Source organism: Polycladidibacter stylochi, from assembly GCF_001562055.1.
GTDB classification, from domain to species: domain Bacteria; phylum Pseudomonadota; class Alphaproteobacteria; order Rhizobiales; family Stappiaceae; genus Pseudovibrio; species Pseudovibrio stylochi.
In genome coordinates, this window is record NZ_LLWE01000032.1 from 1 (window position 1) to 57,671 (window position 57,671).

The 57,671-nt window shown below is 47.5% G+C and carries 55 protein-coding genes and 1 tRNA gene (1 of these 56 running past the window's edge); 20 read left to right on the top strand and 36 right to left on the bottom strand.

Features of this window, described 5'->3' with window-relative positions; genetic code table 11:
• Window positions 1–217: 217 nt before the first annotated feature.
• The 3 genes from AYK67_RS13895 to AYK67_RS13905 form a co-directional block, all read right to left on the bottom strand.
• The gene (locus AYK67_RS13895; protein ID WP_068088028.1) at window positions 218–1,378 is read right to left on the bottom strand and encodes a M20 aminoacylase family protein; all 1,161 of its coding nucleotides are present in this window, start codon (window positions 1,376–1,378) and stop codon (window positions 218–220) included.
• A gap of 99 nt (window positions 1,379–1,477) precedes the next feature.
• The gene (locus AYK67_RS13900; protein WP_208976307.1) at window positions 1,478–3,010 is read right to left on the bottom strand and encodes a BCCT family transporter; all 1,533 of its coding nucleotides are present in this window, start codon (window positions 3,008–3,010) and stop codon (window positions 1,478–1,480) included.
• Window positions 3,011–3,088: 78 nt separating this feature from the next.
• Window positions 3,089–4,252: a M24 family metallopeptidase gene (locus tag AYK67_RS13905; protein WP_068088033.1), complete on the bottom strand. Its 1,164-nt coding sequence runs from the start codon at window positions 4,250–4,252 to the stop codon at window positions 3,089–3,091.
• A 335-nt stretch (window positions 4,253–4,587) separates the two neighbouring features.
• Here AYK67_RS13905 and AYK67_RS13910 point away from each other — a divergent pair, with 335 nt between their 5' ends.
• The 3 genes from AYK67_RS13910 to dpaL all read left to right on the top strand — a co-directional run bounded on the left by AYK67_RS13910 (window position 4,588) and on the right by dpaL (window position 6,942).
• Window positions 4,588–5,292, top strand: a complete 705-nt coding sequence (locus AYK67_RS13910) for a helix-turn-helix transcriptional regulator (protein ID WP_068088036.1) — start codon at window positions 4,588–4,590, stop codon at window positions 5,290–5,292.
• Window positions 5,289–5,672: a RidA family protein gene (locus AYK67_RS13915; RefSeq protein WP_068088038.1), complete on the top strand. Its 384-nt coding sequence runs from the start codon at window positions 5,289–5,291 to the stop codon at window positions 5,670–5,672. Before AYK67_RS13910 ends, AYK67_RS13915 begins: the two co-directional genes overlap by 4 nt.
• A gap of 88 nt (window positions 5,673–5,760) precedes the next feature.
• Complete coding sequence (gene dpaL, locus AYK67_RS13920) at window positions 5,761–6,942, top strand: diaminopropionate ammonia-lyase (protein ID WP_068088040.1); 1,182 nt, start codon at window positions 5,761–5,763, stop codon at window positions 6,940–6,942.
• Window positions 6,943–7,087: 145 nt separating this feature from the next.
• Here dpaL and AYK67_RS13925 read toward each other — a convergent pair whose 3' ends face one another.
• The 10 genes from AYK67_RS13925 to gcl all read right to left on the bottom strand — a co-directional run bounded on the left by AYK67_RS13925 (window position 7,088) and on the right by gcl (window position 20,179).
• Window positions 7,088–8,473 (bottom strand): MFS transporter, encoded by a 1,386-nt coding sequence (locus AYK67_RS13925; RefSeq protein ID WP_068088043.1) that lies wholly within the window; start codon window positions 8,471–8,473, stop codon window positions 7,088–7,090.
• A 14-nt stretch (window positions 8,474–8,487) separates the two neighbouring features.
• Window positions 8,488–9,867, bottom strand: a complete 1,380-nt coding sequence (locus AYK67_RS13930) for an FAD-dependent oxidoreductase (protein WP_068088046.1) — start codon at window positions 9,865–9,867, stop codon at window positions 8,488–8,490.
• A 99-nt stretch (window positions 9,868–9,966) separates the two neighbouring features.
• Window positions 9,967–12,396, bottom strand: coding sequence for a phosphoenolpyruvate--protein phosphotransferase (ptsP, locus tag AYK67_RS13935; protein ID WP_068088049.1), 2,430 nt, complete (start codon window positions 12,394–12,396; stop codon window positions 9,967–9,969).
• A 4-nt stretch (window positions 12,397–12,400) separates the two neighbouring features.
• Entirely contained in the window at window positions 12,401–13,024 is a 624-nt protein-coding gene (dhaL, locus tag AYK67_RS13940; RefSeq protein WP_068088233.1) for a dihydroxyacetone kinase subunit DhaL, read from the bottom strand.
• 28 nt (window positions 13,025–13,052) lie between these two features.
• Window positions 13,053–14,117 (bottom strand): dihydroxyacetone kinase subunit DhaK, encoded by a 1,065-nt coding sequence (gene dhaK / locus AYK67_RS13945; RefSeq protein WP_068088051.1) that lies wholly within the window; start codon window positions 14,115–14,117, stop codon window positions 13,053–13,055.
• A 94-nt stretch (window positions 14,118–14,211) separates the two neighbouring features.
• Window positions 14,212–15,297: a glycerol dehydrogenase gene (locus tag AYK67_RS13950; RefSeq protein ID WP_068088054.1), complete on the bottom strand. Its 1,086-nt coding sequence runs from the start codon at window positions 15,295–15,297 to the stop codon at window positions 14,212–14,214.
• A gap of 55 nt (window positions 15,298–15,352) precedes the next feature.
• Complete coding sequence (locus AYK67_RS13955) at window positions 15,353–16,624, bottom strand: glycerate kinase type-2 family protein (protein ID WP_068088057.1); 1,272 nt, start codon at window positions 16,622–16,624, stop codon at window positions 15,353–15,355.
• 116 nt (window positions 16,625–16,740) lie between these two features.
• The gene (gene glxR / locus AYK67_RS13960) at window positions 16,741–17,631 is read right to left on the bottom strand and encodes a 2-hydroxy-3-oxopropionate reductase (RefSeq protein ID WP_068088060.1); all 891 of its coding nucleotides are present in this window, start codon (window positions 17,629–17,631) and stop codon (window positions 16,741–16,743) included.
• Window positions 17,632–17,642: 11 nt separating this feature from the next.
• Window positions 17,643–18,419 carry a hydroxypyruvate isomerase gene (gene hyi / locus AYK67_RS13965; RefSeq protein WP_068088063.1) on the bottom strand — a complete coding sequence of 259 codons (777 nt, stop codon included), beginning with the start codon at window positions 18,417–18,419 and terminating at the stop codon, window positions 17,643–17,645.
• Between the two features lie 11 nt (window positions 18,420–18,430).
• Entirely contained in the window at window positions 18,431–20,179 is a 1,749-nt protein-coding gene (gene gcl / locus AYK67_RS13970; protein ID WP_068088066.1) for a glyoxylate carboligase, read from the bottom strand.
• A 378-nt stretch (window positions 20,180–20,557) separates the two neighbouring features.
• On the opposite strand from gcl, the gene AYK67_RS13975 reads away from it, so the two are divergent.
• Window positions 20,558–21,196, top strand: a complete 639-nt coding sequence (locus AYK67_RS13975; protein ID WP_068088069.1) for a GntR family transcriptional regulator — start codon at window positions 20,558–20,560, stop codon at window positions 21,194–21,196.
• Between the two features lie 27 nt (window positions 21,197–21,223).
• Here AYK67_RS13975 and AYK67_RS13980 read toward each other — a convergent pair whose 3' ends face one another.
• The 6 genes from AYK67_RS13980 to AYK67_RS14005 are packed head-to-tail and all read right to left on the bottom strand — an operon-like array spanning window position 21,224 to window position 26,076.
• Window positions 21,224–22,090, bottom strand: a complete 867-nt coding sequence (locus AYK67_RS13980) for a MurR/RpiR family transcriptional regulator (protein WP_068088070.1) — start codon at window positions 22,088–22,090, stop codon at window positions 21,224–21,226.
• A gap of 9 nt (window positions 22,091–22,099) precedes the next feature.
• Window positions 22,100–22,918 carry an MBL fold metallo-hydrolase gene (locus AYK67_RS13985; protein WP_068088073.1) on the bottom strand — a complete coding sequence of 273 codons (819 nt, stop codon included), beginning with the start codon at window positions 22,916–22,918 and terminating at the stop codon, window positions 22,100–22,102.
• Window positions 22,919–22,921: 3 nt separating this feature from the next.
• Window positions 22,922–23,854 carry an NAD(P)-dependent oxidoreductase gene (locus AYK67_RS13990; RefSeq protein ID WP_068088081.1) on the bottom strand — a complete coding sequence of 311 codons (933 nt, stop codon included), beginning with the start codon at window positions 23,852–23,854 and terminating at the stop codon, window positions 22,922–22,924.
• The gene (locus tag AYK67_RS13995; RefSeq protein WP_068088084.1) at window positions 23,851–24,804 is read right to left on the bottom strand and encodes a shikimate dehydrogenase family protein; all 954 of its coding nucleotides are present in this window, start codon (window positions 24,802–24,804) and stop codon (window positions 23,851–23,853) included. Before AYK67_RS13995 ends, AYK67_RS13990 begins: the two co-directional genes overlap by 4 nt.
• Window positions 24,797–25,450 carry a bifunctional 4-hydroxy-2-oxoglutarate aldolase/2-dehydro-3-deoxy-phosphogluconate aldolase gene (eda, locus tag AYK67_RS14000; RefSeq protein ID WP_156453174.1) on the bottom strand — a complete coding sequence of 218 codons (654 nt, stop codon included), beginning with the start codon at window positions 25,448–25,450 and terminating at the stop codon, window positions 24,797–24,799. The genes AYK67_RS13995 and eda overlap by 8 nt, the downstream gene beginning before the upstream one ends.
• Window positions 25,451–25,455: 5 nt before the next feature.
• Window positions 25,456–26,076 carry a glucose-6-phosphate isomerase gene (locus AYK67_RS14005; RefSeq protein ID WP_068088091.1) on the bottom strand — a complete coding sequence of 207 codons (621 nt, stop codon included), beginning with the start codon at window positions 26,074–26,076 and terminating at the stop codon, window positions 25,456–25,458.
• Window positions 26,077–26,250: 174 nt separating this feature from the next.
• Between AYK67_RS14005 and AYK67_RS14010 the strand changes: the two genes are divergently transcribed.
• From AYK67_RS14010 to AYK67_RS14045, 8 genes are all read left to right on the top strand, one after another.
• Window positions 26,251–26,763, top strand: coding sequence for a TRAP transporter small permease (locus tag AYK67_RS14010; protein WP_162265114.1), 513 nt, complete (start codon window positions 26,251–26,253; stop codon window positions 26,761–26,763).
• Window positions 26,764–26,766: 3 nt separating this feature from the next.
• On the top strand, window positions 26,767–28,056 hold the full coding sequence (locus AYK67_RS14015) for a TRAP transporter large permease (protein ID WP_068088098.1): 1,290 nt from the start codon (window positions 26,767–26,769) through the stop codon (window positions 28,054–28,056).
• A 27-nt stretch (window positions 28,057–28,083) separates the two neighbouring features.
• A complete protein-coding gene (locus AYK67_RS14020) occupies window positions 28,084–29,298 on the top strand; it encodes a mandelate racemase/muconate lactonizing enzyme family protein (protein ID WP_068088100.1) in 1,215 nt (404 codons plus the stop codon).
• A 7-nt stretch (window positions 29,299–29,305) separates the two neighbouring features.
• Window positions 29,306–30,124, top strand: a complete 819-nt coding sequence (locus tag AYK67_RS14025) for a VOC family protein (protein ID WP_068088102.1) — start codon at window positions 29,306–29,308, stop codon at window positions 30,122–30,124.
• A complete protein-coding gene (locus AYK67_RS14030; RefSeq protein WP_068088103.1) occupies window positions 30,124–30,849 on the top strand; it encodes a hypothetical protein in 726 nt (241 codons plus the stop codon). The genes AYK67_RS14025 and AYK67_RS14030 overlap by 1 nt, the downstream gene beginning before the upstream one ends.
• A complete protein-coding gene (locus AYK67_RS14035) occupies window positions 30,846–31,502 on the top strand; it encodes a hypothetical protein (RefSeq protein ID WP_068088104.1) in 657 nt (218 codons plus the stop codon). Before AYK67_RS14030 ends, AYK67_RS14035 begins: the two co-directional genes overlap by 4 nt.
• Before the next feature lie 4 nt (window positions 31,503–31,506).
• Complete coding sequence (locus tag AYK67_RS14040) at window positions 31,507–33,024, top strand: xylulokinase (protein ID WP_068088109.1); 1,518 nt, start codon at window positions 31,507–31,509, stop codon at window positions 33,022–33,024.
• A 233-nt stretch (window positions 33,025–33,257) separates the two neighbouring features.
• Window positions 33,258–33,671 (top strand): type II toxin-antitoxin system HicB family antitoxin, encoded by a 414-nt coding sequence (locus AYK67_RS14045; RefSeq protein WP_068088112.1) that lies wholly within the window; start codon window positions 33,258–33,260, stop codon window positions 33,669–33,671.
• 312 nt (window positions 33,672–33,983) lie between these two features.
• Here AYK67_RS14045 and AYK67_RS14050 read toward each other — a convergent pair whose 3' ends face one another.
• From AYK67_RS14050 to AYK67_RS14080, 7 genes are read right to left on the bottom strand one after another with little or no spacing between them, the layout of a single operon-like run.
• Window positions 33,984–34,637 (bottom strand): NapC/NirT family cytochrome c, encoded by a 654-nt coding sequence (locus tag AYK67_RS14050; RefSeq protein WP_068088114.1) that lies wholly within the window; start codon window positions 34,635–34,637, stop codon window positions 33,984–33,986.
• A 27-nt stretch (window positions 34,638–34,664) separates the two neighbouring features.
• The gene (locus AYK67_RS14055) at window positions 34,665–35,108 is read right to left on the bottom strand and encodes a nitrate reductase cytochrome c-type subunit (RefSeq protein WP_208976308.1); all 444 of its coding nucleotides are present in this window, start codon (window positions 35,106–35,108) and stop codon (window positions 34,665–34,667) included.
• Window positions 35,105–36,028, bottom strand: a complete 924-nt coding sequence (napH, locus tag AYK67_RS14060; RefSeq protein ID WP_068088122.1) for a quinol dehydrogenase ferredoxin subunit NapH — start codon at window positions 36,026–36,028, stop codon at window positions 35,105–35,107. The genes AYK67_RS14055 and napH overlap by 4 nt, the downstream gene beginning before the upstream one ends.
• Window positions 36,025–36,837 (bottom strand): ferredoxin-type protein NapG, encoded by an 813-nt coding sequence (gene napG, locus AYK67_RS14065; RefSeq protein WP_068088128.1) that lies wholly within the window; start codon window positions 36,835–36,837, stop codon window positions 36,025–36,027. The genes napH and napG overlap by 4 nt, the downstream gene beginning before the upstream one ends.
• 29 nt (window positions 36,838–36,866) lie before the next feature.
• Complete coding sequence (gene napA / locus AYK67_RS14070; protein WP_068088131.1) at window positions 36,867–39,359, bottom strand: nitrate reductase catalytic subunit NapA; 2,493 nt, start codon at window positions 39,357–39,359, stop codon at window positions 36,867–36,869.
• Between the two features lie 13 nt (window positions 39,360–39,372).
• The gene (locus AYK67_RS14075) at window positions 39,373–39,633 is read right to left on the bottom strand and encodes a chaperone NapD (protein ID WP_068088132.1); all 261 of its coding nucleotides are present in this window, start codon (window positions 39,631–39,633) and stop codon (window positions 39,373–39,375) included.
• 42 nt (window positions 39,634–39,675) lie between these two features.
• On the bottom strand, window positions 39,676–40,155 hold the full coding sequence (locus AYK67_RS14080; RefSeq protein WP_068088134.1) for a ferredoxin-type protein NapF: 480 nt from the start codon (window positions 40,153–40,155) through the stop codon (window positions 39,676–39,678).
• A 1,359-nt stretch (window positions 40,156–41,514) separates the two neighbouring features.
• On the opposite strand from AYK67_RS14080, the gene AYK67_RS14085 reads away from it, so the two are divergent.
• Window positions 41,515–41,604, top strand: a tRNA-Ser gene (locus AYK67_RS14085).
• A 93-nt stretch (window positions 41,605–41,697) separates the two neighbouring features.
• Here AYK67_RS14085 and aptA read toward each other — a convergent pair.
• On the bottom strand, window positions 41,698–43,020 hold the full coding sequence (aptA, locus tag AYK67_RS14090; protein ID WP_068088136.1) for an omega-aminotransferase AptA: 1,323 nt from the start codon (window positions 43,018–43,020) through the stop codon (window positions 41,698–41,700).
• A gap of 490 nt (window positions 43,021–43,510) precedes the next feature.
• Window positions 43,511–44,044, bottom strand: a complete 534-nt coding sequence (locus AYK67_RS14095) for a hypothetical protein (RefSeq protein ID WP_068088138.1) — start codon at window positions 44,042–44,044, stop codon at window positions 43,511–43,513.
• A 378-nt stretch (window positions 44,045–44,422) separates the two neighbouring features.
• On the opposite strand from AYK67_RS14095, the gene AYK67_RS14100 reads away from it, so the two are divergent.
• The 4 genes from AYK67_RS14100 (at window position 44,423) to AYK67_RS14115 (ending at window position 47,450) form a co-directional block, all read left to right on the top strand.
• Window positions 44,423–44,695 (top strand): metal/formaldehyde-sensitive transcriptional repressor, encoded by a 273-nt coding sequence (locus AYK67_RS14100; protein ID WP_068088139.1) that lies wholly within the window; start codon window positions 44,423–44,425, stop codon window positions 44,693–44,695.
• Window positions 44,696–44,725: 30 nt separating this feature from the next.
• Window positions 44,726–45,658: a CDF family Co(II)/Ni(II) efflux transporter DmeF gene (gene dmeF, locus AYK67_RS14105; protein WP_068088145.1), complete on the top strand. Its 933-nt coding sequence runs from the start codon at window positions 44,726–44,728 to the stop codon at window positions 45,656–45,658.
• 445 nt (window positions 45,659–46,103) lie between these two features.
• Complete coding sequence (locus AYK67_RS14110; protein ID WP_068088147.1) at window positions 46,104–46,820, top strand: HupE/UreJ family protein; 717 nt, start codon at window positions 46,104–46,106, stop codon at window positions 46,818–46,820.
• A gap of 15 nt (window positions 46,821–46,835) precedes the next feature.
• Window positions 46,836–47,450: a transmembrane anchor protein gene (locus AYK67_RS14115; protein WP_068088150.1), complete on the top strand. Its 615-nt coding sequence runs from the start codon at window positions 46,836–46,838 to the stop codon at window positions 47,448–47,450.
• 521 nt (window positions 47,451–47,971) lie between these two features.
• On the opposite strand, the gene AYK67_RS14120 is transcribed toward AYK67_RS14115, so the two are convergent.
• From AYK67_RS14120 to AYK67_RS14155, 8 genes are all read right to left on the bottom strand, one after another.
• Window positions 47,972–49,729 (bottom strand): SulP family inorganic anion transporter, encoded by a 1,758-nt coding sequence (locus tag AYK67_RS14120; RefSeq protein ID WP_082735834.1) that lies wholly within the window; start codon window positions 49,727–49,729, stop codon window positions 47,972–47,974.
• A gap of 267 nt (window positions 49,730–49,996) precedes the next feature.
• On the bottom strand, window positions 49,997–50,377 hold the full coding sequence (locus tag AYK67_RS14125) for a protein tyrosine phosphatase family protein (RefSeq protein ID WP_068088157.1): 381 nt from the start codon (window positions 50,375–50,377) through the stop codon (window positions 49,997–49,999).
• The gene (locus tag AYK67_RS14130; protein ID WP_156453176.1) at window positions 50,367–51,251 is read right to left on the bottom strand and encodes an MBL fold metallo-hydrolase; all 885 of its coding nucleotides are present in this window, start codon (window positions 51,249–51,251) and stop codon (window positions 50,367–50,369) included. Before AYK67_RS14130 ends, AYK67_RS14125 begins: the two co-directional genes overlap by 11 nt.
• A 117-nt stretch (window positions 51,252–51,368) precedes the next feature.
• Window positions 51,369–51,788 (bottom strand): DUF6691 family protein, encoded by a 420-nt coding sequence (locus AYK67_RS14135; RefSeq protein WP_068088160.1) that lies wholly within the window; start codon window positions 51,786–51,788, stop codon window positions 51,369–51,371.
• A 1-nt stretch (window position 51,789) separates the two neighbouring features.
• The gene (locus AYK67_RS14140) at window positions 51,790–52,224 is read right to left on the bottom strand and encodes a YeeE/YedE thiosulfate transporter family protein (RefSeq protein ID WP_173645124.1); all 435 of its coding nucleotides are present in this window, start codon (window positions 52,222–52,224) and stop codon (window positions 51,790–51,792) included.
• A gap of 329 nt (window positions 52,225–52,553) precedes the next feature.
• On the bottom strand, window positions 52,554–53,225 hold the full coding sequence (locus AYK67_RS14145; RefSeq protein WP_068088162.1) for a PspA/IM30 family protein: 672 nt from the start codon (window positions 53,223–53,225) through the stop codon (window positions 52,554–52,556).
• A 15-nt stretch (window positions 53,226–53,240) separates the two neighbouring features.
• Window positions 53,241–53,681, bottom strand: coding sequence for a DUF2170 family protein (locus AYK67_RS14150; RefSeq protein WP_068088164.1), 441 nt, complete (start codon window positions 53,679–53,681; stop codon window positions 53,241–53,243).
• 293 nt (window positions 53,682–53,974) lie between these two features.
• Window positions 53,975–54,850: an SDR family oxidoreductase gene (locus tag AYK67_RS14155; RefSeq protein ID WP_068088166.1), complete on the bottom strand. Its 876-nt coding sequence runs from the start codon at window positions 54,848–54,850 to the stop codon at window positions 53,975–53,977.
• 177 nt (window positions 54,851–55,027) lie between these two features.
• On the opposite strand from AYK67_RS14155, the gene AYK67_RS14160 reads away from it, so the two are divergent.
• The 3 genes in view from AYK67_RS14160 to AYK67_RS14170 are tightly spaced (each overlapping or abutting the next) and all read left to right on the top strand, a layout consistent with a single transcriptional unit that may run on beyond the window.
• Entirely contained in the window at window positions 55,028–55,969 is a 942-nt protein-coding gene (locus AYK67_RS14160; protein WP_068088168.1) for an ABC transporter substrate-binding protein, read from the top strand.
• Window positions 55,970–56,965, top strand: coding sequence for a FecCD family ABC transporter permease (locus AYK67_RS14165; RefSeq protein ID WP_068088171.1), 996 nt, complete (start codon window positions 55,970–55,972; stop codon window positions 56,963–56,965).
• On the top strand, window positions 56,962–57,671 hold the 5' portion of the coding sequence (locus AYK67_RS14170; RefSeq protein ID WP_068088174.1) for a FecCD family ABC transporter permease. 307 nt of this gene lie beyond the right edge of the window; the window shows 710 of its 1,017 coding nt (coding positions 1–710); it begins with the start codon at window positions 56,962–56,964; its stop codon lies off the right edge, out of view. The genes AYK67_RS14165 and AYK67_RS14170 overlap by 4 nt, the downstream gene beginning before the upstream one ends.

The window sequence follows — 57,671 nt, forward strand, 5'->3', positions numbered from 1 at the left end:
GTCTAAGCGCCTTCGCCCAATGGAAAAACGCTGCCATGATTGATGCCTGAGGCATAAGGTGAAAAGCTTCTTCCGGCTCTTTCAAGTTAACCTGTCAAAACCAATAATTTGAACCCATCAAATGTCGCATTGTGATTCCCTTAGGTAGCTCAATTGCGTCTGCAATTGAGCTAATGCTAAGACCTATTACCCGCAAAGCAACATAAACGCCACGCTTCTAGCTTGCTTGTGGAAGCTGGTCTTTCACAAGTTCTTGCCAAAAGTTTACGCCTGTCATTAGAATATCATCATTAAAATCGTAGTAAGGTTTATGCAGGGCTGTACCGCCCTTTTCACCTTCCGCACCATTACCAACCAGAATGTAACAGCTGGGGGCCTGGCGCTGCATGAAGGAGAAATCCTCGGAAATTGTGAAAGGTTTTGCGGCACCATCCACTTTATCCGCACCGACCAGTTTGGTGGCGACACGAACTGCCACAGCGGTCTCACTCGGTGTGTTGATGGTGGACAGGAAACCATTGTGGAACTTGTAACGGTATTCCACTCCAGCCGATGCACAAATTCCCGCTGCCACACGTTCCATGGCGGCTTCGATCTTGTGCAAAGCATCGTCTGTAAAGCAGCGGGTGTCGCCTTTGAGCGTTACAGATGAGGGAATAACATTGGTTGTGCCATTGGTATTGAATTCTGTTACCGAAATGACAGCAGGTTCGTGAATGGAGCTGAGGTTCCGGCTGGTGATGTTTTGCAAGCCAAGGACGATTTGTGCCCCAACAACAATTGGGTCTGTGCCCATATGCGGCAATGCGGCATGCCCACCAGTGGCAAGAATTTCGATTTCGAATGCGCTTTCGGCAGCCATGATTGGGCCGGGATTGGTGACAAAGTGCCCCTCTGGGACGCCGGGCAGGTTGTGCATGGCGTAAACGGCATCAATGTTCCAGCGGACAAACAGCCCATCTTCGATCATGGCCTTGGCGCCGACACCGTGTTCTTCGCCAGGTTGGAAAATGAAGTAGACGGTGCCGTCAAAATCTTTTGTGCGTGCCAGCTCGTGGGCGGCACCGAGCAACATGGCGGTATGTCCATCATGGCCGCAAGCATGCATAAGGCCCTTGTGAGTGGAAGCGTGAGCAAAATCGTTCAGCTCTAATACTTTTAGAGCATCCATATCGGCGCGTAGGCCAATAGAACGATCACTATCACCGCATTTCAAAATGCCAACAACGCCGGTTTTGCCAACATTGCGATGCACCTCAAGCCCAAATTCCTCGAGTTTATCAGCAACAAACTTGGAGGTTTGTTCTTCTTCAAAGCCGAATTCAGGGTGTTTGTGAATGTGATGGCGCCAGGCTTTGACTTGTTCTTCGATGGACATAACTTCCTACCCATTTATTATTAAGGAAGGGCGGCTATATATGCCGCCCTTTGCATATGAGGTGATGCGAAGTCTTATTTCAGCATTGCAACTGACTTTTTACTTCGAGTCAAACTCCTGACGGAACATCTTGAATGTGCTGATTATTGCAACGAACAAGACGAACATCAATGGCAGAGCAAAGATCAGGCTGATGGATTGCAACAGATCGATACCGGACTTTGTTGCCAGCATCAGGGTCAGAGCCATGGCACCTTGTGCGATGGTCCACATGATCTTCTGTTTGTTGCTTGGGTTCAGCGAACCATCTTCACTCATGGAGCTCAGGGTGAAGGTCGAGCTGTTCATGGAAGTGATGAAGCAGGTGAACAGCGCGATTACAACACCGATGGAGATTACAGTACCCATTGGGAAGCCTTCAAGCACGATGAAGGTTGCAGCTTTTGAAGAGGCTGCAGCGGCTTTCAGGGCTTCAGGTTCTGCTTCCAGACCAATGGTGCCGAAGAAAGCAACCCAGAGGAAGATGCCAAGGCATGGCAAGATCATCGAGCCAAGGATGAACTCGCGAACAGTGCGGCCTTTGGAAACACGCGCGATGAACGGACCAACAAATGGTGCCCATGCAATGGCCCATGCGTAGTAGTAAATAGGCCAGCCGCCAATCCAAGAGGTTTCTTTGTCTGCAGCAAAGGTCGGCAACATCAACGCATCGGTGAAGAAGTCGTTCATGTAGTTGCCCATGGTGTCAAAGTAGACGTTGATCATCTGGGTGGTAGGACCCAGTGCGCCAACCAGAACAATCAGGCCAACAAGGAGGTAGGCGTTGTAATCGGACAGAAGTTTGATGCCCTTTTCCAGACCTGTAGTAGTACAAAGGATGGTGATTAGCGTAATTGAGCCCACCAGAATAATTTTGGTTATCGCGCCATCAGGTGTACCGATGAGGTAGGATGACGAGATGGACAAAGACAGGCCAGTTTGACCAAGCGAGGTGGAGATACCGGCGATTGCGCCAAATACACAGATGAGGTTAACAAGTTTGCCCCAACCACCATTGGCTTTATCACGGCCCCAAGGCAGCAAGATATTACTGATAAGACCGCTTTCACCTTTGCGGTACATCAGGTATCCAAGAATGAGACCCACGACAGAGAACGCAGCCCAAGCCTGAATGCCTTGGTGGATGAAGCTCTGTTTCATGGCAAATTCGGCAGCTTCTGGAGTTTGCGCAGCGATGCCGGTGGTTTCTAGCGGATTGATGTAGTGGTAAACCGGTTCTGCAACACCCCAGTAGAGCATAACTGTACCCATACCAGCAGAGAACAACATCGCAATCCAAGAAAACGTGCTGAATTCTGGCTTGGCATCGTCCGGGCCAAAGCGGATATTGCCGTATTTACTGAAGGCGAAATAGAACATCACCATGACATAGGCAAAAGAGCCTGCCATGTAGATCCAACCGAATTTATCAGTCAGGTAATTCATGGTGCCGACGCCGACATCATAAAGCGTATCGGGGAACATAATCCCGGAAAGCACAACGATGACGATAAAGGCCATAGTGCTGGTAAACAGCATTTTGCCCTGTTTTAGCTCGGGGACTGCCCCTGCTGTATTTTCTTGGTTACTCATAAATTCTCCCCTGAGTTAACCAGAACGGGAAAACCACAGACAGGTAGCTCCCGCACCTGCCTGTAATCTTCTGCCCAATTAAATGATAATAAGTTCCGGTGCTGCGCGCTCTGACAGCCATTCAGCACCATCTTCGGTGATGACGATGTTTTCTTCATGCACCATTTGTTTGCCCGGTGCGTAGTTCATGCCTGGCTCAAGTGTGAGCACCATACCTGGACGCAGCAGCGTGTTGTCGGTTGCGGTGTTAGATGGGCGCTCTGTCAGCTCCATGCCGAGGCCGTGGCCAATGCGGCCTACATCGTTGCCGAGGGCTCCGGCTTCTTCCAGCACCGACCACATGGCGTTGTAGATGTCGGTTGTGGTGTTGCCCGGTTTCGCGGCTTCAAAGCCTTTGGTGGTGGCTTCATAGGTGGCGCGGTAAGCGGCTTTGGTTTGCTCGCTGGCATCACCAAAGGCCCAGTTGCGGTCAAAATCCGAGAAGTACCCGTCACGCACAGCACCCGTATCGATGATGAGCAAATCGCCGTGTTCGATAACCCGATCCGTTGGCCCCATGATAATACTGTCATAACCATCTGGACCTGAGCCTGCGATAATATAAGGGCACTCATCTGCACCCTCACGCAGCATGTCGATACGGAATTGTTTACAGATATCCCGCTCACTCATGCCCGTTTTTGCATAGCTTGGAATAAGGTCGAATGCTTTATTGGTAATACGGCAGATTTCACGGGTTTTGGCGATTTCCGCTGGAGACTTGATAGTGCGTAGATCGTGAATTTCGAGCGCAACATCAACAATTTCACTCGATACGTTCTCACGCAGTTGCAAGAAGTTGTTTACCGGCATTCGCAAATGAGACTCGATACCCAGTGTCGCACCAATTCGGCCAAACTTTTTAGGCAACTCTTCCAAGGCGGCTGTTAATAGGGAGATACCGTCATCTTCAGGACAAGGAGAGGCCCAGGTGCGAATATCTTCAACCCAAGTGGAGGCCATGCCGGTAGCACCAATTTCTGGAATAACCGCAATAGGTTTACCGCTCGCTGGAACTACAAGGAACCAAGGGCGGGTGGGGCTATGCCAGAATTGTGTAAAGAAACCGCTGAAATAGCGAACATTGGGCTCGGTTGTAAAAAATACAGCGTCTAGCTCTTTTTCACGCATCAGCGTTTGCAGGCGAGCTGTACGGTTTTCAAATTCTTCGGTGTTGAAACCACGTGCTGAAGGACTTGTCATTATTATTCTCCCAAGTGATGGAGGTTAGCCTCCTTGGCGCTACGCGAATCTTAAAAGTTAAAAATATTCACCTATGCGCCTTGCGGTTAAATAAAGTGCACCAAACACATAAAGTCAAATAAATTTTACCATATAGGTTGCATTACGCACATAATCGGGCTCTCATCCTACGTATTTCGCAGAAAAGTTCCCGGATTTTATCATTTTGGAACACTTTTCGACAATATAGTGAAATATATGTAACTTTCCTATTGAAATAGAGCTATATCACCGGTAAGTATGGCGCATATTAAGTTCACTAAAGTAGCCTATGAGGTTGTCGAAAGGTGATTCCAATGAATGCGAATGCCATCAATTCTCTTATTAAGAGTCTTAGCGAGAGCGATCATGTAACGCTTCGCAACTATTTTCATGTGGCGGATACAATTGCCGATTTAATAGGACCTCATTGCGAGGTCGTCGTGCATTCATTTGCGAGCCTAGATAATTCAGTAGTAAAAATATCCAATGGTCACCTTACGGGACGCACTGTTGGCTCACCAATCACCGATTTGGGGTTGAAGGTGATGCAGGAGTACCTTCAAACCGGGGACACCACACCTAGTGCTTACTACACGCAAACATCTGACGGACGTCAATTAAAGTCCAGTACAACAATTTTGCTTGGAGAGAACGGGCGCGCTATTGGCATGCTATGTGTCAACATTAACCTGTCAGCCCCCTTTTCAGATATTGTTAAAACTTTTGTCGCGCCGCAGCAGGTGCGGCCATCTGAAATTGCTAGCGAGAATTTCAGTACAAATGTAAACGACGTTATTCAGCAAGCACTTAACCTCGCAATTGTCGATGCTGAGGCTAACCCCGCAGTATCACAAAAAACCCGAAACAAAGAAGTGACCCGCCTGTTATTCGAGCGGGGAATTTTTGAGTTCAAAGAAGCAACTGTTCTGGTTTCAGAACACCTCGGTATCACTCGCCATGCAATTTACAAGTACATTCGCGAGTTTAAAGCACAAAACAAAAATGGAGAAAACCAATGAAAAAAGTAATCGACACTGCAAAAGCTCCAGCTGCAATTGGCCCTTACTCCCAAGGTATGATTTTTGACCAACTTGTTTTTACATCAGGTCAACTTCCTTTAGTGCCAGAAACAATGGCGTTTCCTGAAGGCGGTATTAAAGAACAATCCAAGCAATCACTGGCGAACTTGAAAGCTGTTTTGGAAGAAGCAGGCGCTGGCATTGACAGCGTAATTAAAACTACTTGTTTCCTTGGGAAAATGGAAGACTTTGCTGCATTTAACGAAGTATACACTGAAGTATTTGGCACAGAAGCAGCCCCTGCCCGCTCCTGCATTCAAGCAGGGCGTTTACCAAAAGATGCTTTGGTAGAAGTCGAAGCAATCGCTTACATCAAATAGTCCCCCACCCTATAACAATGCGCACCTGAATGATTAATAGCTTAGGTGCGCACAACACTTCCCTCATCGAATTGCTAAAGAGATCCAGATGCTAAAACTGCACAGCAATCGTTTCCGCACAGGCGAAACCAGCCCGTTGTTTTCAGTGGAAGTTGCCAAGAAAACTCGTGGCTTTCATAATCAGATTGACGGGTATCAACCGACACCACTCGTGAGCTTGCCAGCATTGGCCAATAAGTTGGGTGTTAAAGCTATACTGGTTAAGGATGAATCTTTCCGTTTTGGATTGAACGCCTTTAAAGTGCTGGGTGGCTCATACGCATTGGGCCGGTTGCTTGCGAAAAAGCTTGGTCTGGATATCAGCGAAATTAACTTACAGACCGTTTCTGAAAAATTTCCCGAACCAATGGTTTTTGCAACAGCCACCGCTGGTAACCATGGCACCGGTGTTGCTTGGGCGGCCCGCACAATGGGGCAAAAGGCCGTTGTTTATATGCCAAAAGGATCGCCGCAATCTGCTGTTGAGCGTATTCGCGGGCTTGGTGCAGAGTGCATAGTCACCGATGTCAACTATGACGATACCGTACGTTTGGCAAACAAAACCGCCAATGAAAATGGCTGGGAGCTGGTGCAAGACACGGCTTGGGAAGGTTATGAAGAAATTCCAACCTGGATTTCTCAGGGCTACATGACAATGGCAAGTGAAGTCACCGATCAGATTGAAGAAATGGCTTTGCCACAGCCAACTCACGTAATGCTTCAAGCTGGTGTTGGCGCCATGGCCGGCGGTGTTCTTGGTTACCTAGCAGACCACTACGGCTCTGATAGTTTTACAACTATTATTAGTGAACCACGGGCAGCCGATTGCCTTTACCGCTCTGTTTTGAGCGAAAACGGTGAGATGACCGCAGTTGAAGGCGATTTAACATCTATCATGGCCGGTCTTGCTTGCGGCGAACCCAACCCCGTAACATGGCCAACCCTAAGAAATTGCGGCGACTTTTTCGTCTCCGCTGAAGATCGTATTGCAGCAACTGGCATGCGCATTCTTGGCAACCCGTTACATGGTGATGAGGCCGTGACAGGTGGCGAGTCGGGTGCTTTGAATATTGGCGTACTATATGCCATGCGCACAAAGGAAGAATTTACCGAACTGGCGCAAAGCACTGGCTTAAATGAAGATAGCGTGGTGATGATCTACAGTACTGAGGGTGACACCAACCCAGAGCGTTATAGAAAAATCGTATGGGAAGGCGCATTACCGCTTTAGTATACGACTCTTTGAGGGTTTAGAGCTTGTTGTAACACAGTATAAGAAAGAGCTCATAAAATTCTTACAAGCGAGACTAGAAAATGCTCCTTCAGCTTTTTTGCTGAAGGAGCACAATTTAATGAACTCTAATGATCAAGTTACATTAGGTAGTTGATTTAGACTCATTATCGATGAGTTCTGTTAAGGTTTTCTCTTCGCCTTTTAACCCTAACCTTCTATCAACTTCAGCCATTTTCTCAGCGATTCTCTTCGCAGCGCCATTCGCAATACGCCTCTTAAGAATAGTTGCAATAATTGCACCGACGATGGAAATGACGAGCAGAATACCGAATACAACATTATATCCAGATACACCCTCATACTTGTCTATTATTACCCCCCAAAGGCCGTAGGCAAAAGTTGCTGGTAAGTAAATTATAAAAGCTGCGATGGCTATTGCTGAACCTGAAAAGCGGGGTGGTAAGCCCATCTCTCCGTAAGGAGCAAAATACAACGAGCGCATGAAGAAGTAAGTGAAAGCCATCATCACAAGTATAATCATAGCTGGTATAGCAAAGGCTTCATTTTTTGGTAGTAGTATCATTGCAATACTAAGTATAGCGATAGCTACAAGGCCAGCACGCATACCGCCACTAGGACCACCAAAGAAACGCTCGGCGATAAAACCTGCTGGCAATGCTACTGTTATACGTCCTCCAGAGGTAGAAAGTATGCCAAATATTGAAACAGCAAGTACAGGTAATATATATACATCCTTCAGGAAAGTTAGGAAAAATGGTGTTGTAGTGTAACACATAAACACAACGAACCCAACAAACCCTGCTAACCATAGCTCTGGTAAACGCATGGTTACTTTAATACCTTCTTTAACCTCTGCATTCGCCTTTTTAGAATCTTCACCAGATTTAAGGAGCGTTTCGCGTGGCAAGATAAACCAAGCGATTACGCCTAGTAAAATCATGATACCGGCATTGACCATAAACGCAACTTCTAAACCAAGAACACTATAGCCAAGATAAGCATATAAACCAACGACAAATGAGTTTTGCAAAAACTCAACAACACCACGGCCACCTTCCAGTAGACCAAATATTTTGCCTTGGTTACTGTCTGATGTCGTTTTTCTAACAGACGCCAAAACAGCTGGCCAGAAAGCACCTTCACACCACAAAGACAGCATCACAAACAAGAAGCATAGTGTTGTGAAGTCTGAGGTTTTACCAAGAAAATAAGTTGTTAGCCCACCAAGAATCATATTCACAGGAATAAGTACCCGTGGGGAAAATCTGTCTTGTGCCCATGAGCAAGCTAAGTAAAAAATATTGTGCACTATGCCATAAATGGACATCAAAATGCCAAACTCTGTCATAGAGATATCCCACATCTCTAACATTTGAGGAAGTAGAACTCCTTTCATAGCAAGTAATGAAAATGCGAATTGTGCGCATGCAACCAGTACGATGAAGTTCAAAAACACTCTAGGAGAACTAAATAGAGGTTTTCCATCTTTTCCCTTAAGCCATTCCATTTGGTGATCTCCCACTAATTTATTCTAACACCTTGTTCGGTGAGTTTTTCTTGTAATTGATTTATTGGAACGTTATTGGATGCTACATTTAACCTGCTTCCAATACTTGCTGCAACACCTGCAGCTTGCCCCGTAGCAGCACAACACATCATGTTACGTGTAGATGAGTGAGCAGCTTTGTCACCTGCAACAGCACGACCGGCTACCCATAAGTTATCGACATCCTTAGGCACTAGAATCCCGTAGGGTATCTGAAAGTACCTACCAGTTGTTGGAAGCACAACGAGCCCATAACCGTCTAAAAATTCTGGGAATATTCCAACAGAATTTTCTGTCCTTCCTTCACCCGTTACATAGCTGCCATCAATTGTTTCGACTCCTATTATTTTTCTAGAGTCCCTTGTACCTACAGTCATTCCGAAGTTGCGAAGCTTAGCGTTTTCAAACCCTGGTACATAGGCCCTTAGAGCCGTAATTGCATGCATGCAGTTCTTACGACCTTCGACTTCACCTTTTGTGAGGTCTTCAACGCTAGTACAATCCAAGCCACGTATAGTTACTAAGTTCAATTGAGTAGCTTCGCCGTGTTCAGAAAATGTTGAGTAAGTCCCACATACTTTGGCATCTTGAGGAATTAAACCGTCCTCCTTAGCACGTTTAAATGGCTCTTCTAAATATGGGCTAAACATATTGTCCTCTTTACGAGAGGTCGCTATGCCACCGCTTTTATTAGACCAATCACTAAAGCCCGTTCCCCAATCGCCATATGTTGGCTTTACTTCGTCAATGTATTCTTGGAATTTGGCAACATCTACACCAACACAATTAAGCATTACTGTAAGGCCTAGCATTTCATTTTTCGGGCGAGTTTCCATCTCACAACCTGAAAAATACGCAATATCACCATCCGCAGAGCAATCAACGACAGAATTTGCAAGAATAACTTTGCGACCACTTTTACTTTCAGTAATTACGCCTTTGATTCTATTAGAATCTTTAATAACACCAACTGCCCAGCAATGGAAAATACTACGGACACCAGACTCTTCCATTAACTGATCTGCTACATACTTAAATGCTTCAGCATCAATTGCATGACTATTCGATTGAGGCTCAGCTCTCGCAGCATTACCTCGAATTGCTTTTTCTTCCAATTCGCGACCAATGCCACCCGCTTCAATCGTTCCTTCATGCCGGTACCAAGCATACCCCTCACAACCAACTGTTGTTAGAACACCGCCAAGGCAACCAAACCTTTCTAATATTATTGTGTTAGCACCATCTCTTGCTGCTCCAAGTGCAGCTGCCATTCCTGCAGGTCCTCCGCCAACAACAAGCACATCACAACTTGCGAGAACCTCTAATTCACGGCTTGGTTCGAGTATTTTTTTCAAACCCGCCTCCCTTTTTTTTATTATATCAGCCTATAACGCACACTATTTATTAGATTTGTACTTTGTGTTACTTACCCCTTGTCCTTTGTTGTTATGTTATTATGCGCTTTCGCACTCCCTTATTTTTGCCTTTAGTTTGGGCAGTAGCTTGCCCGAGGCGGAAAGTTTGCTAAGGCCTGCATGCAGCAAGAGCTGGGTTACTTCGGTGTCTCCTGCCATTTCTCCGCACATGCTCACCGGTATCCCGGCCCGCATGCCTGCTGCACATGTCAACTCAATAGCTTTTATGACAGCAGGCTCATGATAGTTCACCAGTTCGGCCACCTGCGGGTTGCCCCGATCTGCTGCCATGACATACTGGGTTAAATCGTTAGTCCCGATCGAAAAGAAGTCGGCTTCTTGTGCCAGAGCATCGGCATTCAGCACCGCTGCCGGTACTTCAATCATTATGCCGAGTGCCATAGGCACACTTTTTGCAGGCATATTCAGCTCTTCACGGCACACTTCGACCAATGCCTTAACCGCGAGTAACTCGCTAAGGCTGGCAATCATCGGCACCATCATCTGGATATTGGGCTGTTCAGCAGCAGCGCGAATTAAGGCGCGGATTTGGGTTTTGAACAACTGCGGGTCCGACAAGCACATGCGCACACCGCGGTGGCCAAGAAACGGGTTTTCCTCCTGTGCCATTGGGTAACTATCCAGCGGCTTATCCCCGCCCACATCAAGGGTTCTTATCGTTACCGGCTGATCCCCAAATGCGGCTGCAATACGCTTATACTCTTCATATTGCATTTGCTCATCTGGAAGATCGCTACGCGATTGGAACAAAAACTCCGTACGCAGCAGCCCCACACCTTCCGCACCGCCTTTTAATGCTGCATCAACATCTTGCATGCCACCAATATTCGCCTGAACAGGGAAATGCACCCCATCTGTGGTTATGGCAGGTTCTTTCGCCATCTCCTCAGTTGCCTTAGTGCTCTCTACCCATGCCTTACATCGCTCTGTAAGTTCTGCATGAATATTAGCCGGTGCATCTGTCCATAGATTCCCCGCAAAACCATCAAGAATTACTTCTTGCCCTGGCTGTACTTGTGTCATGACATTAGATGCCCGCACAATTGCCGGAATACCCATAGCCCGTGCAATGATAGCGCTGTGTGAAGTTTTGCCACCGCCCGACAGGCAGATACCCTTTACAATTTCAGGATCAATCTTTGCTGTATCAGAAGGTGAAAGATCCTCGGCAATCAGAATAGAGTCTGGTTCTAATGCAATTCTTTGCTCACTCTCGCCTGTTAAGCTCAGCATCACTTGGCGTGTAATGTCCAGCACGTCACTCACACGCTCGCGCATATATTCACTGGCACTTTGTGCATATTGCTCTTTCAATGCATCCATCACCTGCATCCAGGCAGCTTCAGCAATTGCACCTTCTTGCACATGCGCAATAATTTGCGGCTCCAGCTCAGGATCACTCAGCATGGCAATATGTGCGGCATAAATATCTGCTTTTAGCTTATCTTTCGCTGCCTGAGCCTGAGCAGCGTTGTCTTTTAGACCATCAAGTACGCTTTGAACGGCCGTTTGATAGTGATTAACCTCAAAATCAATACCTTGGCTTTCCCGCTGTGGTATCTTTGGCATTTCAGCGCTTAAGAATACTGCCTTGCCAAATGCAATGCCACTAGACGCTGGTAGGCCTGCAATTGCACCGTCAATTTGTGTTTCTACCTCTTTGGCTTCTTCCAGATCGTTCGCAACAGCAGGCTCGCCTGTCACATCTTCGCCAAAACCGTCCTCTGCCAGCACTCTAAATGCATCAATGGCTTGTTCTGCATCTACACCAATCGCCTCAACGGTAATTTCATCTTGTCGCTTTACTCCAAGTACAGCAATCGCATTCAGGCTTTTGGCATTAGCACACTCGCCATTCATACGAATTGTAACACTGGCCGAAAACGGCGCTAGTGCGCCAACAATACTGGCTGCGGGTCGTGCATGCAGGCCATTATGGTTTAAAACCATACAGTTGAAAGAGGCTGTTTGTTGCCCGCATGCACTATGCTCGGCTGACGCCAAGTCTTCTTGTACTTCTGTCGCGCTTTCTTGTTTTTCTGTACCTAAATGCTTTTGCTTGGCTGCCAATGCTGCCATGGCTTCGGCTTTAACATCGGCTAATGGCAAACCGGATGCCGCGGCAACGGCTGCTGCCAGTGTGCCTTCAACCAATGGCGCCGCGCACATTTCAATGTTGGCTGCCCATTCAGGATCAAGCAGCTCAATCGCCATTTCGGTACTCATCAAAGCGCTGCCCAAATCCATCAGGACCAAAACACCGCTATCACGATATACCGTTTCAATAGCTCCCATCACAGCTACGGGGTCTGTGCCAATTGGGTTTTCGGGGTCATCAATACCGCCACAAACAGCAAGAGCCCCTTTTCCCTGCGTCATTTGTTCTGCCAATTCGGCAACACCTTGCGCCAATTGGGCACTGTGCGAAACAACAACAATACCAACCACAGAACTATACTCCGACCACGGTATCTTTAAGCGCTTTCACCATCAACATAGATGAGGTCGCCCCGGCATCTTGATGCCCCACAGAACGATCGCCAAGGTAAGATGCCCGCCCCTTTTTGGCTCGCATATCCACCGTTGCTTGAACGCCCTTTTCGGCGGCTTCCACCATGTCAGAAAGAGCCTTTTCCAAAGTATCGGCTGTCTTTGCAGCTGCTAAAACCGGCCACCAGACATCACACATGGTTTTATCGTCAGGTTCTGCCTTGCCACGTGCAACAACCCCGGCAATCGCCATTTCCAGTAGAGCAATTAAATCAGCAAGTGTGAGCTCTTCTTTCCCTTTGGCAGCTGCGGCCGCGCGGATAAAAAACGTGCCGTAAAGGGGACCGGAAGCACCGCCAATAGAAGACATCAAGGCCATGCCGGTGTTTTTCAAAATGGCATCAATGGGTTGCCCTTCAAAACTTGGTAGTTTCTCAGCAACCTTTTCAAAACCCCGGTTCATGTTGATGCCATGGTCGGCATCACCAATTTCCTTGTCAAGCTCCGTTAGCATATCGCGTTGCTCTGCAAATACAGCACGACACGTTTTCAACCAGCCTAGGATTTGCTCTTGTTTTATTGTCATTTTTTTTCCTTGGAATCTCAGGTTGGTTTTATTTTCCCCAGCGAAGTGAAGGCGCATTTACTGGCGCATCCCAGAGCTTGAGTATTTGTTCATCAGCTTTAACAAGTGTTATTGAAAAGCCTTGCATATCGAGTGCGGTACAATAGTTACCAATTAGGTTTCGAGCTATTTTGAAGCCTTTTGCTTCTAGTGACTTGTGTAACTTTGCGTAAGCACCAAACAATTCGCCTTCGGTGGTAGCGCCAAGTCCATTCACCATTACAATCAGTTGGTCAGAGGGACTAAACTCTTCAATGGCAACTTCTGCCTCGTCAAAGCTCCCGGTATCGCGGTTAAAGCTGCGGACGACACGGCTATAGGGGCTGTTGTCTAAAAGCTCGTCCAGCATTTGTTCAACAAGTGAATCCAGGTCTTTGTATTCGCGGCGTTCAATGCCGGGCTCACCATGAATACCAACACCAAATTCTAGTTCATTCTCTGCCAGTTCAAACGAAGGCTTACCTGCAGCCGGTACTGTGCAAGCATTCAGGGCCACACCAAAAGAGCGTGAACGGTTGCTTAATTGTTGTGCCAAAGCAGTGGTTGCATCCAGATCAACGCCATTTTCAATAGCTGCACCGACAAGCTTTTCGATGATAACTGTAGCACCAACACCGCGCCTGCCCGCGGTATACAGGCTGTCTTTAACAGCCACATCATCGTCAATAGTCACTGTGGCAACGGGAATATCATCAAAGTGCAACAGTTCTGCTGCCGCTTCGAAGTTTAAAACATCACCCGTGTAGTTTTTGATAAGCAGCAAAACACCCTTGCCGGTATTTACAGTCTTACCGCATTCGTACATTTGATCAGGGGTTGGTGAAGTGAACATTTGTCCAGGACATGCAGCGCGCAGCATACCCTCGCCAATAAAGCCTGCATGCAATGGTTCATGACCAGATCCTCCACCGGAAATCATGGCGACTTTATCCTCCGCAATTTCTCGGTAAATAAAGCTTGGTTCATCAGAAAACTTTAATTCTGGATGCGCCAGTGCCAGTCCCTCTAGCTGTTCCCTCACAACATCATCAACTTTATTAATTAGTTTTTTCATTGTACTGGTCCCTATTGTTCTTATTGTTGCTGCAGGCTTTATTGAGCGATTGTTTGCCACCCCCCACCTCATCAGCGGGAGGTGACAGCCTTCATCAGCGGCTGCCCAACTCATGGGCTGAAAGCATTGCCGTAAACACCATGGAAGGTGTTACAGGGAATGGCATATTATGAATTGTCTCACCTTCCGCACAGGAGGCCTTGGCTACTTCCATCAAGGCATCGCGGTTGATTTCTTTCACACCCATATCGAAAAGATTGGTTGGCAAACCCACAGAGCGGCAGAAACCAATAACAGTTTCAATTTCTTCCATCGGAGCATTCTCAAGCAGCAAATGGGTAAGCGTGCCAAAAGCAACTTTTTCGCCATGGTAAAGATGGTGGCATTCTTCCAGCTTTGTCAGGCCATTGTGAATGGCATGCGCTGCCGCAAGCCCTGATGATTCAAAACCAATACCTGATAGGTAGGTGTTGGCTTCGATAATGTTCTCAACCGCCTTGTCCGAGAGGTTATTATCAACCGCAACCTTAGCTTTAACGCCGTCTTCCAGCAGGGTTTCAAAGCACAGCTCAGCAAGAGCCAATGCCGCTTTTGTCGAAGCACCGCCTGCCATTGTTGCATTGCCTGAAGCCGCATTGGAACGTGCTTCAAAGTAGGTTGAAAGTGCATCCCCCATACCGGCAACCAAGAGCCGGGAAGGCGCACCGGCAATGATTGCCGTATCCATAAGAACCATATTAGGGTTCGAAGGGAACATTAGGTACTCGGAAAACTCGCCTTCCGGCGTATAGATAACCGCAAGGGCAGAAGTTGGTGCATCGGTTGAAGCAATTGTTGGCACAACAACAACCGGAATTTTACAATAATAACCGATTGATTTTGCAGTATCGAGTGTTTTCCCGCCACCAATACCAACAATAACGTTAGCTTTCGCAGCCCGGACAATTTCCAACAAGCGCTCTATCTCTGGTCGAGAGCATTCGCCATTGAACTTTTCAAGCTGAACCGGCGTCTCAACCGCTGCAAAGCTGCTCTGCACCGTTTCGCCAACAAGAGAGGTAACAAACTCATCGGCAATAGCTACCGCTTTATCACCAAATGGCTTAACATACTCACCAATCTTGGTTATCGTACCTTCGCCTTGAACATATTTACTTGGAGAGATGATAATTTTATCCATTTTCTCTTTCCTTTATACCAAGTGATGCAGAAACGAACCACAGTTTTACTTGCAGCTACGAAGCGTCGCCATTAATCAAAATAGCGCGAAAATCATTGACATTCGTGCGGGTTGGCCCCGTTATCACGCTATCGCCTAAGGCTTCGAAGAAGCCGTGGCCATCGTTATTTTCGAGGGATTTTCGGGGGTTTATTCCTTTTTGCCATGCGCGGGATATCGTACTGGGATCACAAATCGCACCTGCAATTTCTTCAATGCCATCAACCCCGTCCGTATCACCAGCTAGCGCATATACGCCTTCTTGCCCGTTCATTGCTAATGCAAATGAAAGTAAAAATTCGACATTTCGCCCGCCACGCCCATCACCTTTTAAGGTAACAGTTGTCTCACCCCCTGAAAGCAAAACACACGGATAACTAAAGGGTTGTGATTTATTTGCTATTTGCTTAGAAATACCCGCTATTACTGTAGCAACATCCGCAGCCTCACCTTCAATACTATCACCAAGTATATATGTTGGATAACCTTCTTTCCGACAAATACTTGCGGCGGCTTCAAGTGCTAGTTGCGGTGTAGCAATGAGATGAGTTGAAATATCTACACCGCTAATATCTACAGCTTCTTCTCTTAGTGCTTTACTATCCAAGTATTTCTTTGCGGAATCGGGAAGACTAATTTTATAGCGCTCAATAATTGCCAGTGCATCACTCAAGTTTGTTTTGTCTTGAACAGTTGGCCCACTTGCAATGTTACAAGGTTCGTCCTCAGGCACATCAGAAATGAGGAGATTGATGATTTTGGCGGGGTGGATAGCTTTTGCCAGCCGGCCACCGCTTATTTGGCTCAAGTTGCGGCGTACACAATTCATTTCATTAATCGTTGCGCCGCAAGAAAGTAATTCTTTATTGATTGCCTGTAGATCTTCCAAGCTCATATTCTCGGGAGGCAGTGACATTAAGGCTGAGCCGCCGCCGGAAATCAGGCATAATACCGTATCATCTTTCCCAAGATCCTTAACATACTCAAGAATTCTGCGCCCTGCTGTAACACTTGCTGTGTCTGGCACAGGATGCGCAGCCTCAATTATCTCTATTTTCTCGCAGGGTACATTGTAGCCATAACGGGTAACTACCAAGCCTTTCAATTCACCTTCATAATTGTCTTCTACAGCTTTCGCCATGGCAGCAGATGCCTTACCGGCACCAATAACAATCAGCTTTCCCTCCACTTTTTTGGGCAAAAATGGCGGCAGGCAAAGAGCCGGCTGGGCAGAAGCTACAGCCGCTTCAAACAAACTTCTAAGTAGTTCTTTAGGATTTTTCGACATAGGTCCAACTCCAAGGAGATATGCCCAGAATGCCCGGCACAAGGGTATGAAACTGAAAGCCGTTATTCGCCGGTACTTCAAATCAGATAGAAGCACCGGCACTTGATAGTGTTTACTTATGCGTCTTCGGCAACCTTGTGATTGGCCAAAAGCTCTAGAGCTTTAACCATGCCGGAATGATCCCATTGCGAACCACCATTGGCCGTACAAGCGTTAAATAGCTCTTGCGCTGTGGCTGTATTTGGCAATGAAAGGCCCATAGACTTGGCGTTGGAAAGAGCCAAATTCAAATCCTTCTGGTGTAACTCGATACGGAAACCCGGGTTAAATGTGCGCTTCACCATGCGCTCGCCATGGATTTCCAAAATTTTAGATGATGCAAACCCGCCCATCAGTGCTTGGCGTACTTTTTCCGGATCCGCCCCAGCTTTTGAGGCAAACAACAGCGCTTCGCCAACGGCTTCGATATTCAGCGCCACAATAATCTGGTTCGCAACTTTGGCCACCTGCCCGTCACCTGCTTCACCAACCAGAGTAATGTTTTTACCCATCAGCTCAAAGAAGGGTTTTACCTTGGCAAACTCTGCTTCGTTGCCACCCGCCATAATAGAAAGAGTTGCATTAATGGCACCAACTTCACCACCAGAAACCGGGCCATCAACATAACCACAGCCCAAATCGGCAATCTTTTTGGCAAAATCTTTCGTAGCCAGTGGTGAAATCGAAGACATATCGACAACGGTTTTGCCAGCACTCAAGCCTGCGGCAACGCCGTCTTCACTAAACAAAACAGCTTCCACATGCGGTGTATCGGGTACCATAATAAAAATGATATCCGCTTTTTGCGCAACATCACGCCCGCACTCACACGCTATTCCACCCTTTTTTACCAAATCATCAGGTATTGATGGAATTGAGTGCAAGTAAACCTCATTGCCAGCAGCTATTAAATGCTCTGCCATTGGCTTTCCCATAATGCCAAGGCCAATAAATCCAAGCTTTGTCATGTTTTTATTCCTTACTTTATGCGTGTAAACCAGCTCAAACCATCTGTTGTACTGTTTGCCGGATTGTATTCAGCCCCAACCCAGCCCTTGTAGCCAATGTCGTCTAGGAATCTGAACAAGAAGTCGTAGTTTAACTCACCGGTTCCGGGCTCATGTCGGCCCGGATTATCGGCTATCTGGATATGCGCAATGCTATCCAAATTATCGCTAATCGTGCGGGCAACGTTACCTTCCATAATTTGCATATGGTAGATATCAAACTGGAAGCGGATGTTTTTGCTACCGGTTGCTTCAATAATTTTTAGCACTTGTGCTGAATTGTTCACGCAAAATCCTGGCATGTCTTGCGTATTGCAAGCTTCGAGCAAGAGTAAAATCCCCTCACCTTCAAGCTTATCCGCCGCAAAGCGCAGATTTTCTACAAGTACTTTTTCAGCAGTTTCTTGACTAACCGTTTCCGGTACCAAGCCAGAAAGACAATTTACTTGCTTACAGCCCAAAGTCTTGGCGTATTCGATAGCTTTGTCAACACCAACACGGAATTCTTCAACCCGATCAGGCAAACAAGCAATGCCCCGCTCGCCACTAGCAAAATCACCAGCAGGTAAATTAAACAGAACCTGCTGCAAACCATTGCTATCAAGCTCTTTTTTAATGTCTTCCATTGGGAAGTCATAGGGGAATAGATATTCGACAGCTTTAAAACCTGCATTTGCCGCAGCTTCAAAGCGCTGCATAAAGTCTACCTCTTTAAAAAGCATAGACAAATTGGCCGTAAATCTAGGCATTTGCACCTCTATTATTCTTGTATTTCCAGATCCAGTTCGCCGCCCCATTCATTGATGGCGTTAATATCTGGGCCCATAGCAACTTCTGTTTTCCGTTCGACAACAAACTCAACAACAACCGGAACGCGGAACTCATCGCGTAATTTCCGTGCTTTCTCGAGAGCACCTTTGATTTCATTGGGATCAAAAACTCGAATTGCTTTACAGCCCAAGCCCTCGATGACTGATTTAAAATCAACGCCGTAACCACCCGTCGGACTGTTGATGTTTTCAAAGCCTAAATCGAGGCAATAGTCGATATTGAAAGCCTTTTGCGACATTCGAATGAGCCCGAGATAGGCATTGTTAATCAGCACGTGGATATAGGGGATGTTGAACTGTGCCGCCACTGCCAGCTCTTCGAGTAAGAATTGGAAATCATAGTCCCCTGAAACGGCAACGACTTCTTTTTCCGGTTCAGCTTTGGCAGCACCTATGGCAGCCGGCATTGTCCAGCCCAGTGGTCCAGCTTGAGCGGCATTAATCCAATGACGCGGCTTTTGAACATGTAGCATTTGCGCCGCTTGAATTTGTGTATTGCCGATTGTGGCAACATAACGAGTTTCGCCGTCAAAGACTCCATTCATCTCCTTGAAAACACGTTGTTGCTTAATAGGCGTTTGATCATAATCATTACGACGTTTCATGGTGCGCTTGCGCATATTGCATTCACCAACCCAGGCACTTCGATCCTTAAGCTGTCCGCTCTCTTTCATTTCCTTGGCGATTTGTACAAATAGCTCAAGAGCTGCTTTCGCATCTGATGCAATGCCAAGGTCAGGTGAGAAAATGCGGCCAATTTGGGTCGGCTCTACATCTACATGAATGAACTTGCGACCTTTCTGGTATGTTTCCAGCTTGCCCGTATGGCGGTTGGCAAAGCGGTTGCCGATACCAAATATGAAATCACTTTCAAGGAAATTCGCATTACCGTAACGGGTGTTGGTCTGCATACCCATTTGGCCAATCATAAGCTCATGCGCATCTGGAATCGCGCCCCAACCGCGAAGTGTTGGTATAACTGGCACACCTGTAATCTCGGCAAACTCTACCAGTAAATCCGCAGCACCGGCTGAAATAACCCCGCCACCAGTAACAATTATAGGCTTGTCTGCCTCATTTAGCATTTCCAGCGCTTTAGCAGCTTGTGCCCGTGTTGCCTTGGGTTTGGAAGGTTCTAGCGGTTCATAGAGATCGATATCGAATTCAATTTCTTGCATTTGCACATCAAGCGGCAAATCGAGCAAAACAGGTCCGGGGCGATTGGAACGCATTTCATAAAATGCCCGCTGGAAGTAACCCGGCATTTGAGCGCCATCACGAATAGTTTTTGCAAGTTTGGCTACCGGTTTAGCAATCGATTCAATATCTACAGCCTGGAAGTCTTCCTTATCCAACTTAGCAACAGGGGCCTGACCAGTTAGGCAAAGAATTGGAATAGAATCAGCAGCTGCGGCATATAAACCTGTAAGCATATCAGTGCCAGCAGGACCAGATGTACCTACGCAAAGGCCAATATTGCCTTGTTTGGCACGTGTATACCCCTCGGCCATGTGGCTGGCACCTTCCACATGACGGCAAATAATATGCTCAATACCACCAAGTTTTTCCATAGCTGCGTAAAATGGATTGATGGCTGCGCCAGGTACACCAAAAGCAACACTAACGCCTTCTTTTTTAAGAATTTGCACAGCTGCTTCAATAGCTCTTAGTTTTGGCATGAATTTCTCCATTATTATTTATATATTGAAAAGACATTCTCTCAATTACTTTTCTTGTTCGTTTTTATTAGCAATGAGTGCTTCTGTATTCTCACCAATAGATTGGTCTTACCTAGAGAAAGAATCGACCAACCTCACTTGGTATGTATGAATGTATCATCTAACATTTCAGATGTAAGATAGCGTAAGTACCTATAGGTAAATTAAAGACTCTCATTTATGATGATTAATGAATATGCAGTTGAAAAGTGTTTTGAAAAATGTTCAGTACACTGAAATCACTCTAAAATTATCAAATGGCACCGCAAAACGGCAACCAATCATCTCCCAAGCAATGTGTTTGTTATTAAGAGTTGAGAAGACAAAAAAGAGAAAACAATGGAAATAATAAAGCGGCCGCCGTCACTTGCAGAAATCGCTACAAGTAAACTTAGAAAAGCAATTATTACCGGCGAGCTGAAACTAGGTGACATTCTTTCAGAAAACGACTTAGCTGATCGCCTGTGCGTTAGCAAAACGCCCATTCGCAATGCCATTGGGCAAATGAAAGTAGAGGGGTTGGTAGAGGTTATACCGCAAAAGGGAACCTACGTGTTTTCGCTCGATAATGTGCGTCTGCAGCGCTTTTCTGAGCACAGGATTGTTTTGGAACAAGCTGCACTAAAGTTATCGGCAGAGCGAAATTTACAAGCCCTGCAACAAAAGCTAGCGCAAATAATTGAAAAAATGCCAGCCGCCCACGAAAGTGGTTCCATGAACGAGTTTCTCTCGCTTGACATGGAGTTTCATCAAGCCTTTTTCGATTACTCTGGAAACATTTACCTCTCCGAAAGCTACGCTATGATTGCCGCAAAAAACTGTGCCATTTGTGCTCATCTAGGAGAAAATATAGTTCAAATTGACATGGCCCGCCAAGAACATGCCTTACTACTTGATTTATTGTGCCAAAACAAAATAACAAAAGCCGTTCAGCTTCTTGAGCTGCACATTAAGCACTGCACGAATACGGTATATTAAAGTACTCACCGCACTAAGGTTTACAACTTAAGGAAAGCCTGTTGCCCTGACATCCGACAGGGTACGCTTCATTTCAATAATCTTGTCCTGATGCTCGTCTGTTAGTCGCATACTCACAAGTGTTGAAATGATATCTATTACAATCATTGCCGCTATTCGGCTAATGGTTGGTGTGTACAGATCAGTATTTTCAAGTGTTTCAATTACAATAGGGCAATCGCAGCGCTGCGCTAAAGGCTTGTCTAAACTACCTGAAAGCCCGATGACTTTCGCGCCTTGCATTTGCGCAACACGGCAGGCCTGCAAAATTTCACGGGTTGCACCCGTATTCGATATTGCAATTACCACATCGCCAGGGCGCAACATCGCCGCCGTAACTATCATTTGGTGGCTATCTGTTACAGCCCCACATGGTTTGCCAAATAGCGGAAACTTTTGTTGGGCATCAATCGCCGAAATACCCGAAGCACCTAGGCCAAAAAACTGTATTTGTTGCGCTGTCGTTATAATGTCGACGGCGCTTAGAATTTGCTCTTCTGACAGCTTTGATCGAACCCGGTTTAAGCTGTGCATGTTAAAGTCAAAAATTTTAGCGATAACTTCATCAGGACCGTCATCTGCAGAAATAGCACTATGCGAGGCAGTGCTTGCGTAAGCAAGTGATTTTGCAATCTCGATTTTTAACTCTTGAAAACCACTATAACCTACAGATACACAAAACCTGATAACCGAAGGTTCGCTTACTTCTGCTTTCGCGGCGATGTCAGAGAGTCGTAGATTCGTAACTTCCTCTGGATTTGAAAGCACAAAATGCGCAACTTTTTCTTGCGAACGCTTTAAGCTTGGCAGCTTTTGTTCGATAATATCAAGTATGTTTTCGCTATTTTCGTTCATTGGTCACACTTAAACTATTTCGATGCAATCTAATGCAATCGGCACGAGAGGGGAAGGCAAATCTATTGTCAAAGACGCGTATTCCTGCTTGAGTAATGCAAAATCTTCCTCCGTTGCACTATTAAATTCAAACATTCCGAAATGATGCGCAATTAAATGCGATATCTCACAATGAAGGCACAATTTTACAGCTTCTGATGCACTCATGTTTCCCGGCACACCGTTATCAGCTCTTTCTTTGTCCCTGCCATTCACTGGCAAAAACGCAATATCAGGCTTTACCCGTGAGAGCTCATTGTATAGCTCTGGGTCAGCAACACTATCACCAGAATGATACAGACAAGTATTACCATCGGAAATTGCATATCCGAGATAATAATCCTGCCCCTTGTCGTTTTGCTTACGTACTTCATGATAGGAAGGCAAAACCGAAACCTCAAGCTTGCCAAACGTCAAAACATCTCCTGCACTAGCAAAATAAATTTTGGCGTCGCGTCCTATACGTTCGCGTGCTTTTTGTGCTTCAGCTGCCGGTACCACAAACGCAACATCATGATGTTGCTCTGCGATATGAGATAAGGTCTCGCCATCCATATGGTCTGTATGTGCATGTGTTATGAGCACAACATCAGGACATGGTAAGTCTTGTGGCTTAACTGGTATGGGCATCATACGCTGGTGCGGAAACTTGGTACCTGCATATTTCACAGCCAAGCTATCACTCAAGTAAGGATCAATGAGCAATCGTGTCCCAGAAAAGTCGATCCAGAACCCTGCTTGTCCGCACCAATATGCTTGGTTTTTGTTTATTTTCTGAGGAATTTTCACGATTTACACCTTACAGTCCTTGAGTAGGTTATCGACGCTCACCTGCGTCACTCGTTCCACGCTTTGCGCTGTAAATCCGCCGATATGCGATGTGAGGATACACCTTTCATGGGCCAGCAATTCACTGGGCTGCGGCGGCTCGGTGTCGAACACATCGGTGGCATATGCAGCCACCCGTGCCTGGTTCATTGCCTTCAGCAGTTCATTTTGGTCGACAAGGCCGGCACGCGCGGTGTTCACGATTACCGCACCCGGTTTGAGTTGCTGCAAAACCTTGGCATCGAGAACCGGTTGGGCATTTTCAGGCAGTGGCATATGTAAGCTCAGCGCATCACATTCACGCAAAATCGGCTCGATCTGATCGTACTGCTCAAATGTACCGAACTGCTTGAGTTCTTCACCATCGCTATAAGGATCATAACCAATCACCCTTGCGTTGAGTTTCAAGAGCTTTTGCGCCACCAGCTTGCCAATAGCCCCCAGCCCCAACACCGCAACTGTAGATCCGGCGATTTCGCAGCCACGAATGCGCGGCCAGGCCCCATCGCGTATTCCCCGATCGCTTGCCGGAATATGGCGCAATGCAGCCAGCATTAATGCCAGTGTCAACTCGGCCACACCATTTGCATTGGAACCAACAGCGCGTTCGACCCGAATGTTGTTTTCTTCCAAAAGCTTGATGGGCAGGTTATCAACACCAACCCCGTTACGCGAGATCACTTGCAAGGATTTCGCGGCATGGATAACTTTTGGCGATACCGGCTCCACACCGGCAATCCACCCCCAGCAGTCAGGCACCGCCGCAATCAACTCCGCCTCCGAAGGGATTTTGCCAGGTGTTGGTATCACCAGTTCAAAGCCCTCGTCTTCGAGCTTGCGAAGGGCGGGCGGTACGCTCTGTGTCATTGAGCGCGGTGTCACAAGAATACGTTTCATGATGCACGCCCACTTGCTTTTTTCGCAATATTGGAGAGTTCGTCAAACTGCGGCCCGGATGTGGGAATTGCCACATCAAACACCTCGGCAATCACTTGTGTCCAACCGTGCAAGAAGTAACTCCAGCCGTTTTCAACCTGCAACCCTTTCGCCTCTTTTTGCCCGTTGGCCTGATCAAGGAACACAAGATCGCCGCGGTAATTCAACTCCCATACAACCGCCGCTTCAGGCAATTGCACAGCATCGGTGAAGGGCGATCCGGGTGCATCCTTACCCAGGCCGGTGGCATTGATAATGAGCGAACCTGAAGGTAGGGCGGCGGCAATCCGGTCGTTATCGCCAGGGGTCGGTGCCAGACAATAGGACACGGGAATATCGATCCCCATTTCCTCATGGATTGCCTTGATATGATCCAACCGCTTTTGCGAGCGGTTCGAGACAATGATTTGCGCCGGGCGGTTGTTTGCAGCCATGGCTTTAATCGCATGCCAGGTAATGGCAATTGTTGAGCCACCAGCCCCCATGGAAAGTAAATGGCCCGCAGTATTGGCAAAGTGGTTTGGCGCTAAAAAGCCATCTATTGCCAACCCCGAGGAAATGGGGTCTTTGGCATGGGCAATCAGCTTGCCATCGCGCTTGGAGATACACGATACCTCACTCATCAAGGTCGCATGGGGATCGATTTCATCGAACATATCCTTACATGCTTCGAACAAGTCCAGCTTGTGGGTGGTTACCAGTGCCCCCATGGAATGGGGATCATCACGAATAAAAGCAACCGCTTCGCGATAGCGCTGCGGGTCATCATGAAGGGCAAAGTCCATCCCGCGAATAAGCGCATTGTCAAGCCCGAGATATTCGGCCCAAGCCGGGAATACCTTCATGATCGAGCTTTGCGCCGTGGTCACGCCGATAAAGTAAAGTGTTGGCTGTTGTGCCGGACTATACATTTTTTTCCTCCCGTAACGCACGCAGGCACGCAACAGCATCACGTGCATTTTGCGTAATTCTCGCCCAATTGCCTTCAGCAATATCCTGGCGCGTTGCAATCCAGGTGCCGCCAATACCGCGTACGTTGGGCATGCTCAGCCACTGAGCCATGTTATCCGGGTTCACCCCACCGGTAGGGTTAAAGCCCACATCCAAATGCGCAAATGGTGCCGAAATGCTCTTCAGCATCGCAGGCCCACCCAGCTGCTCTGAAGGAAAGAATTTCAAAAACCTGCAACCATGGCGCAAAGCGATCTGCAAATCTGAAGGCGTGGCAACCCCGGGCGCATAAGGCAAGTTGGCGCGCTTGGCGGCCTCAATCAACGTTGCATCCGTGCCAGGCGCCAACGCAAACTCGGCCCCCGCCTTGGCGGCACTTTGAACCTGTTCTTCACTGATAACGGTGCCAGCCCCCACCAGGAAATCCGCACGTTTGCTGGCGATTTGCGCAATAGCCTCTTGCGCTGCCTGTGTGCGATAGGTGATCTCGGCAACCGGTAAGCCGCCCTCAGCCAAAGCATCGGCAAGATCGAGGGCCTTGTCCGCTGTATCGATGGCAACAACAGGTATCACGCCAATACTGGCAAGTCGGTCAAATACATTCATCACATTTAGCCCTTGGTTGCGTAAATTGCTTTTATCTGCTCAGCCCCACGTGGCTGATAAGAAGCGTTGGGGACCTCTTTCCAGCCTGTGCCATCGGCAACAATTCTGGAGCGCATGCCAAAGGTCTGGGCAATAACCCCATAGTCCTGCCCGGAATCGGAAGGGTAGGTAAAGCTCATCACAAAGGGTGTTGCGCCGGTATTTACGGAGCGGTGAATCCAAAACGGTGGCACATAGCAAAGTACCCGTGGCTTGATTTCGATAACGCGGGTCTCGCCCTCCGGCGATTCCATCAGCATGACGCCCTCGCCGCTTTCGCCATAGTAGATTTCAGGGCGGTTGGCGATTGCATGAATATGGCCGCGGGTTAAAAAGTACTCATCGCCAATACGCCCGGGCTGCATGTAGGTCACACCAAAGATGAGATCACCGCGCTGTTGCTCCGGGTGCTGGTCTTGCACTTGATATACAATACGATCGCCTTGCTCTTGCACAGCCTGCTCGAAGGCTTCGCTATCGGCGTAGAGCTGTGTCAGGTCACGCAGTTTTTTTTGATAGGTTCGCCCGCAATTCCCCAATTTCCCGTTTATTGGGTCAACCAAATGTGCGGAGGGTTCTTTGATCACAACTAACTCCCAAAATTAAGTTTTACTAACATTTATTCGTTCATAAACATGATTTTTCGCAGAGTCAATCAAAAAAATGATTGCAAACTCTCAATAAATTGATACTTTGATAATAACAAAAACAAAAAATGGGAGACCAATATGAACACTATCCTGCGGGGAGTTTGCGGGGCCGTGTCTCTAATCCTATTCACTTTAATGATCGCAATGGTAATCATCGTGAATAGTGTCGTTGTTACTCGCTATGCCTTCTCGTTTTCACCTAGTTGGACTGAAGAAATCACTCGCTACGCTATGGTATGGATGGTCATGCTTGGCGCCGCGGTCATTGGTTTGTTTGAAGACCATATTGGCTTGTACTTGCTTCGATCAAAGATCAGCCCGCGTCTATACATTCTATTACAGAATATCATTAGGTTGTTGTCTGCAGCTGTTGCCGCACTCATTGCCTGGACCGGCTTCAAGTTTGCCTTTTCATTGGCAAACATTTTTGCGCCAGGTAGCCAAATTTCAATGATGATTCCGACACTAGCAGTACCTGTAGGGGCTACCTTGCTTTCTGTTTTTAGTCTCGTTCTCGTTTGTAATGATCTGCGCCTGATAATGGGTATGAAACGTATGCACTTACCAGAACAGGCCCACTTCATGGACGGTTCATTCAACGCTGAGCCTGATGAAGGAAATTAAAATATGTCTCTTGAAATTGTTCTAGTACTGTTCTGTGGCATGGTCCTTGTGGGGGTACCAATCGGCTTTGCTATGGTTTCTATTTCGGCTGGCTACTTCCTTATGGGACCGATACCGACTTTTATTAACTTGATACCACAAAAGTTGTTCGAGGGTATCGATGTTATCGTGCTCACGGCAATTCCATTCTTTTTATTAGCTGGAGAGCTGATGAACAGATCAGGTATGGCTAAGCGATTAATGCACTTCGCCAATCTAATTGTCGGGCGTGTGCGTGGCGGCTTTGCCTATGTCAACGTTTTAGCTAGTTTGCTGTTTTCGGGCTTAACTGGTGTGGCAGTTGGTGACATTGCTGCATTGGGTAAAGTTGAAATCAAAGCAATGGAGCAAGCCGGTTATCCGCGTGCTTTTGCTGCTGCAGTAACAGCCTCTTCATCACTTGTAGGCACCATCATCCCTCCAAGCGGGTTGATTATCCTTTATTGTGCCATCATGAACGTCTCGGTCGGGGCAATGTTCCTTGCAGCATTAATACCCGGTGTCCTAATGGCAGTTGCTGATATGATTGTTATTGGCATTCAGGCAAAAAAACGTGGCTTTCCCAAATCTGAAGTAAAAAGAACCCTGCCTGAAATCGTTACGGGTACAAAAGACGCTTCACTCGCTCTGTTCATGCCGTTTTTGCTAATTGGCGGTATTGTTGGCGGCATCATGACACCAACAGAAGCTGCTGCGGTATCTGTGCTTTACGCACTGGGAATCAGTTTATTCGTTTACCGTGCACTTTCTTTGAAAGAGATATACCGAATACTGGTCTCTTCCTCCTATGATGCCGCGCGCTTGTTGTTCATGATCGGTGCCGCGTTGACCATGACATGGATTTTCGCACTTGAAGACCTTGCAGGCCAAGTAAGCATGCTGTTTTCCCATGTGGAAAGCTCGCCCTTACTGACAATTCTCATGATCAATGCTGTTTTCCTTATTCTCGGCATGTTCATGGACTCATCAATTGCACTGATCCTGTTTGCACCAGTGGTAGCGCCCGTTGCTTACGGTGTTGGTGTAAGCCCGACACAACTTGGTATCATGCTGATCATTAATGTTGTTGTTGGTCTGGCTACGCCACCAATCGGCAATGTCTTGTTTGCAATATGTGGTGTTGTGCAACTGCGCTTTAGCGATTTGGTTCGCGAGCTTTTCCCATTCATCGCAATCAAGTTTGTTTTGTTGTTGCTGATCGGAATGATCCCTTTCCTAACAACCGCAATACCAAGCTACTTCGGTTTCAGTTAATCGCATCCAATTAAAAAAGGTAAGAAAATGAAGATCGTATCCGCTGAAATATCCATCCTCGACTTACAATTTTCACAGGAGTTTGCCGAAACTCAGGGCTCTTGGCATCCCGTTCTCTTAAAATTGGTCACCGACGAAGGATTGGTAGGTCTTGGGGAAGCTGGCTTGGCATATGGCGTTGGCCATAATGGCGCTGTCGGAATGCTAAAAGACTTTGTCGAAACATTTATCATCGGGGCAAATCCATTTGATCGCGAAGTCATCTGGAATAAAATGCAACGATTTTCTTTCTGGGGGGGCTCTTGTGGACCTGTTGTAAACGCTTGTATGAGCGCTATTGATATAGCCCTTTGGGATATCGCTGGTAAGGCACTTAACCAGCCAATCTGGCAAATGCTTGGTGGCCGCGTACAAGATGAGCTTCGTTGCTATGCCAGCCAATTACAGTTTGGTTGGGATAAAGAAGGCGTAACATGGTACAACCTTAAAGATCCTGAGGAATACGCCAATGCTGCTATTGCAGCCATCAATGATGGTTACACAGCGGTGAAAGTCGATCCAATCATGATCGATGAACAAGGCACGATTGAAAACCCAAACAAGCTCAAAGGCGCTCTCGATAAGAAAATCGTCAACCGTGCAGTTACACGTGTTGCAGCTATTCGTGAAGCTGTTGGTCCTGATACGGACATTATTCTTGAGCTACACTCGCTAACATCTTTGACCGGTGGCCAAAAGCTGGCCGAAGCATGTGCGCAGTTCGATCTGTTCATGGTTGAAGAGGCTGTCAACTATAACTCCTCCGGCCCTGCAGAAACTTTGAAAAAACGTATGCCAACGACACCAATGGCCGGTGGCGAAAGGGTGTTCACACGCTGGCAGTACAAAACATACCTGGAAACCGCTTGTTTTGACATGATCCAGCCAGACTTCTGTCTTGCCGGCGGTATTACTGAGGGCAAAAAAATCTGCGACATGGCGCATACTTATGAAGTTGGTGTGCAAGGGCATGTTTGCGGTTCACCAATATCTGCAGCTGCAGCAATTCACGTTTCAACGGCCATCCCGAATTTTGAAATCTACGAACACCACACCAACGCCAATACCCGCGCTAACAGGAATATTTGCATACAAGACCAGCAGCCAGAAAACGGCCTGCTCGTTGCAACAGATGCACCTGGTCTTGGCATTGACCTCAACGACGAATTCGTAGCGAAAAACGGACAAACAATCAGGGTTTAAGCGAACAATGAGCCTTTCTAATACCATAAACGAAAGCTTTCGACTTGTCGCGCAGCTTCAGGTGACAGACCTTTCGAAAGCTGCCTGGACATTAACAGACCGATTTGGCTTCAAATCTGAATCTGGTTACGAAGATGTACGCAACATACCTGAGGATACTCGTACCCTCCGAATGCGCCGCCTTAACCAGGTCATTGAACTGTCGAAAACCGATCAAGCAATATCTCAGGGAAATAGTACATTTGACCACCTTTCTCTGAAAACCAACAATGTTGATGCTGCTGTGATGGCATTTCGGGCAAAATGGGCAAAGCTTGACCCAATGAACACGCCAGATGGTGCTGTAGACTTGCCAACATTCTGGAGCCAAGGTGTACGCATTGCATTCATTCTCGGGCCAGAAGATGCCCGCTTTGAATTATGTGAAAACCTTGCACCCAAAGAAGACCCCTGTTCTTTGCAATTTGTAAACCTTGGTGGACACGACCACTTTGGTGTGCGCTGCCGTGACGTTGAAGAAGCCGCGCAATTCTATGCACAATTCGGCTTTGAAACCGCTCATGAAACGGAAATCCAAACACCTGACGGCGCAATTGAAATTCGTTTTGTCCGTTGCGGGAATTATTTGCTGGAGATTGCATCAACACCGGAAACACGTGCCAAATCACACGCGTTTTCTACCCACCCGGCGTGGTCAAAAATCATTATCGAAACGAACGATCCCGGAGCCAAATCGCAAGAGTACAAAGGCCCTAATGGCGAACGCGTTGAGGTGCGTGCCTCTATCCCAAGTGCAGCCTTTAAATTTGATAGGGAGTTAGCATAATGATTGGAAGCTATGTAACTGACCCGCGCGTTCAAGCCTTTGCCAGCATTTTCCATTTTGGTGTTCTTGGTGAAGAAAAAAGACTGGAAGATGTCCTTGTTGAAGCACGTAGACTGCGCAAATCAGGGCTGAATATTGAAGCCTTCGATTGTGAAGCATGCATGGTAGAAGCCGTTCGAGACACATTGGGTGGCTATGCAAAAATACATGTTCCGATTGGCTACCCTGCTGGTAATGCGCTGGTTAAACAAAAGCTTGTTCAACTTGAACAGCTTTTAAAACTAGAAATCGATGATAGCTGTTACTGTCTTGACTATTCAAATCTGATTGATGGCAATTGGGATGCGGTCACAGCTGAAACCCGCAAAGTCATGGATATCTGCGAAGGGCGACTGCCAATAGCTATGGTTATTCAAGCGACACTACTTGATGACCGCCAAATTGTTGCTGCATGCGAGGCAATTTTGGCAGGCGGAGCAAACCGCGTGAAAATGAATACCGGCTATGGCTGGGGCACATCAGCAGAAGACGTTGACTTGGTGCACCGCCATTTTAACAGCCGTATAGATATTCACCCCTCAGGGAATGTACGCAATCTGGCACAAGTCGAACATTTTCTGTCGCGCGGTATTGGCATAGTCCATTCTGCTTCGGTCTTCGAGATCATTGAAGCCTACGCACAACGCCTGGGCCTTATCACTGACGAAAAGGGAGCGGTCTCATGATTTCACCTAATAAAATCATCGCTGCCAGCTTACACTTAGAACCCAATACAGCTGCCATTGTACGCGATGTTCATCGAGCCGAAAAACTGGGCTTAAAACAGCTATTGCTGAACGAGAACATGGTTCAGCTTGCAATGGATGAGGTTAAGAGAGCCGACTTTTCTTTGTCTGTCAGCGGCATTGTTGGCTACCCCATAGGACAGTGGGGCTGGTCTGCCAAAAAGGTAGCCGTTGAGGAGCTTGCAAAGATACAAAACGGTCCTGCCTGTATCATGCACGCAGTTGGTCCCTGGTTAGATGAAACACCAGCTTCAGCCGAAGAGTTTGACGCACTCGCTTCCTTGACCGAAGAAGTATGGCTACTGACTTCATTAGCTGCAATTCCCGCAGAACGGGTTGAAAAGCTTGCCAACGATATTGCCCGTGCAGGCACAAAACTGCTCATTCTATCAAATGGTGTGGCTGCCTCTGGCTTACCATTACCTGACGAGAAACAGATCGCGTTAGTTAAAAAATACGCTAATGGCCGCTTTGAAATAGCAGCTATGGCCCCACCAGGCACACCAGCCACCGAAATTAACAACTGGCTACATGCGGGCGCAGATAAAGTTGTTTGCTCGGACTTTTGGTCATTGACATGTGAAGAGGAGTAAAGCCGTGGGCGAAGTTTTAATTGGTATTGATATTGGTACCACAGGTGTAAAAGTCGCTATGTTTGATACGGCAGGTGAGCTGGTTGCCTCTTCTTATCAGCCTCACGACACAAGCTATCCAGCGCCGGATCATGTAGAACAGCGTCCTCAAGACTGGATTGACGGCACTTTAGAGGGCCTGCGCAAAGTCTTGGCTCAAAGTGCTATCGACCCCAAATGTGTGGCAGGTATTTCTTTTTCGGGCCAGATGATGGGGCAAATCCCCATTGATTGTAACGGCAACCTTTTGGAAGAAAGTGTGCCTATTTGGGCAGACCAACGGGCAAAGGCTGAAGCCGCCCGTTTTCTGGAAGACTTTGGCGGCCATGAGGCCTATTACGATATTACCTACCAGGGGCACCCAGTGCATATGACATCCATTTTTCGGATGATGTGGTATGCCAAAAACAAACCAGAGGTTTTTGCCAGGGCCGTTAAGTGGCTACACGCTAAAGAGTATGTACTTTATTTCCTCACAGGTGCAATGGCCACCGAACCAACGGACCAATGTCTTGGCGGGGCCTTTGACCTTAAAGCAGGTAAGCACAGCGCACAAATTCTAAGTTGTGCCAACCTATCGGCCGATTTATTTCCCGATATGGTAGAAAGCACAGATGTTGCAGGAAAAATATCGCCAAAAATTGCCGAATTAACCGGCTTGCAAGCAGGTACTCCTGTTTCAGTTGGTGCTGGTGATGGCCCTTGCGCTGCAGCCGGTTCTGCCGCCATAGCTGAGGGCGATGCTTATTTCTATCTCGGTTCAGCCCTTTGGGGCGGTACAATTGAATCACAACCCTTTGGGGACTTCTCCTCAAGAATGATTTGTTATCGCCACCTCATCCCGGGCCTATACCACAGCCAGTATGTTAGTTTTACAGGTGCCATAGGTCAGCAATGGTTCGTTGAAAATTCCTACAGTGAGCTCGAAGGTGCCGACGCCTACGAGCGGGCACTTGCTGAAGTCGCGGCTATTGGTGATGAAGCCACTCCTATGTTTCTACCATTCTTGAGACCCGGGGGAGCGCCCCACCAACACGGCAATGCTTCCGGTGTGTTTTATGGCTTGAGAAACGAACACAAACGTGCACATTTATACAAATCTGTTGTCATGGGCATCGCTCATTCATTGCAGGTATTGTACGATGACGTAACTCGAGTTACCGGCAGAAAAATAGATGAATTGACCATTATTGGCGGTGGCGCACGCAATCCGCTATTGATGCAGTCAGTTTCAAGTGGCCTGGGTATTCCGGTTCAATTGTTGGCGGACCAAGAAGCAAACTGCCTGGCCGCAGCTCTTTGTGCCGGTGTTGGTGTAGGCATTTGGCCAAACGCAAGCGCTGCAAAGGAAAGTGGCATATTCCAGCGTACCGCTCGTTACCAACCAGACCCCGCGAAAAAAGAAGAATTGGCACTTGCACAAGCCAAGTTCCGCACTTCTATCGAAATCGCCAAGCAACTTTGGAGCCTTGAGCCAAATTGAGCGATATTGGCTCAACTAGGCACCTCACTTAACTCATGACCCCTGCCAGATTTGGAGGATTGAGAGGCTTCGATTGAGCCACAAGTAGTGGTTTAGCTAGCCTTTGAAGCGTGGAGCAATTACCCTTAAAGATTCTGGGTAATTGCTCGCTATTTTAATAATTTTCAGCAAAACTCAAGACTGAAGATGTTAAGTTTTTGTTGCCTGTTTCAAGCATTTTTTTAAGGAAGAGAATGTACATCGCGACAATTCATAAAGATGAAGATACAGCCTACAGCGTCGGCTTTCCTGATGTAATGGGCTGCATATCCTATGGAGATAACTACGAAGAAGCGCAGGCAAATGCGGCCGAAGCGCTCTCACTGCATCTCAATGCGATGCTTGAACATGGCGAACCGTTGCCGGTACCAAGAGCGCTTGATGAATTACAAGTGGCAGCAAAAACGGATGAAGTAATTGCCGGATTGCTTGAAGGTGCCGTGTGTGTTGGCATCCCTTATTTGGCTGATCTCGCCAAAACAACGCGGATAGAGATAGAGGTGGATGCTGGCCTGCTGGCAGCCGTTGATAGCTATGCACAAAGCTATAACATCTCTCGCGCCGCTTTATTCTCAAGTGCGGTAAGGGAAAAGATTTCTTTTGTTTAATGTAAAGTCGACATTATTCGAAAAATAAATACCTGCTTTTGGGTATGAATACGCATTAAAATAAAAGGCTAATACAGTTCGAAATCCTCCATGAAATTGCAAGCTGCTTTAGTTCTTTTACGAAACGACACCCAAACCCAATAAGCCCAAACCCACCCAACAAAAAGGCCCCCCAAGTACTGGAGGGCCTTTTGTTTTTGGCAAGTGCCTATTGCGTTTGTTTATACTCATGCTCTAGGCTCAAGCTTTAATTTGCAGCGCATTCTTGTCGTTTGGTTTTATCCAACCAAACAGAACAGGCTCTAGCAAAACCTACTGCTTATTGTGGTAAACATCAGTAATGCGGGTTTTGTACTCTTTGTAGGCATTGGCTGGCAGCGAGTGAGCAATACCCTGGTGACAGTCAATACAGGTTTTACCTTCCTTAAAGCCTTTAGAGTGCTCTTTAGCAGCACGTGTACCTTGAACCACGAAATCCATAGATTGCATATCGTGACAGTTGCGGCACTCGCGGCTATTGGTGGTTTTCATCGCCTTCCAAACGTTGGTTGCCAACTGCAAACGCTTGGCCTCGAATTTCTCCGGCGTATCGATACTACCCAATACTTTATGCAGAACTTCGTTGGATGCCTGAATTTTACGCAGCATTTTATGGCCCCATTCTTTGGGGACATGGCAATCGGAACACACAGCGCGCACACCACTGGCATTATTGTAGTGTACAGTTTCCTTGTATTCTTGATAAACGTTTTCACGCATTTCGTGGCAGCCAATACAAAACTCTTCAGTATTGGTCATTTCCATGGTCCAGTTAAACCCGCCCCAGAAAATAATACCGGCAATAATACCGCCGCCCACCAGAAAGCCAAAAGAAAGTGTGGCACTGGGCTTGCGTAGAAAACGCCAGCAACGCTGAATAATGTTGCCCTTTTTAGCCGTTTCTGGCTTCTCGTTCTTTGTGTTCATAGGGGTTTCCTCTCCTCTGCTTGCCCGCTAGCGTTCGCTGGAGGATTTGAACTCGTTTTCTACCAGTGGTTCGGCATTCACCTGTGGCACATGGCACTGGGTACAGAACCAGCGGTTGCCCGCAACCGCATCTGTTTGCTTGCCATCCCTATCGGTGTAGTGCGTCATAGAAAGCGTGGGGGCATTATGATCGCCCGCATTAGACCAATCATGACAATTCAGGCACTGGTTCACTTTCAAATCAATTTGGTATGGTGCCACCTTGTGGGGGACAAGTGGTGGCTGCTGCCGATAAGCACGTTGCATGCGCTCGTTTTTAGGGCGCGCAGTTGGCTCCATAACCACTGGTTCGTCTACTTGTACACCGCGCAGGGACTGTACTTCATCGGCGCCGGCACTAAGGGCTGTTAAGCCGGAAATTGCCATAACCGCCATAATGGTGATCGCCTTCCAAGGCACTCCCGTTTTCATTGTTGAGCTCCCTTTGCAAAACTTGTGACCGGATCAACGCGCCCCGGTTCGTTTTCGTTGTGATGGTTGATTTTCGTGTTAAAGCGATGGGTAAATTCAAAGACGTTCAGGTCACAAACGTCGATGCAACGGCCGCAATCGGTGCAATCGCGGCTCAGGATAAGGGGTGTCTGCTCGCCCTTACCACGCAAGGCAGGCGAGATAACATGATTTTCGGGGCATACCTCGAAGCAGTCCATGCAGTCGTCACAAGCTTCACGATTGGAAGCAGAAACGCGCAGCAAACTTTTGTGGTTCAGCAAGCCATAAAACGCGCCCATGGGGCACAAATGGCCACACCAGCCATGGCGCGAGACGAAAGTGTCAAACAAGAACACTATCACCACAACGCCCCACACAAACCCCATGCCAAAAACGAGGCCGCGGTGCAGCATGGTGACCGGGTTCACCAGCTCATAAGCCAGCGATCCGGTGCCCATGGCTAACAGCATTACTGTTACCAGCATGTATAGGCGGGTTTGGCGTTTGGGCTGCCAACCTTTTTTCAAGTCCAGCTTGCGATGCAACCAGCCAGCGGCATCGGTAACTATGTTCATGGGGCAAACCCAGGAACAATAAAGCCGACCACCCAGCACCATATAGGCGAGCACCACAATAACGCCGCCCAAAAGCCCTGTCAGCTCTGGCCAGTGACCGGTGAGCATGGTTTGCAAAAGCAAAAACGGGTCGGTTAAGGGCAATATGTCCAGTGTTAAGCTACCAGACAATGTGCCCTTCACCAGCCATATGCCTGCCCATGGTCCGGCCAGAAACAAGCCTAGAAAGAAGACTTGCGTTAAACGGCGCAGGATGAGAAAGCGGTTTTGTTGCCAAAGTGAACGCTTGATATGTTCGCGTGATTCCGACCGCTGTTTCTTCATGGTTTACCCTTTCCAGGATTAAACAGAGGTTTGAAATCTGGGACAGATGATGCGTCTTCCGGCATGCGGTCGGGCAAGTCGATCAGGCCAGGCACCAGCGCGTTACCGGCTTTGGCCTTTTCTTCCCAACCCAAGCGGTAATGCTCGGCACCTTTCACCCGTGCCAAACGGGTGGGCAGCACCTTAATTGCCGGTTCAGGCAGTACGCAGGCTTTTTCGCACTTACCGCAGCCGGTGCAAGCATCGGCATAAACGGTCGGGGCAAAAACAGCGTGACTGCCAGTACGGGTGTTGGGGGTCATGACCAACTTAATGGCCTCGTCAATAACCGGGCAAACGCGGTAACACACGTCACAGCGCAAGCCCAAATAGTTGAGGCAATGTTCTTGGTCAATGAGCACCGCAACGCCCATATCCGCTTTGTCTATCTGTTTGAGCGAATGGTCTAGAGCGCCGGTAGGGCACGCCTCAATGCAAGGAATATCCTCGCACATTTCACAGGGCACATCGCGCGCTATGAAGTAAGGTGTACCGGTTGCCGGTCCGCCATCACCCAAATCCGCCAGCTTCAAAGTGTCATAGGGACAATCGCGCACGCACAGGCCGCAGCGTATGCACGCGGCCAGAAAATCTTCCTCCGGTAAAGCGCCCGGCGGTCTGATGGCGTCAGGTGGCATTGCCTTTACCTGAACCTGGTAAACCGTGAGAAATGTGGCCGTGACAGCGCAGCCGCAAGCAATGCGGGCCACGTCGCCAAGAAACTGGCGACGCTTGACACTGATGAGACCTGATTTCTTAAGGTCAGACATGGAATTGTTCCATTCGTGCGGGTTTGTCTTTAAACGGCTTCGACTTTACAAGCGCATTTTTTGTAGTCCGTTTCCTTGGAAAGCGGACAGGTGGCATCAAGCGTAAGCTTGTTGACCAACTGGCTTTCGTCGAACCACGGCATGAACACCAAACCTTTTGGCACCTTGTTGCGGCCACGGGTTTCGATACGGGTAACAACTTCACCACGGCGGGTGGAGATGGTGACCTCTTGACCACGACGCAGACCACGTTCACGGGCATCTTGCGGATGCATAAACAACACAGCTGCCGGGAATGCACGGTGCAGCTCAGGCACGCGGCGTGTCATGGAACCGGAGTGCCAATGCTCCAGCACACGGCCGGTACATAGCCACAGATCGTATTCGTTATCCGGTTCTTCAGCCGCTGGCTCGTAAGGCGCAAAGATGATGTTGGCGCGGCCATCGGGCTTACCGTAGAAGCGAACGCCTTCACCTTTTTTCACGTATGGGTCGTAACCTTCGCGGAAGCGGTAAAGGGTTTCTTTGCCATCCACCACTGGCCAGCGCAGGCCGCGGGCTTTGTGGTAGGTGTCAAACGGTGCCAAATCGTGGGCATGGCCACGACCAAAGGAAGCATATTCCTCGAACAGGCCTTTTTGTACATAGTAGCCGAAATCGCTGGATTCTTGGTTGTCAAAGCCCTCGGCAACTTCAGATGTCGGGAACTTGTCAACCTGACCATTACGGAACAACACTTCGTAAAGTGTCTTGCCGCGCAGCTCCGGCTTTTTCGCTAGCAGCTCCTCAGGCCATACTTCATCGGTAGTGAAGCGCTTGGAGAATTCCATGATCTGCCAAAGGTCAGAGCGGGCTTGACCCGGTGCGCTCACCTGCTGACGCCAGAACTGGGTACGGCGCTCGGCGTTACCATAAGCCCCTTCCTTTTCTGCCCACATGGCAGTTGGCAAAATCAAGTCGCCAGCCATAGCAGTCACTGTTGGATAAGGGTCGGACACAACGATGAAGTTTTCCGGGTTACGGTAGCCCGGCCAGCCTTCTTCGTTCATGTTTGGTGCGGCTTGCATGTTGTTGTTACACTGCACCCAGTAAGCGTTCAGCTCGCCGTCTTTCAGCTTGCGGTTTTGCAACACAGCATGGAAACCGGGTTTTGCTGGAATGGTGCCTTCTGGCAGACCCCAAGTATCCTCACAGATTTTGCGGTGTTTCGGGTTTTTAACCACCATGTCCGCTGGCAGACGGTGAGCAAATGTACCCACCTCACGGGCGGTACCACAAGCCGATGGCTGACCGGTGAGCGAGAACGGGCCGTTGCCCGGCTCGGAAATCTTACCGGTGAGCAAGTGCACGTTGTAGCACAAGCTGTTCACCCAGCTGCCGCGGGTGTGCTGGTTAAAGCCCATGGTCCACAAGGACATCACCTTGCGGTTCGGATCGGCATAGGCTTGTGCCAGTTTCAACAATTGCTCTTCTGGCACGCCGGAAAGCTTGGAGGTTTTTTCAAGCGTATATTCGGAAACCAGTTTGGCGTATTCGTCAAAATCGATTTTGCTGAGTTTACCAGAACCAGGATGCTCGGCTTCCTGCTCACGCGGGTCACTGGCACGCAGACCATAACCGATATCGGTTTCGGTTTTGGTGATGTTAACGTGTTTATTCACGAAGTCCCAGTTTACCGCATCATTTTCGATGATGTAGTTGGCAATAAAGTTCAGGATTGCCAAGTCGGTTTGCGGGTTGAAAACAATGCCGTTATCGGCCAGCTCGAAGTTGCGGTTTTCGAAAGTGGAGAGTACCTGCACTTCACAGCCAGGACGTGTGAGGCGTGTATCGGTGATGCGTGACCACAAAATCGGGTGCATCTCGGCCATGTTGGAGCCCCACAACACGAAAGTATCGGCGTGCTCCAAGTCATCATAGCAACCCATTGGCTCGTCAATACCAAAGGTACGGATAAAGCCAACAACGGCCGATGCCATACAGTGGCGGGCGTTCGGGTCGAGGTTGTTAGAGCGCAGGCCCGCTTTCATAAATTTAGAAGCGGCATAACCTTCCCAAATGGTCCACTGGCCAGAGCCGAACATACCAACCGAGGTCGGGCCTTTTTTCTTCAAGGCATCCTTGAACTTCTCTTCCATAATATCAAAGGCTTCGTCCCATGATACGGGCTCGAATTCACCGTTCTTGTCGTAAACGCCATTGCTTTTACGCAGTAGCGGCGTTGTCAGACGGTCCTTACCGTACATGATTTTGGAAAGGAAATAGCCTTTAATACAGTTGAGGCCACGGTTCACCGGTGCGTCCGGATCACCCTGTGTTGCCACAACGCGGTCGTTTTTCACACCAACAAGCACAGAACAGCCGGTACCACAAAAGCGGCAGGCTGCCTTATCCCAGCGGATTTTGTCGTTTGATGGGGCTGCGTGTGCTGCAGCTTGTGGCAGGGCAATGCCAGCCGCCGATGCGGTGGCCGTTACAGCTGCGGATTTTATGAAGTCTCTACGACTTGCTTTAATTGTCATAGGGGGCCTCCCGTTAGGCGATCTTTAGCTCTGGTTCGTCTAATTCTTCGAATGAATGATAGGTCAGACCAGCCGACACCACACCAGGAGTGCGGTGAATGGCCAAGACTTGCTCATCGGCTTTTGTTGTTGGGGTGTCTTCTACTGTAACAATGAGTTGATGCGCCTTCTCTTCAACATGGTGCACTTCAACACCATCGAGAGAGGATAAAGTCTCGCTCATTTCCAGGGTCTTGCCTGGCATACAGTTGACGAGAACGCCACATATATTCATTTCTTCCTCCTAGGTAGCTTTTGGCTGCCTGTTTCGTTCTTCTTAGGTGGCTGTGGGCTGCCTGATCATTTCGATCGAATTATTCGGACATATATAAAAACAGGCACCGCATCCGTTGCAGGCCTGCGTATCTAATTGCGGTATTTGCTTTCCCTGGGTTGCTAGGTGAAAGCGTATGGCGCTTTGCTCGCAGTATTCTGCACAGCTTCGGCAAGTAATTCCTTGGTAAGATAGGCAAGAAGGTGTGATTTGCGCTTTAACAGGTAATGGCTTGGCGTTTTCTATTGTTAAGGCTCCGGCCTCGCACGCAACGGCACATTGCGTACAGTAACTACAACTACCTTGAGTAAAATCTAGGTGGGGTCGTTGGTTAGTCGGCGATTTAACAAGTACATTTTCTGGACACGCCTGTATACAATCGCCACAAGAAACGCACTTTTCCGCATAATCTTCCGCAGTTTTGGTATAAGGCGGTAAAATTTCAGCTTTATTCTCATTATTGCGTTTAAATAAGTGGCGCATTCAACCCTCTTCTCAAATATTACTCGCTTGGCAAATAATACTTACAGAGGAGAAATATCATTCTTTATAAAAAAACTACTTTGATAAAAATCAAGAGCTAGCTGAAATTACTATAAGGGTTAACGCAAGTATCTACTAATGGTAGTCATTCTTAAATAAGTAACATCTAATTTACCGAGAAATACTTAAAGTATTCACTAGTACACAATAAGGTTAACCCCTACAAAAACTACTAATTACAAGAGGATAGATAACTTTAAGGTAGCTTCACAGGTGCAGAGATCGAACTTAAGAAAAGAACATAAACGCAAAATATAAATATACATCTGAAATGTACATTAATTGAAGAATAGTTGAAAGCTGTGGACTACATTTGGTGACGTAAAGTCATTAATACGTATTTGGATTGGTAACAGAAGAAAATAGAGGGAGCGGCATACGAGGCAATGTATGACGCTCCCTATATGGCAGCAAAGCCTGGAGGAAAGGCAAGCTGCAACACCAGAAATGGATAGGGGAGAAGGCGGGTTAAGGGTTTTGCGCCTTCCATTTCCGATGAGTTGTGTGGCATTAATTGGGGTGGAGTGCTGCCACACGCAGTTTAATAGGCTTAACTATTGCATGTCTTAAATTTGTAACTTTCGGATAGTATTAATTCCGAAAGAACAAGCAACATAACAACTCCATAAAGGGTGGGTACGAAGTATTATGTGGGCACTGCTTGTTTTTAGCAAGTATAACTAAAGACATTGAACAGCTTCATCAATTATTTTTAGGAACCTCCCAGTTCGTTTCTATAATTCTAAGATAATCCTTTTTTTGCGGATGTAAACGAAAAAATGTAATCGTTTACATTATTTTGTTTCATTGCGTAATGGTAAAATAATTCCGTCTAGCTAAGTCATTCTTGCAGTTGAGTTAGTCTAAGAAAATAAATGTCGTAAGGATATAATTAATGCCCTACCGCCTGTGTAGAATAAAGAAAAGTTGCTTTTGCAAATACGTCTACACAAAGAGAATAGGCACACTAAACGAACAGCTAATGAGAATCATGATCGAAAAGAGAATTATTAGTAGTTGATTATAATAGCTGGAAAATAAGTAAGCGCTTTCCGCTTATTGGGGAGACCAATTGCCAACTGCTAGCGATCCCGTTTTTCAAATAAAACAGTATTTGCTTCTCTTATAAAGAATAGAACCTTGTTTTCTCCCTATTATAAGTACCTCAGGTACCTAGTGTTTTGCCATTTATGTGAAGATGGGGTGTTCTCAACCACGAACTGTGGAGAGAAGTTATTTATTGGCAAAACCGCTTGACTTGAAAACCAAAATCCTGCAAATACCCCTCACCACGAAGCTGGAGAGGTGGCAGAGTGGTTGAATGCACCGGTCTTGAAAACCGGCGGGCGTGGAAGCGTCTCGTGGGTTCGAATCCCACCCTCTCCGCCACTATCATATTGATAGTAGAATAAAAATAGCCCGCTCTCGAGCGGGCTTTTTTATGCCTTTTATTGCCTAAAGTAGGCCTTGAACCCATCGGCTTTATGCGTCCAGATCATCCTTCAATATGCTTTTTAGGACATCAAATAGCTGATCTATATGTGATTTTTCAATTATAAGCGGCGGGCTAAGTGCAATAATATCACCGGTGGTGCGGATCATAATCCCCTTTTCAAAAGCTTTGGTGAATGCATTGAATGCCCGTTTGGTCGGCGCACCTGCAATCGGCTCCAGCTCTATCGCGCCAACGAGGCCCATATTTCGAATATCGATGACATGCGGCAAGCCCCTAAGGCTATGAAGGGCTTCCTCCCAATAGCGCGCAATTTCGGCTGCTCGTTGGAACAATCCTTCCTTTCTATAAATTTCAAGCGTAGCGAGTGCAGCCGCAGAAGCGATAGGGCTGCCGGAACATGTGTAGCCGTGGAACAATTCAATCAGGTATTCCGGCCCCTGCATAAAGGCATCATGGATTTTCTTAGTCGTGAAAACGGCCCCCATGGGTATGACCCCGTTGGTTAAACCTTTGGCGGTGGTCATCATATCCGGCATAACATTGAAATGCTCGGCGGCAAAGCTGGAGCCAAGGCGGCCAAAGCCGGTAATAACCTCATCAAATATCAGCAGGATACCGTGTTTAGTGCATATTTCCCGCAGGCGCTCCAGGTAGCCTTTAGGGGGCAGCAAAACCCCTGTGGATCCAGCAATCGGCTCAACAATGCAAGCGGCTATGGTTTCACTGCCATGCAGCGCAATCAGGCGTTCCAGATCATCGGCCAAGTATGCTCCGTGTTCCGGCTGGCCACGGGATAATGCATTGAGCTCGGGTAAATGCGTGTGGCGTATATGGTCAACACCATTTAACAGACCGCCAAAAGCCCGCCGGTTATTGACAATACCACCCACAGATATGCCGCCGAAATTAACGCCATGGTAGCCGCGCTCTCGTCCGATAAGGCGTGTGCGGTTACCCTCTCCACGTGCTTTATGATAGGCGATGGCAATTTTAAGTGCAGTTTCGACCGATTCTGAACCGGAATTGGTAAAGAAAAAATGCTCCATTGATGATGGTGCGATGCCTCGCAACCGGTTTGCAAGCTCAAAGGCCTTCGGGTGGCCCATTTGAAAAGCTGGAGCATAATCCAGTGTTTGCGCTTGTTCATAGATGGCATTTGTTATTTCAGTACGGCCATGACCGGCATTGCAGCACCACAAGCCGGCAGTGGCATCCAGTATATTCCGCCCATCCTCGGATTTATAATAGATACCCTCAGCACCAACGATCATTCTTGGTGATTTTTTAAACTGACGATTTGCCGTAAATGGCATCCAGAAAGCAGAAAGATCATTCGGTGTATAAGCCATATTTTCTTTTCCATGATTAGTTAGCTTGCCAAGCTACCGAAGCGTTAATGCGTAGATGTGCCACAATTGCATATGTTGTTCTGGGTAAGATATTAGACTTATTTCCTCTTGCCATATCTATAAAAAGAGCTTTGAGAAACCGATAGGAATCCATTAATTCTATTAGCAACAATAGGTCAGCCTGTTTTTATTGATTTATCATTTTTGCTTGGAAATTGGTGCCATGTTGCCTAAATCTGTCTTTGCCGATACGGCGGTCCTCAGCCCGCAGGCTACGTCTGAGCCAACGGACGCGATAAGGACATTCTTGCTATTCAAGAAGGCGGAAGAAGGGTGAGGCAAAAGCAAAGATTGGTGGTACTGTTCTCAACAAAATGACGCGCATCGTACTTCCCACGTTCGAGCGCGGCAATTTGCTTGAGTTTAAATGGATATGAGCGCGTTGTAGGTTCAATTTGCTTTAGGTAACATGGCTAACATTAGCAAAACATCAGATTTTCGTAAGTTTAGAGAGATCATCTCGTAACTGCTCGGCAGCGACTTCAAACTGTGTTGCAGCATACATTGCCGCATTGTCTTGCTTGCTGAAGTCTGGCGAGGCAGTCACGGCCGCCAATGCATCAACTCCTTTTTTAGCTCGCCATAATGCACCTCTTATACTCGCAGGAAACATTATTCGCCGTTCATTTAGTATCTCTTCTTGACTGGCATTCTCATCCTCATCGTCTTCAAACACCCATAATTGATCTTTAGGATCAAAGGAAGAAAAATCCCTATATACCTTTCCTTCCTGCTCTTTCAGAGAATAAAACTCAGAAATACTGTTTAGCTCTATAAGAATATCCTTGCGGTTTTCAGGGATCATATCCCAGGCAAACCGATTTGCCCGGGCTACTCGCCTAATATTTTCCAGCGCAAACTGGTAATAGTCATCAAAGGTGTTATTTCGATGCAAAATGTCTTGCAGTTCATCAAGTACCACTGCAATTTCTTCAATCATGTCTTGTTGCGTTACATCCGACATGTGCTCTCCCCTTACAATTCAACACAAGATATCTAAGTAAACTCAAAACTTTAAAGGAATCAAACGTTTTCCCTTATAAGTTGCGCCATCTTGGTGGTGTCACCATCTGGATTGAGATGAGCGCTCGTGACGGCTGGTTTTCTCCTGCAAAAAAGCGCATCGTACCTCCCACGTTCGAGCGCGGCAATGTGCTTGAGTTTAAATGGGTAAGGGCAAGCTGGTAACTCAATTTGCTTTAGGTAACATGGCCGATCTGAAGTCATGCTGCCCAACAACCAATCGGAACTGGAGCCGAAGTTAAGTTGATAGCACCCAAATTACTGTTGCACATCGATTGCTCATATAATATACCCCCCTATATTATATAGGGAGAGTGAAGTGTCCCATCTCAGTCATGACAACACCAAACTCATTGCCCGTTTGCGGCGTATAAAAGGACAAGTTGAAGGCGTGGAACGCGCCTTAGAGGCCAAAACCAATTGTACCGAGGTGCTGCGGCAGATTGCGTCCATTCGCGGTGCAATGGCTGGGCTGACAAACGAGCTTCTCGCCGAGCACCTTCTCAGCCACGTGGCCGAGGAGGGATCACAACTCAAGCGAGAGGCTGCAGCAAATGAAATGATCCAGATTTTGAAGACCTACCTCAAGTAAACGCGCTTTCTTTAGGCAAGAGGATGTAGCATGCGCAACCGAGATACCTTAAGCTTTTCCCATGACCATTCATTTTTAAGCGCACATCAAGAGCGTAACGAAAAACGGGTGTGGCTGGTTATTGCTCTCACAGCAGCGATGATGGTGATTGAAATTGCAGCTGGACACTGGTTTGGTTCCATGGCGCTTATTGCAGATGGGTGGCATATGTTAACCCATGCAGGGGCGATGCTAATTGCCGTGCTGGCCTATCGTTTCGCCCGAAAAAACATTGACAATCGAAGCTTCAGTTTTGGAACAGGAAAAGCTGGCGACCTTGCAGGATTTGCAAGTGCGATACTTTTGCTTTTGATTGCGCTATTGATCGGCTGGGAAAGCGTGATGCGCTTGGTGAGCCCCGTGGATATTAGCTTTGAGCAAGCCATCTTGGTGGGGATCATTGGGCTTGTTGTTAACTTGGCTTGTGCGTGGTTATTGCGGGATAACCATCACCATCACTATCACCCACATGATCACACCCATCATAGTCATAGCCGTGATAGTAACCTTCGGGCCGCTTATTTACATGTCTTGGCGGACGCACTCACCTCGGTGCTCGCAATAGTGGCGCTGCTTGTTGGGCGTACTTATGGATGGTTTTGGGCGGACCCTTTCATGGGGGTTGTTGGGGCGGTTGTGATTACGCGTTGGTCCTGGGGGCTCATTCGAGAAACAGCTGCGGTTCTTTTAGATCGTGTCCCCCAAGGCAATGATCTTGAAAACAAAGTGATAAGCGCAATTACGACTGATCAGGACAGAATTTCTGATCTTCATCTATGGCAGATAGGCCCGGGCCACTACTCACTAATTTTGTCAATAATTTCACAAGCTCCCAAAACTGCAGAGCAATACAAAGCCCGTTTGGCCGAATTTGCTCATTTGTCGCACATCACTGTAGAAGTGCATCAAGTTCAAGAGATTTGATTTCTTATGCAGGCTAGACAACGAACAAAATCGGTTAGAAAAGTCTTGGCGCACTGTCAGAGGATTGCTGCGAGTTGCATTTGCCTGACCGTTCTCCTGTGGTTGTTTATGCCTGCATTCACCCATGCGCCCACTTTGGTTCAAACGCATGTAGAGCATCAGAAAGTCATTGAGAGCCACGGGCATTCTCATGGGTTGGAACAGGACAGATTTTGGGCTTTTCATGGACATCACCATGACGTTGATGATCATGATCACAGTCAAACTTTCCTAATCCCACCCCGCAACACTAGTAGTTTGCGAATGAATAATGAGGTATGGCCTTTATTAAAGGAAAGACGCCTGTCTGACCTGAACTTTAGAATAGAACGCCCTCCACGCAGGTAGACGGCGAAACGCAGCCATTGCGTGTTTTTCTACCTATCAACACAAGTGGAGTATTCCCATGATTACCTTTGTTCAGGGCTTCTTGAGCAAGCTATTTCGGCTTGTCACCCTGTTGGTTGCAATGCTTGCCTTCACAAGCAGCATTTCCTTTGCACACGACGTCACCGCTGGTGATGCCGGTTATATCCAAGAGATATGGGGGGTCCAAATCATCCCATTCATCTATTTGGGCGCTAAACATATGATCACCGGCTATGATCATATTCTGTTTCTATTGGGCGTTGTTTTCTTTCTTTATCATAAGAAAGATGTTGCGATTTACGTCAGCCTTTTTGCACTCGGCCATTCCGTCACCATGTTGCTTGGCGTTTGGCTGGGCTGGGGTATAAATGCCTATATTATTGACGCAATTATCGGCCTGTCTGTCGTCTACAAGGCACTTGATAACCTCGGCTATCTGCGTAAATGCTTTGGTTTTCAACCAAACACCAAAGTTGCCACATTAATCTTTGGTCTGTTCCATGGCACTGGCCTTGCCTCCAAGATCCTAGAATACCGAATAGACCCTGAAGGGCTGCTCGCAAACTTGCTTGCTTTCAACCTCGGGGTTGAAATTGGTCAACTATTGGCGTTGTTCTCGATTTTGATCGTAATGGGATATTGGCGGCATCACCCTAAGTTTTTCAAGCAGGCCACATATGCCAACGTCATCTTGGCTAGCCTTGGCCTTTTCCTGACCTTTAAACAAATTTCCGGTTTTATCGCCAGCGTCTAGAGAGTGGAGATATAAATGCACAACACGCCTACACCCAAGCAGGAAGAACTCCCCTCAAAGGCACAGTTGTTCCGAGCATCAATTTTAGCTTGCCTCAGCGCAGTATTGATAGGCATATCCATATTCTTGCCAGCTGAGTATGGAGAGGATCCAACCGGCATTGGCAGTTATCTTGGCTTAACAGAAATGGGCGAGATTAAACAACAGCTTGCGGCTGAAGCCCACGCAGATGCAGAGGCAAACAAAACTAGCGATGATACGTCTTTCCTTCTAGATCCTTCGGGTTGGCTAATCTCCTCCGCACATGCGCAGGAAACATGGACGGACGAAATCGAATTCACGCTCGGCCCTGATGAATGGTTCGAAATAAAGGCCACTATGAAATCAGGAGAGCATCTCTCCTTTGCCTGGACAGCGGCAGGGGGGCGCATCAACTTTGATCTGCATGGTCACGCGGGTGGTCAAAATGTCTCCTATGAGAAAGGACGCGGGAAGCGCTCTGGCGAAGGTAGCTTTACAACACCTTTTGCCGGAGACCATGGATGGTTTTGGCGCAACCGGGATGACACAGCTGTAACAGTAACGCTCAAGTTGCGCGGTGAATATAGCGCAATTGTTCGGAGCGATTAGAGACAGCGAAAGCACACCTTGTTAGAAATGAGGTGTGCTTTCATTTTGACGTGAATTTACCCTAGAAATAGAGGGTGTCGTGAACTTAACCTGAACTTCGCGGCAAGAGCTTTCACTAAGCGGATTTCAAGCGTGAAGCATAGCAGCCTGAATCGATTATGAGAAAGCGTTGATGCGATGGGACGTTGTTACATAAATCTGTAAGTGAGGTAGTTTGGCCTGATATTTTCCTTTTTGAAGACGTTTTCCATGTCATTTAAATATAATGCCGAACGCGTCACAAGTTTAGTAAAGCAAGATACAAGTTGTCGAACTGGCCTGAGTATAATGAGAGCCTGCACCGTCTTGGTGGTGTAGCCATCTGGATTGAGATGGGCGCTCGTGACGGCTGATATTTGCTGCATTAGCGGGCCTTACTTGCAGCTATCAAGTATGTCCCTTAGGCTCCGACAAAAAGCCTAAGAGTTTTCTTGAAACAAAAATGCCCGCAATGAGCGGGCATTTTTACTGGTACTTCGCTTTTACAAAGACGATATAGCCTGGTGGTGGCTTAAAAAGACTTGGCCGCTGAGCTCGTCGAGTAGCTCGGTCTTTTGTAACCTGTCCATCACAGGTCCCTTAATTTCGGTAAGATGTAGCATGATTCCAGCGTCATGAAGGCGGTGGTTCAGTGCTTCGAGTGACTCCAGCGCGCTGGCATCAATAAAGTTTACTGCCGAGCACATAAGCACCACATGTTTGGTCGCGGCACTTTGAGTTGCCAAATCATAAACGGCATCCTCCAGGTAGCGAGCGTTGGCAAAGTACAGGCTTTCATCCACCCGAATGCTGATTAAGTCTTCACGGGTTTCCACATTATGGCGCAAAATATTGCGGAAATGTTCGGTGCCTGCAACGCGGCCAACAACAGCAATATGCGGTTTGCTGGTGCGGTATAAATAAAGCCCGATAGACACCAGTAGCCCGGCCGTTACGCCCTCTTCCACGCCACGTGTGAGGGTGAGCAAGATCGTAATCAGCACAGCAGCAAAATCGGCCTTGGAGTAAGCCCAAGTGCGTTTCAATACGCTAAAATCGACCAGTGTTAGTACAGCAACAATAATTGTGGCGGCCAAGGTTGCTTTGGGCAAGAAGTAGAGAAGCGGCACCAAAAATACGGTAGCTAGACCAATTCCAGCAGCGGTAAATAAACCGGCGGCTGGTGTGGCTGCGCCTGCATCATAATTGACAATCGAGCGGGCAAAACCACCGGTCACCGGATAACCGCCTGTGAAAGCCGCACCCACATTGGCCGCCCCCAAAGCAAGTAGCTCTTGGTTCGGGTCAATTTGCTGGCGTTTGCGTGCAGCCAACGTTTGCGCCACACTTACCGATTCAACAAAACCGATAATACTGATGAGAATAGCTGGACCGATGAGCATTTGCACCAGCTCCATATCCCAGGCAGGAAGGGAGAACCCCGGCAATGCATTGGGGACATTACCCACAATGGCAACGCCTTGCTCTTCTAGTGAAAACAATGCTGTTACCAGTGTGGTGGCAAATACTGCAAATACCGGCCCCGCGCGGGTAACAGCGGCTGCAACACCTTCGGAAAGGCCTAAACGTTTGAGCAATGGTTTAAAGTGTTTACGCACCCAAAACAGAAACGCCAAAGCACTAAAACCAAGCCCAGCTGTGGTCCAGTTGACATCTGACAACCCCTGCCAAAGGCTATGCAAGACCTCGACCAAGGTGTGGCCGTGTGCTGAAATGCCCAAAATATGCTTGAGCTGACTGGCGGCAATAAGCAAGCCACTTGCGGTAATAAAACCGGATATAACAGGATGGCTAAGGAAGTTGGCCAAAAAGCCAAGGCGCAACAAGCTAAGCCCTAGCAAAAACAAACCGGAAAGCAGCGCAAGTAATAGAGCGGCACCCCAATAGGCTTGCGGGCTATCAAGTGATAGTGCTCCTATGGAGGCGGCTGTCATGAGCGACACCACAGCCACAGGCCCTACAGCGAGTGCCCGGCTGGTGCCAAACAGCGCATAGGCCAGCAAAGGTGCCATTGACGCGTAAAGGCCCGCTTGCGGCGGTAAACCAGCAAGTAGAGCGTATGCCAGCGATTGGGGAATAAGCATTATGGTGACAATAATAGCGGCGATAAAATCGGCGCTAAAGGTGCCCCTATTATATTCTCGCCCCCAAGCGAGAATGGGCAAATATTTGGCAGGCCCATGTGCCCGCTTTGGGCTGGCGGCTGGTACGTGAACGGGCGTTTCACTGGTACTGGTCATGGAATGTTCCAATTTCGGAAGTAATTTCAGCTTTGAGTTTGCAAGAATATGCGCTGCATTCTACCTATCGATAGGCAATGGCTTGTGTCGATAGGCATTATTTTGCGCCAATGGTCTTTGGCTAAACTTCGCTGATAGAAAACTATCGTTCCTGAGAATGTGGGAACCTCTCAAAAGAGGCGGGCAGACAATGACCCCTTTTGAGAGGGGAGCCTCTGTAGACAGAGGCTTACACACGATGTTGTGTTTTAATCGGCAATGAATACGCTACTTTGCTGCTTGCCAAATGGTAGAAGAACGCGCACCCGAACGGCAATAAGCCAAAATGGGTCCGGGTAGTTTTTGGAGTGCTTCAGCCATTTTTTGGGTCGCCTCAGCCGGGTCTTCACCATGGCTTACCGGGACATAAGCAGAAGCAATACCCAGCTTTTCAGCGGCCCCGCTCAGTTCGTAAAAACTCACCTGGCCTGGGGCTTCGTTATCAGGGCGGTTACAAATAATGGCATTAAAACCCATTTGTTTTATCTGCTCGAGATCTTCCAGGCTCGGCTGGCCGCAAACTGAAAAATTGTCATCGAGTTTGGAGACGCGCAGACCACCGCCACCGCCAAACAAAGCAGAAACCTTAGACATGAAATTAGAGGACATTGACTGGAACCTTTAAATATACTGTACCATTATTTTCTTTATCAGGCAGATCACCTGCCCGCATATTTACCTGAATGGAGGGGACGATCAGGTTGGGCATATCCAAAGTCGCATCGCGTTCGCTACGCATTTGGACAAACTTTTGTTTATCAGTGCCTTGAGCTACGTGAATGTTTTTCTTTTTCTCGTCAGCCACAGTGGTTTCGAACATTATTTCGCGTCCGCCTGGCGCGTAGTCATGGCACATGAACAAACGCATTTCGTCTGGAAGGCTTAAAACCTTTTGAACAGATTCAAAGAGTGTTTCTGCATCCCCACCAGGAAAATCAGCACGTGCGGTGCCGCTATCCGGCATAAAAATGGTGTCGCCAACGAATGTAGCATCACCGATCACGTGTACCATACATGCTGGCGTATGGCCTGGTGTATGCATTGCAAACGCTTTAAGAGAGCCAATTTCGTAGCTGTCACCATCTTGGAACAAACGGTCGAACTGGCTGCCATCACGTTGGAATTCGGTACCGGCATTGAATACTTTGCCGAAAACTTCTTGTACGGTTTTTACATGCTCGCCAATACCGATTTTACCGCCCAATTGCTTTTGGATGTAAGGAGCGGCGGATAAATGGTCCGCATGCACGTGGGTTTCAATTAACCACTCAAGCTTAAGTTCATTCTCTTTAATGTATTTGATGATCTCATCAGCATGTTCAAAGCTAATACGCCCTGCCGCATAATCAATATCCATTACAGAATCAATAATTGCACAGGATTTGCTTTGCGGGTCTTGAACTACATAAGAAATTGTATTGGAAATTGGGTCGAAAAAATCTTTTACAAGCGGCTTTTGCTGCATGTCCACGGTATAGGTCATGGTTATTCTCCACTAAACGATGTCATTCATTTATAAAAAGGGTTACAGATATCAAACCAGTAGGGAGGCGCTCCCTGAACCTGGAGGAAGTGGGTTTCAACCTGTAACCAAGTTTTTTTAAGCACGAAGCATGATAATGCGTGCCAGTATCATGCCGACAGCCATGGCAATGGCAAAAACAAAAAAGCTGCTCGATGTGGCTATGGTCAGAGCGCTGATCGCCGGCCCCGGGCACAAACCACCCAACCCCCAACCGATACCAAACAGCCCAGAGCCGATAATCAGCCGGTTATCAAGGGCGATTTTTGTTGGCAAGCGAAAGTCGTCGCATGCCAGTGGAGTACCCATACGCTGCGCCAAACGAAAGAACGGGAAGGCAACGACAATTGCGCCGCCCATAACGAATGCCAGTGAGGGGTCCCAGTTACCTGCAATGTCCAAGAAGTTCTGCACTTTTGCAGGGTTAATCATATCGGCAATTGTAAGGCCGGCGCCAAAGGAAAGACCGGCGAGTAAGCCGTAAAAAGCTCTGAGCATGCTAGCCTCCAAACACGTGCTTAAGGAAATAGACAGTAATGGCACCTGTGCTCATAAAGCTTGCCGTTGCGGCCATGGAACGCTTCGAAAAGCGGGTTAATCCGCAAACACCATGGCCACTTGTACACCCACCGCCAATCACAGCACCGAAGCCGACCAACAGGCCAGCAGCACCGACCACCCACCAATTGGCAGAGACTGCGACATTTGCACTGGTATCGGTGAGGAAGAAATAGAGTATAGGGGCCAAAAGCAAACCAATAACAAAGGAAATCTCCCAGGGCAGTTCTTCCTTGTTATGCGCTGGCACCATTATGCGGCTCAAAATTCCGCTAATTCCTGCTATTCGCCCGTTTACAACAAGCAAAATAACGGCTGAAAAACCAATGAGGGCCCCGCCAATCAGGGCATTTATTGGTGTAAACTCTGTTATCATTTTGTCCCCACATGAACGATCTGATTTAGACCTTTGTAGTAAGCTTGATCTAATTTAGTTATAACTAATATAAGGAAATACAAAAACTTGCAAGCGATTTAGCTAAATGTACTTACGCCTGTTTAAAAGCTGTTTCTAATCAAGATAATGAATACGATATCATGTTGTATTCATTTATTAATTTTCAGGGGAGGATGCCGTTGGCCAACTGTTTTTGAGTGATGGCTGCACAAATACAAAGTCAATATTGCAGGTTTTGCCGCCTGGGGTTTCTTGTCGCTCGCCCAGGCAGCTGTTCTTGAAATAAACGCGCAATTGCGTGCTAAGGCTTAAAGTGCAGCAAGCAGTTTTTGGACATCGGTCTGATTTGGTTGATCCAGTTGCTTGATCCGATCTTCCAAATCTGTACCTGCTTCAACACGAGCTTCATGCTCTGCAGCATCAAGCATGGCTTGCTGTTCTTGTTGACGCTTTTCAAGCCTTTCTAGACTGTCCATCGCGCTTGCAAGCTTCCCGTTAGAAGCAAGCGTGCTGGTCGAAGAAGCTTTTTGAGCTCTGATAAGCGCCTCGGTAGCCTTGGAGCTATCCATTTTGCGTTTCAGGTTCTCAATTCGCCCCTGTGCTTGACGGATCGTAGCATCCATCTTCTTTTCAGTGGCAATATACTTATCGGCCATCTCTTGTTCAGAAAGAATTTTTTCTTTGATTTTGAGAATGCTCTCGATAATTTCTACAGCCAGATCCTCATCACCCACCAGCTTGGCTTTACGGGCAGCTTCTTTACGTCTGCGAATTTCCTCGGCCAATTCGCCAATCAAGCGCTCTTTCAAAACGCGATTGGCAGTCATCTTCGATTTCTCGCTTTTGGCTTCGCCGATAGATTTTTTAGCTTCACGTATTTCCTGCTCCAAAATCACCATCAAGTTTGAATCTTGAATAGAATCTGCTGCATTGTGGACGTGGCCTTTAAAAGCGGAAAATAGTTTATCCCAAAGACTCATCAATTACTTCCTATATTATGCGGTGGCTTTTGGACCCAGTTCACGAGCAAGCTCAATGGCGTTATCAGCAATTACCCTAAATTCAGCAATTATTTCTGAAAGGGGAGAGGTCGCGGACATGGCACCGAACAATTCGTAGTATTCACGCTCACCAATTTGTCCGATAGAAAGTGCACTTAATGGCATAAGGGCACGGTGCGAACGCAGCATTAATGCTTCAAAGGCATTGGGATCACTCATTTCTTCACGGGCCCAAAGCACTGTTGTTGTCGTGATTTGCTCCTCGCTCACAACAATAAACAACAAGGTGTCACCAGCAGCTTTCATCCGCACTTCAAACACATCATCGGTTTTATCGGGATTAGAAATTTCCATTTCCTCAGATGTAATTTGCCCTGATACTTCTAGTGCTTTGGCAAGGCTAGAAGCGGTCCAGTGTGGCACAGGCTCGCTCATAGTTATGAACTCCGATTAAATATAATATACAACTTATGATTGTTACAAAACTATTTTTAAATATAAACCGCCTGTTTCGTCAAATATTTATTTATATAAATAAGATGTGATTCTAGATATATTCATTAGGTGCTGCATAATATTGATAAACCAAAAGCGGTAATTTTATGATGAATAAATTTAACTAATACCAGTTGAATTGAGTACGTTATTAATCCCTAATTTTACTCATCAAGCTTGAAAATTGAGAATATCAAATGACTTTACGTAAGTCTAAAAATTTACCTAAAACTTCACGCCTTTTTACGCTTCAGCTCCAAGAAGAAATTTTCTAGTGTTTCTTTGCCATAATGGGGAGCGCTCATATCGTTTTTCATGGCTTCATGAAAAAACTCGAAAGGCCCCCAAAAGCGCTGTGGTGTCATAGAGCTCACCACACCTAACAACGCCGTAATAAGCCATTCAGGAATGTGGCTCGTTTTACTTTTTTGCCCCAGGACAGAAAAAGCCAACTTGGCGATATCGTCTTGGGTAATGGTTTGCGGCCCCCCCACGGTAATATCACGCTGTCCTTTCAAAAGTGCGCGTACCACTTCTTTAGCCAGATCTCTCGGATGAATAGGGGTTACGGGCTGTTGACCATTTCCTATCAACCATACACGCCCCTTTTGCGCCATGGTAAACACTTCTGCCAAATCACTAAAAAAGCCGCTCGGGCGTACTACGTAACTTTCGATTGGGCTTTGCTGCAAGCTATCGACAAAGGCTTGTTTCGCGGTGAATAACTGGCTACCATTTTGCTGCGCATTTCCAATGACATGAACATAACTAAAAAACTGTAGGTGCGCATCTATCGCCATTTGCAGCAGATGGCTGTTGGCACCATAATCCACCTGCCAATAGTTTTGTTTATCTGCTTGGCGGGTTTTACCGAGCGCAGAAATACACCCATGTACGCCTTTAAACAGCCCCTCCAAACTTTCCAGTTCAGTTGCCTGCGCTTCAAAATATTCAATCGCATTCGAAAACTCAAAAAGAGACGCTTTATTTATATCGCGCAACAGTACCCGTGGCTTTGCGCCCACATTCAATAATTCTTCAACAATATTTCGACCAAGTGTGCCTGTGGCCCCAGCCACAACAATCGTTTTTCCTTGTAATTGTAACATGAGAATACCTAGCTTTAAAATGACTATGCGGTCATTATAAAGCTATTTCTAAATGAAGCAAGATTAAAATAACTTTAGATTGCAACTTGCGTTACTATTAAACTTGACAAAGTAAGTCATATTAAAGCATTTAAGTGCGATTAATAATGATAATCAATATCAAGCTAGGGAATGAACATGGGGCGTTTTTTATCTCTAATGATTGCTGGTTTTACGTTTATCGCAAGCACTCAAGGGCTTGCAGCGCGTGAAGTGCAGCACGAACTGGGCACAACAACAGTTGCAGATCAACCAAAGCGGATTGTTGCTTTGGAATTTTCGTTTGTCGATAGTTTAGCTGCTGTTGGGGTTTCACCCGTTGGGCTAACCGATGACAATAAACCTGAGCGTATTACCAAAGAATACCGCGATATTATTGGTAATGATTTTGTCTCGGTTGGCGCACGCAAATCCCCAAGTCTTGAGCTGATTGCCAGCTTACAACCCGATCTGATTATTGCCGATAAAACCCGCCATAGCAGCGCATATAAAGCGCTGTCAGCGATTGCACCAACCATTGTGCTCGACAGTTTGACCGGTAATTACCAAAGCGCACTTAAGCAAGCGCAAGTCATTGGCGATGCTATCGGTAAAGGCAAGGAAATGACGGCCCGCATTGCTGCACACAAAGCACGCTTTGAAGAGGTAAAGGCAAAAGTAGCAACCGCGAAAAAACAGGGCCGGACATTCCAGTTCGGTGTTGTTAGCTCTCGCGGACTGTATCTGCATGCGCCGCACTCTTACAACGGCTCCCTACTACAGGCCCTTGACTTGCCACTGGCTCTTTCTGCCAATGGTGAAGGGGTTAGTTACGAGAGTGCTTATGTGAAAACAACTCTTGAACAACTCTCGCAAATTAACCCGGGTGTTTTGCTGCTTGGCCGCTATTCTACGCCTGCATTGACTGATGATTGGGCCGATGAAGCGCTCTTTAAATCTATCGATGCCGTAAAGAATGACCAAGTCTATTATGTCAGCGGCCATACCTGGGCACGCCTTCGTGGTGTTGTTGCCGCCGAAGTTACCTTTGACGAACTCGTCAACGCCATGGATCAAGTTGCAAAAAAAGATGCAAAATAAATGATAGTCAAGTCCTTTCAATGGCTGACATTATTGGTAGCACTGCTCCTTGGGGCGGTGCTATCTTTACATGTGGGGGGGCGAGCTGATGTGGGTATTGCCGATTTACTTGCTGTTATTACCCATTGGGACTCCCCAAGTCTTAGCCAATCCATAATGGTAGATATTCGGCTACCACGTACACTTATTGCGGGGTTACTTGGCATCAATATGGGTCTTTCCGGCTTAATACTGCAAGCAATCACCCGTAATAATCTTGCCTCACCTTCCATATTGGGTATTAACCAAGGAGCTGCGTTGGGGATGACGCTCGCCATTATGCTTCCTGGCTTCTTTCCAATTGCAGACGAGGCCATGGCCGTTTTGGGCGCTTTATTTGCAGGCATACTGACGTTTAGCTTTGCTGGAGGCTTGCGGGCGAAAGTCAGCCCCTTGCGGCTCATATTGTCTGGCGTTGCCGTTGGGGCTTTTTCCTTTGCCATGGTCCGTTTTTCTTTCACGCTTGATGATGAAGTCTCGCGGGATGTCATTTTATGGACAACGGGCGATGTCGCCGGAGTGCGCTGGCATGACACCCCGTTACTTTTGGCACTAAGCCTTTTTGGCATTATCGCCAGCGTATTGCTTGCGCATCGCTTCAACTTGCTGGCACTGGGCGAAGCGGCTTCACAGGGCGTGGGCGCAAACCCGCATATTACGTTGGTACTCGGCGCGCTGATTGCGGCCACTTTAACCGGCATTAGCGTAAGTGTGGCAGGCCCCATTGCTTTTGTCGGCTTGGTGATACCGCATTTATGCCGTGCAATGATTGGCAGTAACCACCGTCAATTGGTGCCAGCGGTTGCACTTGGTGGTGCAGCTTTAATGCTTTATGCCGAAGCGTTTTCGAAAATCGTAATTACTGGCGAAGAACTGCCGCTTGGTGTTATCGCTGCAATTATAGGTGCGCCATATTTTGTGTATCAGGCGCTGTTCTCTAAGGAGATGGGCCTATGAGCGCACTCATTTCTTCGAGCCTGCAGCAGCGCAGTGTTATTTATCTTATCTTGCTCAGTGCGCTGGTTCTCTCTTGCATCTGGGGCCTCAAAATAGGTGCAATTGCCATCAGCCCGCAAGTGTTGGCCAACACGCTATTTAACCTGGATGGACCTCAGCAAAAGTACATACTGCTCACATCACGTGCACCACGCATTGTACTTGCACTGCTTACCGGTGGCGCGCTTGCCATTGCCGGTAGTCTCATTCAGGCGGTTATTCGCAACCCGCTTGCCAGTCCCAAAGTCGTGGGCATTAACTCTGGCGCAGCATTTGCCACTTGTTTAATGATCGCGTTGTTCCCCACAATGACGCTCACCAACATTCCCGTAGTTGCAACTCTTGGCGGGGCACTGGCAGCGACAATTGTTTTGCTTGGGGCCCATTGGCGGGGGTTATCTCCTGTGCGTTTGGCCTTGGTTGGCGTTGCTGTTGGCATGTTGTTTGATAGCGGCGTTGATTTTTACCTTGTAGCCAACACCTCGCCCGAAAAAGCGGCTCCGATGATGTGGCTAACCGGTTCACTGTGGAGCCGGACATGGTCGCACGTTGAGGCTGTATGGCTTCCGATTGTATTGCTCAGTGGCCTTGCTTTTAGTCTCTCGTATCAGCTGGATATTTTGCGTTTGGGAGATGAAACAGCCATAGGCTTGGGGCAAAGGCCCGC

Bases quoted from the DNA above. Each gene is read 5' to 3' on its own strand.
- AYK67_RS14110 (WP_068088147.1), top strand. From the start codon at position 46,104: ATGATTACCTTTGTTCAGGGCTTCTTGAGCAAGCTATTTCGGCTTGTC.
- AYK67_RS14050 (WP_068088114.1), bottom strand. From the start codon at position 34,637: ATGAACACAAAGAACGAGAAGCCAGAAACGGCTAAAAAGGGCAACATT.
- dhaK (WP_068088051.1), bottom strand. From the start codon at position 14,117: ATGAAAAAACTAATTAATAAAGTTGATGATGTTGTGAGGGAACAGCTA.
- AYK67_RS14015 (WP_068088098.1), top strand. From the start codon at position 26,767: ATGTCTCTTGAAATTGTTCTAGTACTGTTCTGTGGCATGGTCCTTGTG.
- AYK67_RS13910 (WP_068088036.1), top strand. From the start codon at position 4,588: ATGAATGCGAATGCCATCAATTCTCTTATTAAGAGTCTTAGCGAGAGC.
- AYK67_RS14155 (WP_068088166.1), bottom strand. From the start codon at position 54,850: ATGTTACAATTACAAGGAAAAACGATTGTTGTGGCTGGGGCCACAGGC.
- AYK67_RS14020 (WP_068088100.1), top strand. From the start codon at position 28,084: ATGAAGATCGTATCCGCTGAAATATCCATCCTCGACTTACAATTTTCA.
- AYK67_RS13950 (WP_068088054.1), bottom strand. From the start codon at position 15,297: ATGGATAAAATTATCATCTCTCCAAGTAAATATGTTCAAGGCGAAGGT.
- AYK67_RS13995 (WP_068088084.1), bottom strand. From the start codon at position 24,804: ATGTATAGTCCGGCACAACAGCCAACACTTTACTTTATCGGCGTGACC.
- AYK67_RS14165 (WP_068088171.1), top strand. From the start codon at position 55,970: ATGATAGTCAAGTCCTTTCAATGGCTGACATTATTGGTAGCACTGCTC.
- AYK67_RS14025 (WP_068088102.1), top strand. From the start codon at position 29,306: ATGAGCCTTTCTAATACCATAAACGAAAGCTTTCGACTTGTCGCGCAG.
- AYK67_RS14115 (WP_068088150.1), top strand. From the start codon at position 46,836: ATGCACAACACGCCTACACCCAAGCAGGAAGAACTCCCCTCAAAGGCA.
- AYK67_RS14030 (WP_068088103.1), top strand. From the start codon at position 30,124: ATGATTGGAAGCTATGTAACTGACCCGCGCGTTCAAGCCTTTGCCAGC.
- AYK67_RS13980 (WP_068088070.1), bottom strand. From the start codon at position 22,090: ATGAACGAAAATAGCGAAAACATACTTGATATTATCGAACAAAAGCTG.
- AYK67_RS14130 (WP_156453176.1), bottom strand. From the start codon at position 51,251: ATGACCTATACCGTGGACATGCAGCAAAAGCCGCTTGTAAAAGATTTT.
- dhaL (WP_068088233.1), bottom strand. From the start codon at position 13,024: ATGACAATAAAACAAGAGCAAATCCTAGGCTGGTTGAAAACGTGTCGT.
- napA (WP_068088131.1), bottom strand. From the start codon at position 39,359: ATGACAATTAAAGCAAGTCGTAGAGACTTCATAAAATCCGCAGCTGTA.
- AYK67_RS14095 (WP_068088138.1), bottom strand. From the start codon at position 44,044: ATGTCGGATGTAACGCAACAAGACATGATTGAAGAAATTGCAGTGGTA.
- gcl (WP_068088066.1), bottom strand. From the start codon at position 20,179: ATGCCAAAACTAAGAGCTATTGAAGCAGCTGTGCAAATTCTTAAAAAA.
- AYK67_RS13905 (WP_068088033.1), bottom strand. From the start codon at position 4,252: ATGACAAGTCCTTCAGCACGTGGTTTCAACACCGAAGAATTTGAAAAC.
- AYK67_RS13915 (WP_068088038.1), top strand. From the start codon at position 5,289: ATGAAAAAAGTAATCGACACTGCAAAAGCTCCAGCTGCAATTGGCCCT.
- AYK67_RS13925 (WP_068088043.1), bottom strand. From the start codon at position 8,473: ATGGAATGGCTTAAGGGAAAAGATGGAAAACCTCTATTTAGTTCTCCT.
- AYK67_RS14140 (WP_173645124.1), bottom strand. From the start codon at position 52,224: ATGATAACAGAGTTTACACCAATAAATGCCCTGATTGGCGGGGCCCTC.
- AYK67_RS13900 (WP_208976307.1), bottom strand. From the start codon at position 3,010: ATGAGTAACCAAGAAAATACAGCAGGGGCAGTCCCCGAGCTAAAACAG.
- AYK67_RS14055 (WP_208976308.1), bottom strand. From the start codon at position 35,108: ATGAAAACGGGAGTGCCTTGGAAGGCGATCACCATTATGGCGGTTATG.
- AYK67_RS14160 (WP_068088168.1), top strand. From the start codon at position 55,028: ATGGGGCGTTTTTTATCTCTAATGATTGCTGGTTTTACGTTTATCGCA.
- aptA (WP_068088136.1), bottom strand. From the start codon at position 43,020: ATGGCTTATACACCGAATGATCTTTCTGCTTTCTGGATGCCATTTACG.
- AYK67_RS14135 (WP_068088160.1), bottom strand. From the start codon at position 51,788: ATGCTCAGAGCTTTTTACGGCTTACTCGCCGGTCTTTCCTTTGGCGCC.
- dmeF (WP_068088145.1), top strand. From the start codon at position 44,726: ATGCGCAACCGAGATACCTTAAGCTTTTCCCATGACCATTCATTTTTA.
- AYK67_RS14080 (WP_068088134.1), bottom strand. From the start codon at position 40,155: ATGCGCCACTTATTTAAACGCAATAATGAGAATAAAGCTGAAATTTTA.
- glxR (WP_068088060.1), bottom strand. From the start codon at position 17,631: ATGACAAAGCTTGGATTTATTGGCCTTGGCATTATGGGAAAGCCAATG.
- AYK67_RS13895 (WP_068088028.1), bottom strand. From the start codon at position 1,378: ATGTCCATCGAAGAACAAGTCAAAGCCTGGCGCCATCACATTCACAAA.
- AYK67_RS14075 (WP_068088132.1), bottom strand. From the start codon at position 39,633: ATGAATATATGTGGCGTTCTCGTCAACTGTATGCCAGGCAAGACCCTG.
- AYK67_RS14145 (WP_068088162.1), bottom strand. From the start codon at position 53,225: ATGAGTCTTTGGGATAAACTATTTTCCGCTTTTAAAGGCCACGTCCAC.
- AYK67_RS14150 (WP_068088164.1), bottom strand. From the start codon at position 53,681: ATGAGCGAGCCTGTGCCACACTGGACCGCTTCTAGCCTTGCCAAAGCA.
- AYK67_RS14120 (WP_082735834.1), bottom strand. From the start codon at position 49,729: ATGACCAGTACCAGTGAAACGCCCGTTCACGTACCAGCCGCCAGCCCA.
- AYK67_RS13955 (WP_068088057.1), bottom strand. From the start codon at position 16,624: ATGTCGAAAAATCCTAAAGAACTACTTAGAAGTTTGTTTGAAGCGGCT.
- napH (WP_068088122.1), bottom strand. From the start codon at position 36,028: ATGAAGAAACAGCGGTCGGAATCACGCGAACATATCAAGCGTTCACTT.
- hyi (WP_068088063.1), bottom strand. From the start codon at position 18,419: ATGCCTAGATTTACGGCCAATTTGTCTATGCTTTTTAAAGAGGTAGAC.
- AYK67_RS14035 (WP_068088104.1), top strand. From the start codon at position 30,846: ATGATTTCACCTAATAAAATCATCGCTGCCAGCTTACACTTAGAACCC.
- AYK67_RS14045 (WP_068088112.1), top strand. From the start codon at position 33,258: ATGTACATCGCGACAATTCATAAAGATGAAGATACAGCCTACAGCGTC.
- AYK67_RS14125 (WP_068088157.1), bottom strand. From the start codon at position 50,377: ATGTCCTCTAATTTCATGTCTAAGGTTTCTGCTTTGTTTGGCGGTGGC.
- eda (WP_156453174.1), bottom strand. From the start codon at position 25,450: ATGAATGTATTTGACCGACTTGCCAGTATTGGCGTGATACCTGTTGTT.
- AYK67_RS13975 (WP_068088069.1), top strand. From the start codon at position 20,558: ATGGAAATAATAAAGCGGCCGCCGTCACTTGCAGAAATCGCTACAAGT.
- AYK67_RS13990 (WP_068088081.1), bottom strand. From the start codon at position 23,854: ATGAAACGTATTCTTGTGACACCGCGCTCAATGACACAGAGCGTACCG.
- napG (WP_068088128.1), bottom strand. From the start codon at position 36,837: ATGTCTGACCTTAAGAAATCAGGTCTCATCAGTGTCAAGCGTCGCCAG.
- dpaL (WP_068088040.1), top strand. From the start codon at position 5,761: ATGCTAAAACTGCACAGCAATCGTTTCCGCACAGGCGAAACCAGCCCG.